Source organism: Pseudomonas sp. Sample_24 (assembly GCF_004307605.1).
Taxonomy (GTDB): Bacteria; Pseudomonadota; Gammaproteobacteria; order Pseudomonadales; family Pseudomonadaceae; genus Aquipseudomonas.
The window spans coordinates 1-55707 of record NZ_RCNW01000114.1 but is presented as its reverse complement, the minus strand read 5'-3'; the positions used below and the strand labels follow the sequence as shown (position 1 = coordinate 55707).

The window sequence follows — 55707 nt, the reverse complement described above, 5'->3', positions numbered from 1 at the left end:
TGAAGAACGCCAAGGAAGAAGGCGTGAAATTCCTCTACAACCGCCAGCCGATCGCGATTGTCGGCGAAGACAAGGTCGAAGGCGTGAAGGTGGTCGAGACCCGTCTCGGCGAGCCGGATGCCCGTGGCCGCCGCAGCCCAGAGCCGATCCCGGGCTCCGAAGAGATCATCCCGGCCGATGCCGTGGTCATCGCCTTCGGTTTCCGTCCGAGCCCGGCGCCTTGGTTCGAGCAGTTCAGCATCCAGACCGACAGCCAGGGCCGCGTCGTGGCGCCGGAACAAGGTCAGTACAAGCACCAGACCAGCAACCCGAAAATCTTCGCCGGTGGCGATATGGTTCGCGGTTCCGACCTGGTGGTAACGGCGATCTTCGAAGGCCGCAATGCGGCTGAAGGGATCCTGGATTACCTGGGCGTCTGACCCCCGGTCGAAACTGCAACGCAATACCTGTGGGAGCTGGCTTGCCAGCGATGCAGAAACCTCGGTTTTCAACGTAGACCGAAGTGATGCCATCGCTGGCGAGCCAGCTCCCACAGTGCTTTGTGGTGTTGCGAGTTACGGGTTTCCCCGCGACAAATTGACCCGATAGACAAAAGGTGCGGCGCTTGCCGTGCCTTTTGCGTCCGGCTCTGAGAAAATGCCCGCACTTTTTTTCCGGATGCCGACATGACTGCCCTGAAGAACGACCGTTTCCTGCGCGCCCTGCTCAAGCAACCTGTTGACGTCACCCCTGTGTGGATGATGCGTCAGGCTGGTCGCTATCTGCCTGAATACCGCGCCAGCCGTGCCAAGGCCGGCGATTTCATGAGCCTGTGCATGAACCCGGCGTTCGCTTGCGAAGTCACGATGCAGCCGCTGGACCGCTATCCACAACTGGACGCGGCCATCCTGTTTTCCGACATCCTGACCATCCCTGATGCCATGGGCCAGGGCCTGTACTTCGAAACCGGCGAAGGTCCGCGCTTCAAGAAAGTCGTCAGCACCCTGGCCGACATCGAAGCCCTGCCGATCCCCGATCCACACAAAGACCTGGGCTACGTGATGGATGCGGTCAGCACCATTCGCCGGGAACTGAACGGGCGCGTTCCGCTGATCGGTTTCTCCGGCAGCCCGTGGACCCTCGCCACCTATATGGTCGAAGGCGGCTCGTCGAAAGACTTCCGCAAGACCAAAGCGATGCTCTACGACAACCCGCAAGCCATGCACCTGCTGCTGGACAAGCTCGCACAGTCGGTCACCAGCTATCTCAACGGCCAGATCATGGCAGGTGCGCAAGCGGTGCAGATTTTCGACACGTGGGGCGGCAACCTGTCGGCAGCGGCGTACCAGGAGTTCTCGCTGGCCTACATGAAGAAAATCGTCAGCGGTTTGATTCGAGAGCACGAAGGGCGCAAGGTGCCAGTGATCCTGTTCACCAAGAACGGCGGTCTGTGGCTGGAAAGCATCGCCGAGGCGGGCGCCGATGCACTGGGCCTGGACTGGACCTGCGATATCGGTAACGCCCGTGCCCGTGTCGGTGACAAGGTCGCGCTGCAAGGCAACATGGACCCGACCGTGCTTTACGCCAAGCCTGAAGCGATTCGCAATGAAGTGGGCCGCATCCTCGCCAGCTACGGCAAGGGCAGTGGCCACGTGTTCAACCTGGGGCACGGCATCACGCCGGAAGTCGACCCGGAACATGCCGGCGCGTTCTTGCGCGCGGTGCATGAGTTGTCGGCGCAGTATCACGAGTAACTGTTTTCGCGGTAATTGACAGCCTGTCCGGCCTGGCGCCCGACAGGCTTTTTCATGCCCACCTTTTGCTGTTTGCTTTTGGGTTACCGCTTGTAAGAACTATGTCGTCTCGTGTCAGAGTATTAGTCGTAGAGACTGTTCCCGCGGCTAGGAGAGACTTTCCCTACATAGAAAACGCCATCATCCAAGTAAGGTTTCAGACACTTGTTCATCCCCGAGGATGAGCAACATCGCAAACAGTGGCGCCAGCAATGCGCGCCTTAAATTTCGATAAGCAGTCTGGAATTCATTTGATGAAAAATACTTCTTACAAGGGAAGTGCGTTTGCTGCCTGCACTTCTTCAATGATCCTGTTATCGGCAATGTTGGCATCTCAAGGTGCTTTTGCTCATGGTTATCTGGAAACACCGCCGTCGCGTGCACTGGCCTGTCAGAAAGGTGTGAATACCAACTGTGGCGGCGCGCAATACGAGCCACAAAGTGTCGGTGAAACCTTCAAGGGCTTTCCCGCTGGTGTCGGTGGCGCGCCTTTGCAGGGGCCAGTCGATGGCAAGATTGCAAGCGGCGGTCACTCGAGCTTCTCCGCCCTGGACGCCCAATCAGCGACCCGTTGGCAACTGACGGAAATCAAGGACCGCACGATTGATTTCCAGTGGCGCTACACGGCCGCTCACCCAGCCACCAAACACGAATATTTCATTAGCCGAAACGGCTGGAACCCGAACGAAGCGCTCAAGCGTGCCACGTTCGAAAGCACGCCGTTCTGCACCATCGACGGCGGCAATCAGAAACCGTCAAACAGTGACAAACACAACTGCACCATCCCTGCTGACAAATCCGGTCACCACGTCCTTTTGGCAATCTGGACCGTCGGCGACACCGACGCCGCGTTCTACAACGTGGCAGACGTGAACATCCTGGCAGAACCCGAGCTGCCGGGTGGCTGGGCTTCCGTGGGCAGCATTTCGCCTTCGACCGCGTTGCTGGTCGGGGACAAGGTCAAGGCACGTGCGTTCTCCGCCAATGGCGAGAACCCTGAATACAGTGTCGAGATTGCCATCGAGTCGGCCGATGAAGGCTCGCCCGCCAATTGGTCGTTCAAGTTGGCAGAAGCTATCAACAAGGCTCATAAACTGGTTCGCGCAGGCGTTCGCGATGAAAGCGGCAACATCGAACCGGTCAAAGGTAACAACAGCGTATACGCACAGAAAGAAAGCGGCGTGACCCGTTACGAAGTGCAATTGAAGATGGAGGAAGATACCGCGGCTCGTCTCTCGGTAGCCTCGCAACAAGCTGAGTATGTGTTGGACAAAGGCCTGGCCAAGGTCGATTTCAGCATCATGTCCAATCGCAAGATGAACGTCGAAGCGACGTTGTTCGACGCGAGCAACAAGCCGGTTGGCTCCACTTCTGCTCAAGTGGACAGCGGTGCTTCCTGGCTGGCGATTGATGTTCGCAGTAATCCTGGAGCTCATACCCTGACCCTGGTCGGCACAACCCTCGACGGTCGGACCACTCGCCAGGATACCCAGACCACGAAACTGTCCGGTGAAGGTGCAGGCGTCGACTACGACTTCGTGTTCCCGGAAGGCATCAACGGCTACACCGCCGGGACCAAAGTGATGCATCCCCAAAGCGGCGACGTCTTTGAGTGCAAACCTTTCCCTGAGTCGGGTTATTGCAAGCAATTCAGCCCAAGCGCTAATGGATTTGAGCCTGGCGTCGGTGCGCATTGGCACATGGCGTGGAACAAACTCTAAATCCTTTCGCATGACTTCAGGTGGCCTGTGAAGGTCGCCTGGAGTTTTTTTGAACATCGAGTTGAAAATGACGGTTTTGGGTTACTCCAGGCAACGTGTGCTGCTGCACTGGATATCGGCCATGGTCATCGTTTGGACCTTGGCATCCGGTTTCTATGCAGCCGGCATTGATGTGCCGGCGCCGATCAAGCACCGGGTGGCTTTTATCAATGTTTCATTGACCACAGTGTTCATTCCGGTTTTCTTCTGGCGTTTTTTTATTTTTGCCTGGCATCTCCAGCACATGAATGTGCTGGCTTCAGCACTCATGGAACGGCTGGTATTGCTTGCTCACGTGCTGATTTATTTCACCGTAAGTCTGGTTTTGATCACGGGTGTCCTGATGATGGACCGCCCGATCGATGTGTTCGGCTTGTTCCAGATTGCTCAGCCGCTGGACGACGCCGACCTTCTCGCGCTGTTCACCACGGTGCATGTGTGGGCGTGTGGGGTGCTTGCGGCACTGATTGCACTGCACGTGGGCGCGGTGATCGTGCACGAGGCACGCGGGCACCGGATATTGCGACGGATGTCTCTGCGATTGTGCGGCAATCGTTCTAACGAAAGGTTCGAGTGATCCGCCAGTGAAGCATTCATTGAACGTAGCGGGCCGTTTTTGCCTACTGATGGTGCCCATTGGCTACGCGGTATTTCTGCTGTGGCAAGAGTGGCGTTTTCGTGAACATCTGGCCATGCCTCTGCCGGTTCTTGCGGCAGCGCCGTCGGCACCCTCCCAAGCGCCTTCGGATGCCACTGCCGTGGCAACCGTCATGGGGCTGATGAAAGGCACAACGTTGCTGGCCAGTGCCGAGCCACTGACCTTGCAGGCCAGTTTTGTCGTCAGCAACGGTGCGTCCAGAGCGTTGCTGGTCGATGCTCAAGGCTCGCGCATGTATCAGGTAGGCGAGCGCTTGCCGGGTGGCAGCGTGCTGCGTCGTGTCGAGGCGAATCAAGTGGTGCTGTGGAACAAGGGGCGAGAAGAGCGACTCGCACTGCTACCACCCGCCGAGCGTTCTCTGCGTCAACTCGAGTCGCCGGACGACCTGCACGACTCCGCTGTTCCCGCGCGTTATCTACACCCGTTATCCGGGCCGTCAGAGTGATCACAGTCATGAAGCTTTTCCTTGGCGTACGTCGTTTTCGCCCGCTGCTTTTGCTTGCGTTGTTGTTGAGCCTGGCCTTCCCCTGGGGACTTCAGGCAGCAGAAGAAAAATGGCAGTTGGCGATGAACAACGCCGAGCTGCGGGACATTGTCGAGGAAATTTCCAGCATTCTCGGCACTACCGTGGTGCTCGATCCCAGGGTCTCCGGGCGCGTCACGGTGATGTCCCGTCAGGCCCTCGATCGTGAGGGTGTTCGGCGCCTGTTCTACTCGGTGCTCGATGCCCATAACTTCACGGTCATCGATGAAGGCGACCGGATCCTGATCACGCCCGTGAGCGAAGCAAAAACTCGTGCCGGCATCGGTTCGGCAAAAAACACCACGGCGTCGCAATTCGTCACTCAGGTCATCGAATTGAACACCAGCAGTGCCAACGACATTGCAGGCCTGGTCAGGCCACTGGTCTCGGTCAATGGCTACGTCGGGCCTTCGGTATCCGCCAATGCGTTGGTGATAACCGACACGGCGGCCAATGCGCAACGAATCGCCCACGTGGTGCGACAACTGGATTCCGGGCAGAGCAGCATGCACGCCGTGGTTCAGCTGCGCCACGCTCAGGTCAGCGACGTGGTGTCGGTGATGGAATCGTCACTGGGCAAGCGTAATGCCGATACCTCGATTCAGGTGTTGGCTGACACGCGAACCAACCGTCTGATCCTCATTGGTCCGCCGGCGGTTCGCCAACGCTTGACCGAGCTGGCTCGTGGTCTGGATATCCCGGCGACCGAGACCCCGGACAACGCCAGGGTGATCCGTCTGCGTCACAGTGATGCCAGGCAGCTGGCGGAAATTCTGGAAAGCATGGGCCAGGGCCGAAAAGTCGCTCCGGCCGTTGGCGCAGGCAAGGACATCGCGCCCAGTACGACATTCATGATCAAGGCCGACGAGAGCCAGAATGCGCTGGTACTGATTGCCGAGCCGGCACAGGTCCGGACCATCGAAAGCATCGTGCGTCAGCTGGATCAGCCGCGAGCGCAGGTGCTGATCCATGCTGCCATCGTCGAGATTTCCGGCGACATTGCCGAAGCCGTTGGCGTGCAGTGGGGCTTGAACACTGGTGACGCGAAAGGCTTCATCAACTTTCCCGGCACCGACATTCCTATCGTCGGCGGGTTGAAGTTCGACGAGAAAAAATCGGCGCCGGAAGGCGCGCTGCTGCACCTGGGCAGTGATCGTTTCGGCGCGTTGATTTCAGCGCTGGCCAGCAATACCCATAGCAACCTGTTGTCCACCCCGAGCCTGTTGACCCTGGACAATCAGGAAGCGGAAATCATCGTCGGCCAGAACGTACCGTTCAAAACCGGTTCCTACGCCACCAACAGCAGTGGTGCGGACAATCCGTTCACCACGGTCGAACGCAAGGACGTCGGCATCAGCCTGAAGATCAAACCCTACATCAACGAAGGCTCGACCCTGCGCCTTGAGGTCGAGCAAGAGGTGTCGGATATCGCGCCGTCGGTTTCAGGCATCGACTCTTCAGACTTGATCACCAACAAACGCGCGCTCAAGAGCACCATTCTGGCCGATGACGGTGAAATCATCGTTATTGGCGGCCTGATCCGCGACAGCGTGCGTACGCAAAAAAGCGGAGTGCCGCTGCTGCGCGATATTCCATACCTGGGGGCGTTGTTTCGCTGGACCCGGGAAACGCAAACCAAAAGCAATCTGATGGTGTTCTTGCGGCCGACCATTGTGCGCAGTACAGAAGACCTCAGCGATGTCAGCCAGCGACGCTACAACGCACTGCGGGACTTGAGTCAGCCAGGGGCGCGGGAAAACAACTCGTTGCTGCTGCCAGCGGATGCGCGTCAGTTGTTTGAGCCGGTTTCCAATGCGCCGGTGTTCGACCTGCGCCAGTCGGCGCCACCGGCGCCATGAGCCGCCCGATGGAGGGTGCAGAGTCGTTGCCCTTTGGTTTCGCACGGCGTTTCGGCGTGCTGTTGGTGTGGGAGGAAGGCGAGCCCAGCATTGTGCTGCGCAGTGATACACCGCTGACCGCCCTGACCGAAGTCCGTCGGCGCTGTGCTCGGGACCTTCCGATGCGGCTGTTGCCTGCGGATGAGTTTGCGATTCGGCTGGCGATGGCATACCGCGAAGGCCAGAGCGCTGCCGAGCAAGTCGCTCAAGGGTTGGACGAAGAACTGGATCTGCTGAGCCTGGCGGACCAGGTACCGCAAACCGCCGACCTGCTTGAGCAGCAGGGCGATGCGCCGATCATCCGCCTGATCAACGCGCTGCTCAGTGAAGCGGTACGCGAGCATGCCTCGGATGTGCATCTGGAAACCTTCGAGCAGTACCTTTGCGTGCGTATGCGCGTCGACGGGCAGCTGCGGGAAATGCTTCGGCCACGGCGGGAACTGGCGACGCTGCTGGTGTCGCGGATCAAGGTCATGGCGCGGCTGGATATTGCCGAAAAGCGGGTGCCGCAGGATGGCCGAATAGCCCTGCGACTGGCCGGGCATGAAGTGGATGTGCGGGTTTCGACGTTGCCCTCAGCCCACGGTGAGCGGGTAGTCTTGCGCCTGCTCGACAAACAGGCCGGGCGCCTGGAGTTGTCGCGTTTGGGGATGCCGGATGACATCCTCTTGGCGTTGCAGCAATTGCTGAGTAAACCCCACGGGATTTTGCTGGTGACCGGGCCTACCGGTTCGGGCAAAACCACCAGCCTGTACGCTGCGTTGAGCAGCCTGAACGACCAGACTCGCAACATTCTGACGGTCGAGGATCCCATCGAATACCACCTGCCCGGCGTCGGGCAGATGCCGGTCAATCCGAAAGTCGACATGACCTTCGCCCGGGGGTTGCGGGCGATTCTGCGGCAGGACCCGGACGTGGTGATGGTCGGTGAAATCCGCGACCGCGAAACGGCGGAAATTGCCGTGCAGGCTTCGCTGACCGGTCATCTGGTGCTGTCGACGTTGCACACCAACAGCGCGGTCGGTGCCGTGACGCGTCTGGTGGACATGGGGGTGGATGCCTATCTGTTGGCCTCGTCACTGGTGGGGGTGTTGGCCCAACGGTTGCTGCGAACGTTGTGCCCGCATTGCAAGGCGCCGTACGGCGCTGATGCGGCGGCTTGCCAGCGACTGGGGCTGGGCAGGGCGACGACGTTGCAACTGTTCAGGGCCGTGGGCTGTGAACAATGTCAGCACGGTTATCGCGGGCGGATCGGCATCTATGAATTGATCAGCGTGACGCCGGCAATCTCGACGCTGATTCATCAGGGTGCCAGCGAGCAGGCATTGACCGACGAAGCTCGCAAGGGAGCGCGCAGCCTGTTTCAGGATGGCCGACAGCGGGTGATCGACGGCCAGACCAGCCTCGACGAGTTGCTGCGCGTGACTCGGGAGGACTAGGACGTGCCGACCTTCGATTACCGCGCAGATGATGCTCAGGGCCGTCGCTGCAAAGGGCGGCTGGAGGCCGATAGCCCTCGCCACGCCCGGCAACTGTTACGTGCGCGTGGGCTGTGGCCCCGCGACGTGAGTGAGATCCGGACTGCTGGCGGCATGAATTCCACACCGGGCGCTGGGCGGCTGAGTGCCGCCGATCTGGCACTGCTGACATTGCAGTTGTCGACATTGGTTCAGGCGGGTTTGCCTCTGGAAGAAGCCCTCGAGGCTGTCGCGAAACAAAGTGCCAGACGTCGGATTGCCGGGCTGCTGTCAGCCGTCAGAAGCCGGGTGATGGAGGGCCATGCACTGGCCGCGGCGCTGGCGCAATTTCCCAAGGCATTCCCTGAATTGTTCCGCGCCACCGTGGCGGCCGGTGAACGTTCGGGCCATTTGGGGCATGTGCTGGAGCAACTGGCGGCGTACACTCAGGCCCGCCAGGCGTCGCGACAAAAAATTCAGATGGCCCTGGTGTACCCGTTGATCCTGATGCTCGCCAGCGTTGTCATCGTCGGCTTTCTGCTGGGTTACGTGGTGCCGGACGTGGTGAAAATCTTCGTCGACAGCGGGCAACCCTTGCCCTGGCTGACCCGGGCCTTGATCAGTGTCAGTAACGGGCTGCGCAGCCATGGCCTGTGGCTGTTTGGCGTGCTGGCGATGGTGGGCGGCCTTTGGCGCTGGAGTCTGCGTCAGCCGCTCTGGCGGATGCGTTGGCATCGGTTGGTCTTGAATCTGCCGATCGCCGGTCAGTTGCTGCGGGAAATGGAAGCCGCACGGTTCGCCAGCACCCTGGCAATTCTCGGTAAAAGCGCGGTTCCCCTGGTCGACGCACTGGAAATCGCCGCCGCTGTGATCGGCAACCTGAGCATTCGCGCGCGCATGGCCGACGTTGCCCGTGCGGTCCGCGAAGGCGGCACCCTGACCCGTGGCCTGGAAATCAGCGGCGATATCCCGCCGATGATGCTGCACATGATCGCCAGTGGCGAACGGGCCGGCGAACTCGACCGCATGCTCAGCCGCGCCGCCGAACAACAGGAAAGCAGCCTCGCCGCGCGGATCGCGCTGGTAGTGAGTCTATTCGAGCCCGCGATGCTGGTGCTGATGGGCGGCGTGGTGCTGCTGATCGTGCTGGCGATTCTGCTTCCGATACTCAGCCTCAACCAATTGGTGAATTGATCCATGAACGCTTTACGTCGCAGTCCTTTGCAACGCGGTTTTACCCTCATCGAAATCATGGTGGTGGTGGTCATCATCGGCATTCTGGGGGCCATTGTGGTACCGCAGTTCATGAGCCGTCCCGATCAGGCCAAAGTCACCGCCGCCAAAGTCGACATCCAGGCCATCGCCACTGCCCTGGAGATGTATCGCCTCGACAATTTCAACTATCCCTCGACGCAACAGGGGCTTGAAGCCTTGAGCAAACGCCCGTCCGGCCTGCCTGCAGCGCGCAACTGGAACCCCAATGGCTACTTGAAATCTGTGCCGGTGGATCCGTGGAATACACCCTATCAGTACCTCAATCCCGGTGTGCAATCGGTCGACGGCACTTACGATTTGTACTCCCTTGGTGCCGATGGCGTGGTGGGCGGTGAAGGGCATGCGGCCGACATCGGCAACTGGGGCGGTTGATTGATGCCGCGTCGTTGTCGAGGATTTACCTTGCTGGAATTGATGATCGTGATCGTATTGATCGGCGTGCTGGCGGGCATGGTCAGTTTCGCCACCGGCATGAACCCCGCGCAACAGGCTCGACGCGAAGCGGACGCCCTCGCCGGGGTCATTCGGCAATTGCGCGAAAGAGCGGTCATCGACGGGCAGGAATACGGCGTGCGCTTGAGTGCCGAAGGATACCGGGCGATGCGGCTCGAGGTGCGGGGTTGGGAAGCGCTGACCGCTGTTTATCGATGGCCCGATCATCTGCGGTTGCGCCTGAAGCAGGATGGTTATTCCGTCAGCCTGGGCGCTGACGAAGGCCCGCCTCAACTACTGATGCTGAGCAGTGATGAAACCAGCACGTTCACATTGACGTTCGAGGCCAGGGACCGGATCTGGTCGAGCCTTTCCAGCGATGGCATTGGTGAGGTGGTGATTGATGGTTAAGCCCTGTCTGGCCTCACGCATGGACGGCTTCACTCTGCTGGAGATCATGGTGGCGCTGGCGGTTTTTGCGACCCTGGCGACTGCTGTGCTGTCTGCGAGCCAATACGTGGTCAAGCAATCGGCTGTCGTCGAACAACGGCTGTTGGCGGCGTGGGTGGCGGACAATCAACTCAATGAACTGCGTCTGCAATCCGCTCCAGCCAATGGGCAGTCGCAGCACACGGTGCACATGGCCAGTCGCGACTGGCTGCTGCGCCAGCGTGTTGGTGACAGCTCGGAGCCGCGCCTGCTCACAGTCGACATTGAAGTCAGCCTGGCCGATCGTGACCAGTCCCTGCATCAAGTCAGTGCCTGGATCGCTGATCGTGATGAATAAGCAGATCGGGTTCACCCTGTTGGAACTGGTGATCGCCATGGCGATCTTCGCCGTGTTGGGGCTGGCCAGCTGGACGCTGTTCGATGGTGTGGTACGGGTGCAGCAGGGCAGTACTGCCCATGAGCGTGAGTTGCGTAGTTTGCAGCGCGCCATCGCCGTGATTGAGCGTGACGTGCTGCACATCACGCAACAGCCAGTCGTATTGCAACAGACGCAATTGCAATGGCAGCGCGGCAATTGGCGCAACCCGCTGGACCTGCCGCGCAGCGAGCGGCAAGCGCTGACTTACCGTCTCGACAATGGCGCGTTGTGGCGAGAGAGCCGGGCAGAAGGCTCGTCGGTGGTGCAGCGGCAAAAGCTGCTCGATGATGTCCGCGACTTGCGTTGGCGTCTGTTCGACGCTCGCACCGGCTGGCGCGGCGACTGGCTTACCGCAGAGGCACCGCTGGCCCTGGAAATGCAGGTATCGACGGGACGATACCAGGCGATCCGTCGAGTGATGTTGTTGCCGGGTGCACTGTTGTGAGGACACGCCAACGCGGTGTGGCGCTGATCAGCGTGTTGCTGGTCATGAGCCTGGCACTGGTGATCATCGGTGGCGTGCTGCGCAGCCATCGACTGTTGCTGCAAAGCACCGGGCAACAACTGCATCAACTGCATTTGCGTCAGCTCGGCATGGCCGGAGAAACCTTGGCGCTGTCATTGTTGATGGCACAGCACAAAGACAGCGACCGTCTACCTGATCAGATCCCGGCTTTCGTCATGGAGGACGCGCAGATCAGCTTTGCCATCGAGGATCTGGCCGGACGCTTCAATCTTAATGCCCTGTTGATTCAGGGGCAGGTTGATCAGGTCACGCTCAAGCGTTGGGCGCGCTTGTTGGCGCTGCTGGAACTGCCCGAGCTGCACCTGGAGCAAGTCGGTGCCTTGCGAGATCTGAGTCAGTTGCGCCTATTGCCCGATATCGACGGTGAACATCTGCGTCGACTGGAACCTTGGGTCGCGTTGTTGCCCGTGGGCGCTTCGCTGAACATCAACACGGCCCCGGCGCTGCTTCTGCGCACACTGGACGGTGTCGAAGCGGCCGCAGCGGATGCATTGCTGCGCCAGCGCTCGACGACGCCCTGGTCGAGCGTTCAGGCCTTCACCCAGGACCCGCTGTTGTCAGGCAAAGGCTTGAGCAGCCACGGCCTGGGCATCGACAGCCGCTGGTATCGAATCACCGTCCACGTCACCCACGGGCAGAGCCGTCTGCGCTTGACCACCGATGTCGAACGCGACCCCAAGACGCGCCAATTGAACATTCTGCAACGGCGGTTACTGCCGTCGAACAGCAACGAGATAGCGCAATGAAAAACTGGCTCTACCTGACCCCGCAAGGCCTGGCTGTACCTTCGGCGCAGTGGCCCTGCTGCAGGTGGTCTGCAACCGGTCAACGACAACCCATGACCCTGAGCGACGCAGCACAGACACTGAAAGGCCAACCCGTAGATCTGTTGCTTCCCATGGAATTGTGCAGTTGGCTGTGCAGTGAACCCTGGCCGTCCCGACGCGCTCCCGATGCACAAACCCTCGCTTTCGCCATTGAAGAGCAATTGAGCGAAGCACTGGAGCATCTGCACCTGAGCATTGGCGTGCGTGACCCACTGGGGCGTTATCCGCTGATGTTGATTGACCGGGAGCAATTTGCCGCTGTACTTGCGCTGCTGAGAGAGGCGGGAATTGACGTGCGCTCGGTGTGTATCGACGCCGACGTATTGCCTCGGGATCAAGCGCTCGGCATCTGGTGGTTCGGCCGCTGGTTGCTCGGTGGGGGGCTGCCCGCTCGCCTGACACTGACCGATGACGGATTGGCGTTGATGAGGCCTCATTTGCCCTCGGACATCCAATGGCGCGATGAGCGTCAGGCAAACACCGAGTGTGATCAATGGTTGATGCGGGAACAGGGCCAGGCGATCAATTTGTTGCAGGGCGATTTCGCCCCACGGGGTATCCGCCTGCCTTGGCGCCTCGGCGTAATCGCGATGCTGCTGCTTGCACTGCTGAACTGGGGCGCGAGTGAAACGCGTGTCCGTTTTCTCGACAATCAAAGTCGTCAGCTCTACAGCCGCAGTGAGCAACAGTTCAAGACGTTGTACCCCGAGCAGACCCGCATCGTCGACCTCGCGGCACAACTCAAAAACCTGCAAAGCCAAGGCGCACAGGCGCAAGGCGGGCGGATTGCAGGATTGGTCAGACTGGTCGAGCAAGTGATCGGTGCCAGCGATGTCGAAGTCCGGCGCATCGAGTTTCGCGAGGGCGATGGCTGGCGAATCCAGCTGACGGCCAGCAACTTTGCCGAACTGGAGCTGCTGCGCGAACGGGGTCGACAGCAAGGTCTGCCGGTTCGGCTCGACAGCGCAAACAAGGAGCACAACAACCGGGTGCAGGCGACTCTGACCGTGGAGCAAGGCGCATGAAATTGAGCGGATTGAGCACAATCGCTGCAAAGTTTCAGCGGCTTTCTTTGCGCGAACGAAGACTGCTATTGGCACTGGGTGTTTTAGTGGTGGGCGTTCCGGCATACCTGCTGATTTGGCAGCCAACCCAACAACGACTCGCAACAGCCGAACGCCGCTATCAACAACAATGGACACTCGCGGCGCAATTGCAGCAGGCACAACCCCTTGGCGTTGCGCAATCAGCCAACCAGCCGCTGTCACGGCGCATCAGCGACAGCGCTACGGCGGCAGGCCTTGAATTGCATCAGATGGACAGCGACAACGATCAATTACGCCTGACCCTCAGCGGCGACGCCATGGCGCTGTTGCCATGGCTGGACCGCCTCGAACGCGACGGCTCCACACTGCAATCGCTGACACTGGAGGCGCGCGATGGATTGCTGGAGGCGCGGGTGGTGCTCAGATAGCAGCGCTTGCGGGTAACGGCGGCAATTTCGCCAGTTTCAGCGCCACCAGCAGTGCAATCACCAGCAGTGAGCCGATGAACAGGCCGATGCCGTTCCAGCCGCCCAGGTGCCAGAACACCCCGCCCGCCGTGCCGGCAATGCTCGATCCAGCGTAGTAGCTGAACAGATACAGCGACGACGCCTGTCCTTTGGCCCGGGTGGCACGGCGGCCGATCCAACTGCTGGCGACCGAGTGGGCGCCGAAGAAGCCGAAGGTGAAAATCAGCATGCCGATAATCACCAGCGGCAGCGGGGTAAACATCGTCAGGGCGAGGCCGCCGAGCATCAGCACGATGGTGCTCCAAAGCACTTTGCGCCGTCCGAGCTTGTCAGCCAGCGAGCCGATTTTCGCCGAACTGTAGATACCCGACAGGTACACCACCGAGAGCAGGCCGACGAAGGCTTGTTCCATGTGATACGGCTCGGCCAGCAAGCGATAGCCGATGTAGTTGAACAGCGTGACGAACGCGCCCATCAGCACGAACGCTTCGAGAAACAGCAACGGCAGGCCGGCGTCGCGAAAGTGCATGGTGAAACCGTCCAGCAGGCTGCGCGGATGCAATGAGCGGGCGCGGAAATTGCGTGATTCAGGGAGGATTTTCCAGAACACTGCCGCGGCAATCAGCGCCAGGCCACCGATCACCAGCATTGCCGTGTGCCAGCTGACGAAGTCGATCAACACCCCGGTAATCAGCCGACCGCTCATCCCGCCGATGGCGTTGCCGGCGATGTACAGACCCATGGCCAGACCGATGTGTTGTGGGTGAATCTCTTCGCTCAAATAGGTCATCGCGACCGCCGCCAAGCCGCTCAATGACAGCCCGATCAGCGCACGCATGACCAACACGCCGTGCCAGCTCGGCATCATCGCGCTGGCCATGGTGCACAGGGCGGCGGCAAACAGCGCCGCAACCATTACCGGCTTGCGTCCGATACGGTCGGAGACGGGACCGGTGATCAGCAGGCCGATGGCAAGCATGCCCGTAGCGATCGACAGAATCAGGCTGCTCTGCGCCGCGTTGATGGAGTATTCGCTGGACAACAGCGGCATCATCGGCTGCACGCAATAGAGCAGGGCGAAAGTGGCAAAGCCGCCACAGAACAGTGCCAGTACCGTGCGCATGAACGCCGGCGTGCCTTTTTCGATGTAGATGTCCATCCGTTCAGTAACGACATCGTCCTGTGCAGCGGGTGGAACTTCATGGGCGAGTGGGGCGACAGCAGTTTTCACGTTGGACCTCGGAGCAGCGCAGCCGGTCAGGCAATGAAAAAAGCATATAGCTGGCTAATGATTCAATCCAATATATTGTTCGACCTGTTTGATAGCTTTAACGACCTAATGAGGTTTTCATGGAATTGCGTCACCTGCGCTACTTCATCGCCGTTGCCGAAGAACTGCATTTCGGCCGCGCCGCACAGGTGCTGGGCATATCCCAGCCACCCTTGAGTCAGCAGATTCAGGCGCTGGAGCAGGAAGTCGGTGCACGCTTGTTCGAGCGGACCAATCGTCGGGTCGAGCTCAGCGAAGCCGGTCGATTGTTCCTCGAAGAGGCGCGACTGGTACTGGCGCAGGTCGACAAGGCGGCAGATGTGGCGCGCCGGGCGCAGTTGGGTGAGCTAGGCGAACTGAAAATCGGCTTTACCTCGTCGGCACCGTTCAACTCGACGATTCCCCAAGCGATTTTTTCGTTTCGTCAGCGTTTCCCCGCGGTGCATTTGAACCTGCGGGAAATGAGCAGTACACAAGTGGCCGACGCCTTGGTGGATGAGTCGATCGAAGTCGGGATCATGCGACCGCTCGGACTGCCGGATTGCCTGAGCGTCGTCGAGTTGATGCGTGAACCGCTGGTGGCGGTACTCAGCTCCAAGCATCCGCTGGTCAATGACAGTGAGGAAGGATTGTTCCTGTCTGCGCTGGCCCTCGAACCGTTCGTGTTTTTCCCGCGCAGCTATGGCAGCGGGCTCTATGCACAGTTGCTCAGCCTGGCCCGAGACGCCGGTTTCAGTCCGCACTTTGCCCAGGAAGCAGGCGAAGCAATGACCATCATTGGCCTGGTCGCTGCGGGGCTGGGCGTGTCGGTGCTGCCGGCGTCCTATCAGCGAATGCGGATTGATGGCGTGGTTTATCGGCCATTGCTTGATCCGGCGGCGGTGTCGGCGGTGTGGCTGGTGCAACGCAAGGATCAGAAGTCAGCGATGGCCAAGGCATTCGTGGAGCTGTTGACGCGCAAGGTTGAGCCGTTGAAAACATGACGGCTGCGCCGTCAATCGCGGGCAAGCCTGCTCCCACGGGGTTCGATGTGAGCCTCGCTTCTGCGGACGACACAAGCGGGCTTGCCCGCGAAAGCGTCCGCAAGTACACCGAAAATTCAAAGTCGTTCGGTAGTTTGCCGCGTTACGACCAGCGCTTGAAAATCAGCGAAGTATTCACCCCGCCAAACGCAAAATTGTTGTTCATCACGTAACGGTTGCTCATCTGCCGGAACTCGCCGCGCAAGTAGTCCAGCTTGCCGCAATGCGGGTCGACGTCGTCGAGGTTGAGGGTATGGGCGTAGAGGTCGCGGTTCATCATTTCGATGCTGAACCAGGACTCCAGCGCACCGCAGGCGCCGAGGGTGTGGCCGAGGAAGCTCTTTTGCGAGCTGATGGGCATGTGTTCGCCAAACAGGCTGCTGGTGGCCTGGGTTTCGGCGATGTCGCCCTGTTCGGTGGCAGTGCCGTGGCCGTTGACGTAACCGATATCCGACGGTTGCAGCCCCGCGTCTTCCAGTGCCAATTCCATCGCCCGACGCATGGTGACTTGTTCGGGACGGGTGGTGTGCTGGCCGTCGGCGTTGCTGCCGAAACCGACGATTTCGGCATGGATGCGTGCGCCGCGCGCGAGGGCGTGCTCCAGCTCTTCGAGCACCAGCATGCCACCCCCTTCACCGATCACCAGGCCGTCGCGGCCGCTGTCATAAGGACGTGGCGACAACTGCGGGGTGTCGTTCTTCAGGCTAGTGGCGTAGAGCGCGTCGAAAACCATGGCTTCGGTCGGGCACAGCTCTTCGGCGCCGCCGGCGAGCATCAGCGGCAAGCGGCCGAACTTGATGGCCTCGTAGGCATAGCCGATGCCCTGGCTGCCGCTGGTGCAGGCGCTTGACGTCGGGATCAGGCGGCCGGTGAGGCCGAAGAAAATGCTGATATTGGCCGCCGTGGTGTGCGGCATCATCCGCACATACGAGTTGGCGTTCAGGCCCTCGGCCACCGAATTGAGCAGCATGTTGCCGAACGCCTTGATCTCGTCGGTGCTGCCGGTGGACGAACCGCAGGCGACGCCCATGCGTCCATCCTTGATCGATTCGTCGTCGAGCAGTCCGGCGTCCGTCAACGCCTGTTCCGCCGCGCCGACTGCCAGCCGGGAAACACGGCCCATGCTGCGCAGTTGCTTACGGGTCCAGTGGCTCGGCACCTTGAAGTCGTCGATAGGCCCCGCCAGGCGCGTGTTGAGCTCGGTGAATCGATCCCACTCGTCCATCCGGCGGATGCCGCTGCGGTTGGCGGCGAAGTTGCCGACGATGGTCTGCCAATCGCTGCCGAGTGAGGTGATGCCGGCCATGCCGGTGACGACGACGCGCTTCATCAGCACAGGCCTCCGTTGACGGCCAGAACCTGCCGGGTGATGTACGAGGCTTCCGCGGACATCAGGAAATTCACTGCGCCTGCCACCTCTTCAGGTGTGCCCATGCGTTGTGCGGGAATCATTTTCATCAGTTCTTCCACCGGCACGTTTTCGTCGAGCATGGCCGTGTCGATCAGGCCGGGGGCGACACAGTTAACGGTAATTTTGCGCTTGCCCAGTTCAATCGCCAATGCTTTCGCCGCGCCGATCAGGCCGGCCTTGGAGGCGCTGTAGTTGACCTGGCCCCGGTTGCCGATCAGGCCGGACACCGACGTGATGCAGACAATCCGCCCGGCGGCGCGACGACGGATCATCGGCATCATCACCGGGTGCAACACGTTGTAGAAACCGTCGAGGTTGGTGCGCATCACCACATCCCAATCATCCTCGCTCAGTGCCGGAAAAGCACCATCACGGGTCAGGCCGGCGTTGAGCACCACGCCGTAATAGGCGCCGTGGGTTTCGACGTCGGCCTCAAGCATCGCTTTGCACATGGCGCGGTCGCTGACGTCGAATTGCAGGATGCGTGCCTTGCGTCCCAAGGCTTCGATGTCGGCTTGCACGGCCATGGCCTCGGTCAGTCCACTGCGGCAATGCAACACGATGTCATGCCCGGCCTGGGCCAGGCGCAAGGCGATGGCGCGGCCGATACCACGGCTGGAACCGGTGACCAGTACGGATTCAGTCATGACTGGACTCCTGCGGGTTCATGAAGATATTGAGCCGCCTGCGGCGGGCGGTACACGTTCAGGCGGGCGGTGGCGTGAATGCCTGGCCCGTCGATGTGGCATTCGAACACGCCCATGCCGTTGTCGTCCTCCAGCGAGCGGATGCCGTGGATGGTCAACTCGCTGCCGGCCGGGAAGTTTTCGACGTTGCACTCGAACTTGCGGCTGCCGAGCAGAAAGCCCAAGGCCACCGTTTCGCCGCGCTGGCGCGCATGACAACCGGCGAAGGCGGCGACGCTCTGGGCCATCAGTTCGATGCCAACCCAGGCCGGCAAACTGCCGTCAGGCAGGCTGAACAAGCCATCAGGCTTGACGGTGAGGCGGGTGTGAATCTGCTCGTCATCGAATGCCAGGATCTGATCGATAAAGATCATGTCGCCGGCGTGAGGCAGCAGTTCGGCGAGCGGCCAGTCAATCATGGGGCGTCTCCGATAATCAGGCTGACGTTGTTGCCACCGAAGGCAAAGGAATTGCTCATCAGGAAGCGAGGTCCTGTGGACGCCATTCGATCGGCCGGGGTCACCCATTTCAGGGGCGGTAACGCCGGGTCCGGTTGGCCATCCCAGATGTGCGGCGGCAGGGCGTGCGCGTGGTTGTCCTTGCTCAGGCTCAACCAGCAGAACGCCGCTTCCAGTGCCCCGGCGGCGCCGAGGGTATGACCGGTCATGGGTTTGGTCGACGAGCAGGGGACACCTTGCGCAAACAGCGCATTCACTGCCTGACTTTCCATGGCGTCGTTGTGCTGGGTAGCGGTGCCGTGCAGGTTCAGGTAGCCGATTTGTTCGGGCTGTAATTGGGCCTGGTTCAAAGCCTTGCGCATCGCTTGTCGGGCTCCACGGCCGGTCGGTTCCGGCGCGGAAATGTGATGGGCATCGGAGCTGGCGCCGCTGCCCAGCAAGGCAATCGCCTGGCTGTCACTGGACTGTTTGCTCATCAGGAACAGCACCGCCGCTTCACCGATGTTGATGCCGTTGCGGTTTACCGAGAACGGATTGCAGCGTTGCCCGGACACCGCCTCCAACGCTGAGAAACCATTAAGGGTCAGCTTGCACAATGTGTCGACGCCACCGCACAGCACCACGTCGCAAACGCCCAGATCGAGCAGTCTCCGGGCGCTCATCAATGCCCGGGCGCTGGAGGTGCAGGCGGTGGAAATCACATAGGCGGGACCGCTCAGTTGCAACCAGTCGGCGAGGAAATTTGCCGGTGCGCCGAGTTCCTGTTGCTCATAGTCATATTCGTTCGGGAACTGCTGCTCGCGCACGTACTGAGCCAGCCCCTGACTGGCCTCATCGATGCCCGAGGTGCTGGTGCCGAGCACCACGCCGATGCGATGACGACCGTAGGTCTGGATCGCTTGATCGATGTCCTGGCGAATTTGCAGGGCGGCTTCGAGCAACAGTTGATTGTTGCGGCTGCGCTGCCGACTCAGCTGTGGCGGAATCGCCGCAAGCTCGCCCTGCACCGCGCCTACGGGCAACGAACGCTCCGGCACCCAGCCAGCTTCACTGCGCATGCCGGAGCAGTCGCCAGCGAACAGGTTGCGGGCGACTTGCGCCTTGCCGCGCCCCAGCGAGCAAATCACCCCGAGGGCGTTCAGGTAGGCCGTCATGGGGTGTCACCGCTCAGGGGCGTGATTTGATAATTCGGGCCTTTTGGCAAACTCAATTCGAAGCTCGAGGGTTGTGAATAATGAACGTCCCAGCGCGCTGGCAGCGAACGTTGCGCGCCGTGTTGCCAGGCGCTGGGGTAGTTGCTCTGTAGCTCGTCTTTCGGGGTCAGCGCGAACAGCAACGCGGCGAACAGTTCTCGGGCTTCCGGGTTGGGCGGCAGCAGGCCATCGGCGCGCCACGAGCCGTCGACCAGTTTCTGGCGTGCCTGGGGAATGCCCAGCAGGTCCATCATCGACCAGCGAATGGCCGGACCTTCACGCTGGATCACCAGTACCCAGTCTTGACGCTGTTCGGCCTGCAAGCGCTGGATGTGAAATTGCAAAGGCAACGAAAGGCTCGGGTTTTTTTCGGGTAGCGGCGGCTGGCTGGCACAGGCGCTGAGCAGCAGGACTGCGACCGATAGAAGAAATCGCATGGCGAAGCGGTTGACGAAAAACATCACACAGCACCTTCAAGAGGTTTGCGCGCCACCACATTGACCAGCGTTTCTTCCCGTTGGCCAAAAGGCTTCGGTTGGCGCAAGCCCATACGTTCAAGCAGGCCGAAATCCCTGGCGCGGCTCCACCACAGGTACGGATAGGACACGTTTTTTTCCGTGAATTGAAAACCCTGTCGACGAATCATCGCCAGATACTGCGCGGCACTCTTTTGCACGTGCATCGGGTGGCGGAACAACCAGCGAATCACCCAGGTATCAATGTAAGCCTCGGTGGATTCCGCGAACAGCAGGTAACCACCCGGCTTGAGCACGCGATAGAACTCGGCGAGTGCCTGTTCCTGCTCGACCAGATGATGGAATGTCTGGTGACAGAACAGCAGGTCGACGCTGGCGTCGGGCACGGCCAGGGTCGCGCAATCGCTGCCGAGCAATTCTACCGTCAAACCTTGGCCAGCTGCTTCTGCGCGGCTCTGGTTCAGGCTTTGCGGGTCGGCGTCCACGCCGATCAGACGCTCGGGCATGAAGGCCTGTTGCAGATAGCGAAATGACTTGCCTTGACCGCAACCGGCGTCCAGCAACACCGGACGGCTTGGCAACACGTCGCCGAACAGGCGCTGCAGATCATTGATCGCCACGCGCAGCACATGATGCTGCCAGGTGTGGCTGCGCAGGAACCAAAGCCCGAAACGGGTCTCTTCGACGTAAGTGTTGCTCAAGTAGCTCATGTGGCGTCCCTTGAACACAGCTGCGACAACATCCGCAGTCGGCGTTTGGGCTCGGCGACGAACGGGTTGCGCTCATCCCAGGCATAACCGGCGAGGATCGAACTGATCATGCGGCGAATGTCCGGGGCACCGCCAGGGAAATAAATCACGTCCTGGAAAGTCCCGGCATACCAGCCCTCGACGTAGCAGCGGAAGGTATCGACACCGCGCTTGAGCGGTTCGGCGAACTCGCGTTGCCAGTCGACGGTTTCGCCTTGCAACTGACGGTGCAAAACCGCAGCGGCCATGCTCGCCGAACGCATGGCGATGGTCACGCCGGAGGAAAACACCGGATCGAGGAATTCCGCCGCGTTGCCCAGCAAGGCAAAACCCGGCCCGTGCAGGGTTTTGACGTTGGCCGAGTACCCGCCGATGGTACGCGCCGGTGTGTCCCAAACGGCGTTGGTCAATACGCCGGCGAGGCTCGGCGTTTCGGCAATGAAGCCGCGCAGGCAATCGTCCAGATTGTCGCTGCAACCCTCGAAATGTTCCGCTGAAGCGACCACGCCGACCGAGCAACGTCCGTTGCTGAACGGGATGGTCCAGAACCAGATATCGCGCTGGGTAGGGTGCGTGGTGACAAGGATCTTGCTGCGGTCGAAATTCGGGTTGTCGATATGGTCTTCGACGTGGGTGAACACGGCCTGGCGCAGCGGGAAATTCGACGGCGCCTCCAGGTCGAGCAAGCGTGGCAGGACACGTCCGTAACCGCTGGCATCGAGCATGAAATCCGCTTCGATCCGATACTCACTGCCATCCTCACGCCTGACGCCGAGCAGTGGCTTGGCTTGATCGATATCGACGCTGACAATGGTTTCGCCGTAACGGATCTCCACACCTTGCAGGGCGGCCTGATCGGCCAGCAGCTTGTCGAAGTCGGCGCGCTGGACCTGAAACGTTGTCGGTTTGCCTTGGGTGAACGTATCGCCGAAATCGAAGCTGCTGTAGCGCTCGCCCCAGGCGAACGCAGCACCGGTCTTCAGCTGGAAGCCGGCCGCGTTGACGGCATCGAGCATGCCCGCTTCTTCGACGAAATCCAGGCAATGCGACAGCAGGCTCTCGCCGATGGAAAACCGGGGGAAATGCTGTCGCTCGATGACCAGCACATCATGGCCCTTGCGTTTGAGCAGCGCAGCGGCGATAGCGCCGGAAGGGCCGGCCCCGATGACCACGATCGGGCGACGTTGCAATTCAACGGTTGGCATGAGGGCTCCTTGCCGGGGCGGCAGCGTTCAGGGGAATTCGGTGCATACCGGCGAGTGCCGGCAGCAGTGTCGCGACCAGGCCCATCAGCATCAACGCAAAGTACAGCGCCGGGCTGATCAGCTGTTGTTGCAGCAGCAGGTTGAGAAAGACGATCTCACTCAAGCCGCGAATGTTCAGCAGCACGCTTTCGCGCCAGCGACTGGCGCCCTGGAACGAGGCGTCGGCCCAGCCCAGGCCGATCCAGTTGCCCAGCAGTTTGCTGGCGATCGGCAACAGCAGCAGCGCCACCAGTTGCAGCCAGCCAAGGCTGTCCATCGCGCTGTGCACGTTGATCTGCACGATGCCGAAGGTGAGGATCAACGGGATGGCGATGTAGGTCTGCAGGCGGCTCATCCAGATCGCCGGCAGCGGCAGCACCAGCGGCGCCTTCAGCGCGGCCATGATCAACACATAACCGATGCCGAAAATCAGCGCATTGAGCTTGTAGTGTTCGGCGACCACCAGCAGGGCGAAAAAGCCCAGGCTGTAGAGCCAGGTCTGGCGCAGTCCGAGTAGCCGCAGCAACACGGGCAGGCAGGCACCGGCCAAGGGCAGCAGGAGACTGCCCAGGTGCAGGCTGCCTTGGGCGAGGGCAAAGAGGGTCCAGCAGGCGAGGTCGATCAGGATCGCGGTCTGTACCAGTCGACGGGTGGCGGCTGGCGGGTAATCGATGTGTCGCAGGTACAGGTACAACACTGGAATCGCAGTGATGGCAAACAACAAACCTACGGCCAGCGAGCTGATCCACGGTTGCGGCGGCAGCAGCCAGACCGCGGTGGCGAGGCCGCAGACGAACGGAATACAGAAACTCGGCAGAGCGATTTTCAGGCTTCGGCGGTCCAGTTGCAGATCGATCACATCGCTGAGGATATAGCCCAACAGCAGTGCAAAACTCAGGCTGTAGAGGTTTTTCAGCCAGATGGGCGACACCAGCGCCGCGCCGCTCAGTTGCCATTGCGGCTCGATCCAGAAGAACATCAACAGCGGCAGGCCAATGGTCGCCAGCAACAATTGGCTGACGATCGGGATCAGGCCGACGTGGCGACCGACGCGAGTCGCCACGGCGAACAACGCCAGGGCCATTAGCCAAAACACAACGATCATCATGTTGTCGGCTCCGCAACAGGTAGCGCATGCATGTGGCGCCCGGCCCAGGGGGCAAGCAGGAAACTGAAGATCAGCCCCAGGCTAACCGACAAGCCGAAATTACTCACCGCGGGCGTACTGGACACCGCCAGCAAGCCGAACGACAGCCAAGTGGTCAATGCCGCCAGCAAGGTGCCCAACAGGCTCACGGCGGCGCCACCGACCTGTTCGCGCATGAGGATCGCGTAGTCGACGCTGATCGCCGTCACCAGCAGCAGGCCGAACAGGCTGAACAGCGTCAGCGGCTGCCCCAGCCAACCGAGGCTGGCCAGGCTGCACAGAGCGGCCAGCAGCGGCAGGGACACAATGCGCAGTGCGCCGCCAAAGCCGAACGGCACGACCAACACCAGCACGATCAGCACACAGGAAGCGAGTTTCAGTTCGGCAGCGCTGATTTGAGTGGCAGCGAAAACACGGTTCAGCTCACCCAGTCGATCCACCAGTACCACCCCCGGTAAATCTTCAGCCTGGACTTGCAGCAAGTTCGGGTTGGTGATGCCTTGCAGGCTGACCATGGCCGCTACGCCGTCATCGGTCGGCCCCAGCCACAACAAGCGATAAGGTTCCGCCAGCGGCCCGGCCAGGGCACTGTCGATGTCTTCGACGGGCAGTGCTTGCAGCTGGGTCAACTCTGCTTGCAATGTCGCGATCGGCACGCCGACATCCAGCAGCGGCTGCCAGAACTGCGGCAGTTTGCCCAAGGCTTGGCGAACGTGTTGCTGGTCATTTGACGGGCTGACCAATTGGTCGAGCGACAGATAGCCCTGAAGTTTTTCCAGATTGACCAACTGATCCAGACGTTCGCTCAAGGCACTTGATCGTTCGAGCAATTGCTGTTGGTTGGCGGCCCGCACCAGGAAGAACTGGCTGGTGGGTTGATAGCCGGTGATCCGTGCGATGGTTTGTGCTTCGTCGGTCAATTGCTGCGGTGCACCGACCCATTGGCGAATGTCGTTTTTCGTTTGCAGTTGCAGCAGGCCAGCGACACAGAAAGCGAGCAGCAGAACCAGCAGCACCGGCGTGCTCAGGATCTTGAGCAAGTCTTCGCGACGAGCCAGCAAAAACTCGGAAACCTGCAGCGGCCATTGCGCCGGGCGCAACTCCACACCCTTGAGCAGCGCCGGCAACAGGCATACGGCGGACAGATAAGCTCCCAGCAGACCGGCGGCGGAGAACACCGCAATCTGGGTCAGCGCGGGGAACGGCGTCCAGGCCAGGGCCAGGTAGCCGATGGCGCTGGTGATCAGGCTCAATGTCAGGCCCGGCAAAGTCAGGCGTAGCGCTGGCCAGCTTTGCCAGGGTTTCAGGCTCCAGCTCTTGGACAAATAGTGCAATGGATAATCGACCGCGACGCCGATCAGGCTCGACCCCAGCACCAGTGTCATCACGTGCATATGACCGAACAGTGCCACACACGCCACCGCGCCGAACAGCATGCCCACCAGCACCGGGACAAATGCCAGCAACACACGCCAGCGGCGGAAGGCCAGAAGCAACAACAACAGGATGCCGACGGTGGCACCACCGCCGACCCAGGTCATCTCACGGGACGCCTGTTTCTGACCATTGGCGGCATAGAGCAGGCCGCTGGCGGCCAGCAGTTGCACGTCAGACGTAGCGGCTTCTTCGCGGCTTTGCGCAAGCAGATCGGCCACTTGCAGCGGCAGGCTCATGTCGAAGGCGTTGCCGGTGGTGCGGGCGCGCAGCAGTACCCAGCTCTTGCCGTCGGCATCGGCAATCAACGCGCCGCTGCCGAGGTCCAGTTGCACCGCACCGTGCTGCGGCTGGCTGTTCTGGATGCGTCCGGTCAGGCCCAGCCAGTCGTCCTGGCTTGGCACCAGGCTGAAGCCGGTGAAAGGGTCGAACAGCGCTTGTACGCGTTGCTGGATAAAGGCGTCGGGATGCTCGATCAATTGCTGGCGATCGTCCGCCGAGAGCATCGACAAACGGCCCTGCAACAGTTGCGTGCGCAGCGCCGGCAAATCGGCTTGCAGGTTCCACTGGACCTTCTCGAACAAACCACTGGCCTGCCATTGATCGCCGAGTTTTTGCGCCATGGCGATGGCCTGCTCACGATGTTCATGGCCGACCAGTACCAGCATTTCGCGATTCAGTGGTTCCTGCATGCGTTGTTCGGCGCGCAGTTCCAGAGCGTCGGGCGCAGTGCCCGGCACCAGTTCCATCAGGTTGGCCGACAACGGTGCACCGTTGCGCCATTGCCAACCGGCGAGCGCCACCACGGCCAGCAGCAGGATCACGAATAGCCACGGCAGCCTGCGTTCACTGGGCAAAGTCATGTTGCTCCGCGTCGCTCAAGGGTTGGGCACTGGTGCTGTCCTGCATGCGCAACAGGGTGCGGTCGCCCTGGGTTTCAAGCAATTCGATGCTGTGCACCAGTTCACCGCCGGCAATGTTGATCTGGTTGAACACCTGCTTGAGCAGCATCGAACGCGGTAGCAGGGTCAGTTTCCAGTTCTGCGCGTCGCCGCTCAAGGACAGTTCGAAATCCCGTTGCAGGCCGCTGCTGTCGCCTTGCAGCACAGCGAGGAACAAACGGTTCTGCTCGGCGCCCGCGCTTTTGCCAGGCAGCATCTGCCAGCTGTTGCCGTCGCGTCGGGCAATACCTTGGGTGGTGATGCGGTAATCCTGTTGTAACGGGGTTTTCAGTAGCCACAGCAGACCGTATTTTTTCGCCAGGACAAACGTGCCTTTGCTGGTCAGTGGCTGGGGCAGGGCACGCAGGTGCTTTTCCTGGATGAAGTTGCCGTGGATGACGTCGGGCTTGGCCAGTTGATCGCTGAGCTGTTGCAGATCGAATGCCTGAGCCAGCCCCGGAATGCCCAACACCACGCACAACACTGCAGGAGCGAGCCTGCTCGCGAAAAACCCGAGAACGCCGCAGGGTTTGGCCCCGGCGTCATCGTTAACGACCATCGCTGGCAAGCCAGCTCCCACAGGGGACCGGGGGTGGCGGAACATCATGGCAAGGCCCTTTCGACGGCGTCGGTGAAGACTTTGGGGGAAGCCAACAACATCTCGCGGTTGCTCATGTCGACCGCGACTTGCACGGAAACCGCGCGGGTCAGGCGTTCGCCGGTTTGCGCATCGCTGATCAGGTAGTTGATCTTCAGACGGTTTTCCCATTCCACCAGATTGGCTCGCACGTTGAGCTTCTGGCCGAACACCGCACCGCGCACGTAGCGCAATTGCAGGTCGATCACCGGCCACGCGTAACCCGAGTCGGACATCGCGGTGTAGTTGTGGCCGATCTTGTCCAGCAACGCGCAACGGGCGATTTCCAGGTATTTGACGTAATGACCGTGCCAGACGACGTTCATGCTGTCGACGTCAAAGAACGGTACGAGGATTTCCGTATCGGTGTGCAGCACTCCCTTGCTACGCATGCAGCCTCCAGTGTTGTTCGGCGATCCGTTTCAGGCACAGGCGCAGTTCGCCTTCCAGCGCACGATCTTCGATGACCGGCGGGAAGTCTTTGCCCAACGCTTCGTGCATGGCCGCGAGCGCTGGCGGCAACGGTCGCGCGTCCTCGGCCTGACCACGCAGCCAGACGCCTTGGTTGGCGGCGAGCAATGTGGCGGCGGCGACCTGTTCGGTCAATTCCAGTACACGGATCGCATCGCGGGCGGCGATGGTGCCCATGCTCACCTTGTCCTGGTTGTGACACTCGGTGGAACGCGAGAACACGCTGGCCGGCATGGTGTTTTTCAATGCTTCGGCGGTCCAGGCACTGGTGCCGATCTGCACGGCCTTGAAACCGTGGTTGAGCATCGCTCGGTCGGCTGTGGCACCGGAGAGATTGCTCGGCAAACCGTGGTTGTAGCGCTCATCCACCAGCAGGGCGAGTTGCCGGTCCAATAGGTCGGCGACGTTGGCGACCAGGTTTTTCAAACTGTCCATGGCGAACGCGATGTGGCCGCCATAGAAGTGCCCGCCATGCAAAACACGTTCGGCTTCGGCATCGATGATCGGGTTGTCGTTGGCGCTGTTGAGCTCGATTTCAATGAATGAACGCAACCAGTTCAGGCTATCGGCCAGCACGCCAAGGACATGGGGCGCGCAACGCAGGGAATAGCGGTCTTGCAGGCGATGCAGCGGTGCGGTCGGGGCGTCGATCGCCAGATCCTTGCGCAGCCACGCGGCGACTTGCATCTGCCCCGGATGGGGTTTGGCGGCGAACAGGCGCTCGTCGAAATGCTCGGGATTACCTTGCAGCGCGACCACGTTCAGCGCGGTGATGCGCGTCGCCAGTCGCAGCAGGTAGTCGGCGCGGGCGAAGGCCAGGCAGGCGAGGCCAGTCATCACGGCGGTGCCGTTCATCAGCGCCAGGGCTTCTTTCGGACGCAGCACCAGCGGTTGCCAGCCGAGCTCGCGATGCACCTCGGCGGACTGGCGGCGTTCGCCGCGGAACATCACTTCGCGTTCACCAGACAGCGTGGCGGCGACGTAGGACAGCGGCGTCAGATCGCCGCTGGCGCCGACCGAGCCCTCTTCCGGAATCAGCGGCAGAATGTCGTATTCAAGGAAGGCTTGCAGGCGTGCCAGCAGTTCCACCCGCACCCCCGACACGCCGTGGCACAGTGACTGCAACCGCGCCGCCAGCACCGCACGGGTGGCCTGGGCGTCGAGCAATTTGCCCAACCCGCAACCGTGGAAGGTGTACAGATGCTGCGGCAGCGCTTCGACGTGATGCAGCGGCACCGCCACCACACAGGAATCGCCGTAACCGGTGGTCACGCCGTAGATCACGCCTTCCTTGTCCAGCAGAGAGTCGAGGAAACGAGCGCCCTTGGCGATGCGCTCGCGGTAGGCAGCGTCGCTCTGCAATTGCGCCGGCGCCTGGCGGTTGGCCAGGGCCAGCACGTCTTCGATGCGCAAAGGGAGTTCGCCGAAGGTTACCGGCTCAAGCGTTGGCGTCGTCATCGGTCTTCCAGAAAGGGTAAAAGTTGAACCATTGTTGAGGCGCGTCGAGGCAATAGTGACTCAGGCGCTCGGCGTAGCGGGAGGCCCACTGATGAATGACCTGCTCGCGATCCGTACGTTTCCAGATAATCGAGTCCGCAAAAGGCTCAATGGTCAGGCGATAGTCACCGTCGGGTTTCTTCAGGCACAGCAACAGGTTGACCGGGCATTTCAACAAACCGGCCAACAGCCACGGCCCTTGCGGAAACCTGGCCGGATGGCCAAGGAAATCCACTGTCACGCTGCGCCCGCCATGCAGTGGCACGCGGTCGCCGGCAATCGCCAGCCACTCGCCGCGCTCCAGGCGCTCGTGCAGTTGCAGCATGATCACCGGGTCCAGTTCGCTGACCTGGATCAGGCGCAGATTGGTCGCGCCGGCTTCGCCGAGCAAGCGGTTGAATTGCTCGGCGTGTTTGGTGTGCACCAGCACATTCATAGTGACCTTTTCGCCGATTTCCGCCAGTGCGCGGCAGACTTCGAGATTGCCCAGGTGAGCGCCCACCAGCATCTGCCCGCGAGTACCGCGCAACTGATTGCGCAGCAGCGCCGGGTCGATGATTTCGATCTGCTCGATGCTCAACTTGCCGTTCCACACGTCGAGTTTGTCGAGCATGGAGTCGGCGAAGGCCATGAACTGGCCGAACACTCGCCAATGGCTCGGGCGCAATTCATTGCGACCGCTCCACTCGGCCAGGCGTTGCTGATATTGCCAGGCACTGTGGCGGGCGCTGCGGCCGAACAGGAAGAAATACAGGACGATGCCGTACAGCAGCGGGCTCAGCAGGCGACGGCCAAGCACTTTGGCGGCGACCGCGGTAAATTTCATCAGCCAGAAACTGCCGCGCTCTTCGCGGTCGGCCCAGTGTTGCTTTTGCGCGTTCATGCTCGCCACCGCCGCCAGAGGATCACCGGTGAACGCAGCAACATGCCGAAAAACAGCCGGGTGTGCATGCTCGATATCAGTACGTTGTCGTAGAACAGGCGGAAATGCGAAACACCGTCCAGCGGGTAATGCACTTTGGTTTGCAGCCATTGCATCGGTTGGTTGCGCCAGGCCAGGCGTACCAGGATGTCCGAGTCGAAATCCATGCGTTTGCCGATTTTTGCCGACTCGATCAGTGCCAGAACCGGCGGCAGCGGATACACACGGAAGCCGCACATCGAGTCGCGAATCTGCAGCGACAGGGTGTTGATCCAGACCATGACGTGGGTCAGGTAGCGGGCGTACAAGCGGCCTTTAGGCACGCTTTCATCGTACTTCGGGTAGCCGCAGATCACCGCTTGCGGATGCTTGCGCGACAGTTCGATAAAGCGTTGCACGTCTTGCAGGTCATGCTGGCCGTCGGCGTCCACTTGCAAGGCGTGGCTGAAACCCAGGCGCGACGCTTCACGCAGGCCGGTCATGACCGCGCCGCCCTTGCCCTGATTGGCAGCGAGGCGAATCAGGTAGACCATTTCGCGTTGCGCCAGTCGATCAAGTACCCTGGCGCACGCCGGGCTGCTGGCATCATCCACCAGAATGCACGGCAGATGGCGGGCAATCAGCGCATCGACCACGGTGGTGATTGCACTTTCGTGGTTGTACACCGGAATGACTGCGCAGGGGCTATGCATGCTGGTTTGCACCTGCAAGTGCGGGTTCCAGCAAAATCCGCCCGCTGGAGCAGGTGGCGGTCTCATTGCGATAGGCAAAGTACAGTTTGCTGCGGACCGGGTCGAAACGCAGGTGCAATTGGACTTCATCCCCCGGACGCACCAGTTGCTGGAATTTCAGCACTTCCATGCCGGCGAACTTTTCCGGCAAGTTCATCAATTGCTGGCCGAGGTTCAGCGCCCACTCCACTTGCACCACGCCGGGCAATACCGGTGCCGTGGGGAAGTGACCACTGAAATAGGCAAGATCCGGCGGCACGGCCAGTTGCAGGCTCCACTCGCCTTCGGTTTCGAGCTGTTCCAGAATTTGCGGCGCCTTGGGGCGCGGCGCCAGCAGCAAGGCTTCGACGTCGGCCTGGGGCAGTTTTCCCTGGGTGTTCAGCGGTAGTTGTCGCAGCAAGCGCCAGCGCCGTGGCAGGGCCAGCGCTTCGCAATGCTGGCTCAGGTGTTGGCGCAATTGTTCAGTGAGCGTGCGTCGTCCTTGATTGCGCAAGGCATGAAGGCCCGCTTCTGTCAGGACCAGCAATGCACCCAGTGAAGCGCGATTTTCCTGGACGACGCCAAGGCGCGCTTCGGCCACCCATGCATGGGTCATCAACGCCTGTTCCAGCATCGGTAGCGAAATACGCTTTTCTTCCAGTTTGACGATTCGGTCCAGCCGCCCCAGCAACTCGAAACGGCCGTCAGCGACAATTCGCGCGGCATCGGCGGTATGTTCGACATGGCCGGCGGGCAAGTAGGGTGAGGCGATGAGCAGTGCGCCGTCAGCGTCCTGGCTCAAGGCGACATCGGCGAAGGGTTGCCAGAGCGTTGGCCCCTGGCGCCAGGCGATGCCGCCGGTTTCCGAGCTGCCAAAAATTTCTGTCGGCCATTGATGGAGGCGTTGGTACAAAATCTTAGCCGCCTCGGCCGGCAACGCGCCGCCGGAAGAAAATACCCGGCGCACTGCGCTCATGGCGGGCCAGTCGAGGTTGTCGCCCATGCGCTTGAGCAGTGCCGGGCTGGCCACCCAGGCGAAAGCCGGATGCTGGCGACTGGCGCGTTGCAGGTCTTCCGGAAACGCCAGTTGCCTGCGCGTGAACGGGCGTCCGGCACACAGTGGCCAGAGCACGCGGAACAGCAGGCCGTAGATGTGTTGGGTGGCAACGCTGCCGATGATGCATGCCGGGCCGAGATCGGCGCCCCACAGCTGTTCCAGGGCTTGGACCTCATTGGCCAATTGCCGCAGGTTTTTTTCGATGCGCTTGGGCTCGCCACTGGATCCGGACGTGCACAGGCTCAGCCGGCATTGATCCAGATCCAGTGCGGCGGCGCTGAGCGGTGCATGTCGGTAAGCGCTCAGCTGAGCATCGTCGGGCTGATCGGTGAGCCACAGGTCCACTTCCTTCGACCAGCGCTGGCGGGTTTGCGCTTGCAAGTCTGCGGGCAGCAATACGCTGACCCCGGCACGCCAGGCACCCAGCAGGGCAATCGCCAGATCGGCGGCGTCTTCAAGGTGCACGGCAATGCGCTGCACACCCTGGGCTTGCAGGCCGGCGGCCAGGCTCAGGGCCTGGGCACACAGATGTGCGTGATCGAGCGGCGGCTCGGCCGTTACGGCTCGCTGCGGCTCGGCCTTGAGCAGCAGCTGCTCAAGTTTTATCCAATTCATGGGTGGCCTCGTACCCGTTGTCGTATCAGCCATTCAATGGCAAACATCAGGCCTATCAATCCGTAGGAAATAAGACCGGTGTACAACATCCACCAGTTCAGTGGCGCCCACAGCGTCAGGGCGGCGGCGCACAAACCGTTGCACAGAAAAAACACGCTCCAGGCGATGGTCACCTGGCGGGTATAGCGAATGGCCTTGGCGGGCAAGTGCGGTTCGCGCAGACGGGCCAGGCGTTCGACCATTGGCGGGCCGTACATCAGACTCGATCCGAACAGCGCCAGCATGAAACCGCTGATCAGCACCGGATACCAACGCAACAACGCCGGGCTGTTGAACAGCGCCAGCAGCAGGCAAAAGACGATGGCTGCCGCGGCCATCCACAGGCTGCCGGGCTTTTGTCGGCCGCTCAGTGCGCGGGCCAGCCACAGGCTGCCCAGCAGCAAACCGAATTGCCACGGCGCAAAATGCTCCATGCCGAAATACACCGCAAAGGGGTACAGCAGGCCTGCCAGCAGCAGGCCAAGGCCGATCAGTCGGCTCATGCGGCCGGTTGAACCAGACGGTAGACCGCCTCGACGACGTCGCTGACGGTACGCACCGATTTGAATTCTTCGGCGGCGATTTTCTTGCCGGTCTGACGTTTGATGTGGTCGATCAGGTCAACCGCGTCGATGCTGTCGATTTCCAGATCCTGATACAGGTTGGATTCGAGGCTGACGCGCTCGGGCTCCAGTTCAAACAGCTCGACCAAGGCATCGCGCAGGGTGTTGAAAATGTCGTCACGAGTTTGCATGGTCCGGTCTCAAGCTGCCTGTTTTGCGGTGACGAACGCCGCAAGGCTCGCCACGTTGCTGAAATGATTACGCGTGTCCTTGGCGTCGGCATCGATTTTGATGCCGTATTTTTTCTGGATGGCCAGGCCGAGTTCCAGAGCATCGACAGAGTCCAGGCCCAAGCCTTCGCCGAAGAGCGTCTGGTCATCGCCGATGTCGTCGGCACTGATGTCTTCGAGGCCAAGGGCGTCGATGATAAGCATTTTGATATCACGGTGCAGATCGCTCATCTTCGGCGAGCTCCTTAATAAAGTACGAATGTAGGTAATCATTGAGCTTGCGCGAGGCTTGAGGCGCTGGGCCCAGCGCAGCGAAGGCCTGTGGGTCTATATCGGCCCCGACGCGAAAACTGAAGTGCACACGACGCTTTGGGATCCGATACCAGGGCTCCGCTTTGGTCAACGTGGTCGGATTGACCCTGATCACCACGGGGGTGAGGATTTTCGCACCCCGCACGGCAATTGCCGCTCCTCCCCGATGAAAGGCCGGTGCCTGGCCCGGCTGGGTGCGGGTGCCTTCGGGAAAGATGATCAGGGTTTGACCCTCTTTCAATGCATCGGCGGCGGCATCGAGCATGTCCATGCTGCCGTCGTTGCTGATGTATTCGGTACGGCGTAGCGGGCCGCGGGTGAAAGGGTTTTCCCAGAGGCTTTGCTTGACCACGCAGTTGGCGTGGCGCACCAGCCCGATCAGGAATACCACGTCGATCAGCGAGGGATGATTGGCGATGATCATCTGCCCCGGGCGTCCGAGTTTTTCCTCGCCCTGAATGTCATAGGTCAGCACGCCGGCGCGAGCCATGAACCGCACGAAAAACCAGAAGCAACGGCTGACCGTATGCCGCGCGCGCAGGCGATGGGTCCGGGCATCGCCCGGCAAACAGCCGAGCAACGGAAAAACCACCACGCGCAGGCACAGCCCGCCCAGTCCGAACAGGGTAAAGCTTGCAGCAGTTGCCAGCAGGCGCCAGTAGTAGGCGTCGCGGTTTTTCTCGATCATGGATTGCGTTGCCAGGTCCATACACGATTTTTCCAGGCATGTTGGCAGGTGGTTTGCTGGCCCAGCAGCGTTTTCAACAGATTCAGTGCATGGGGCCAGCGAGACTTGGACAACGCATCCGAGGGGCTGTTCAGGGACAGCTGCCAGTCGTTGCCTGGCGTGATCAGCAGGCCGAGGGCGTACGGAAACGGCACGTCATCAATCCACGTCGAATAGGCTTCGGGGGGCTGTTCCTCGGTTACCACCAGCAACACGGCCGGCGCACCCTCATTCAGCAAGGCCGCGGCTTCCAGCATGCCGTGTTCCAGGCCATCGCCGGCTGCGGCAAGGGCGGTCATCTCGCTGGTTTCAGCGCGCATGATCGACCACAGGCCAATGATCGCGTTGTGCACAGAAAGACTGAATTGAGTGGGCGACAGCGGCTGTTCAACGGCCAACTCACTGAGAATGTCGAAGGTGCGCGGGGTTTCACCATGACGGGAAACAAAGACCAGCGGCAAGTCCTGACGACCTTCGGCCAGGGGCCAGGCGATACTGAATGCCATCCTTGCCAGCCGACTGAGGCGTCGGCGCTGCATGGCCGGCAGAAACGAGACATCCGGGGCCGCATCGCTGCCCGGGAGTACGACCGGTCGTCGACTCCAGGCTTGCCAATCGTCCACGCTTTCGAGCCCCGGGGCCCACGCGCGCCACTGGGCGATGTTGAAATTGATCACAGACATTCATCCCGCCCCTGCGGGCTTTCTTGACGCGATGAGTGCGCAAATGCACGGCACACCCTACGTGGCGCTTGGCGCCGAGTGGTGCGCATTATCCCGGTGCGACGAACGCGTAGCAAATGCTGGTTACATTTTGCTCAGCAAGATGTACCGCCTGGTTGGCGAAAAATGAACGTTTGGCAATTATTCACATTTTCATCATGCCGTTTGTCGGCCATTGCTGCGTATGGCTCTGATGTTTCCCGTTTTTTGGTGCGAGACGACGACTGACTGTGCAGTCCCCATTCCGGGAGGTAGCTAAGCAACGCCATGCACCACTACACTCGGTCATTCTTTGATACACGGAGGTTTTGACATGCGGCGCGTGGTGTTCAATCAGAAAGGTGGCGTGGGCAAATCCAGCATTGCCTGCAATTTGGCGGCGGTCAGCGCCAACGAGGGTTTTCGCACCCTTTTGGTTGACCTCGATGCCCAGGCCAATTCCACTCAATACCTGACGGGGCTCACCGGCAATGACATTCCCATGGGGATTGCCGATTTTTTCAAGCAAACCCTGTCTTCCGGGCCGTTCTCCAGAAAAAACCAGGTCGATATCTACGAAACGCCGTTCGATAACCTCCATGTCGTCACCGCCACGGCTGAACTGGCGGACTTGCAGCCCAAGCTCGAGGCCAAGCACAAGATCAATAAGCTGAGGAAGTTGCTGGAAGAGCTGAGCGAAGACTATGACCGGATTTACCTCGATACCCCTCCAGCGCTCAATTTTTACGCCGTTTCAGCGCTGATTGCCGCTGATCGCGTGCTGATTCCCTTCGATTGCGACAGTTTTTCGCGCCAGGCTCTTTACGGCCTGCTGGCGGAAATCGAAGAGCTGAAGGAGGACCACAACGAAGGCCTGGAAGTTGAAGGCATCGTCGTCAACCAGTTTCAGGCCCGAGCCAGCCTGCCGCAGCAAATTCTCGACGAACTGATCGCTGAGGGGCTGCCGGTGTTGCCGGTGTATCTGGCCTCTTCGGTGCGCATGCGCGAATCCCACCAGGCCAATACGCCGCTGATCCATCTCGATCCAAGACACAAGCTGACGCAGCAATTCGTCGAGCTGCACAACCTGCTGGAAAACGCCTGATATTTGGTCATACACACAACCTTCAGGAGTGAGCCCTGCTTGCGATGAGGTTTGACATCCACATCCTCGCCGACTGACTCGCTCACACAAGGGCTGCGCTGTTTCAGATCCCCTGACTGCGCAGCCAGCTCATCAACTGCGGCAATGGAAACGCCCCGCTCTGGCGTGCGACTTCCCGGCCGTTCTTGAACAGGATCAGGCTCGGGATCGAGCGAATCCCCAGCTGGGCTGATAATTGCTGATTGGCCTCACTGTCCAGCTTGGCCAGCCGGCACTTGCCCGCCAGTTGCGCTGCCGCTTGTTCAAATACCGGCGCAAACGACTTGCACGGCCCGCACCAGTCCGCCCACACGTCCACCAGCAACGGCAAATCACCCTTGATCTGGCTGGCGTAGTCACCTTGTTTCAGTTCAAACGGCTTGTTCAACAAGACCTCGGCTTTGCAGCGTCCGCATTTGGGATGATCGTTCAGGCGTTCGGCCGGGATGCGGTTGAGGCCATTGCAGTGGGGGCAGGGGATGAGGAGAGGATTGGTCATGGGCGATATCCAATAGAGAACTGATAACGGCTAGTTGGAGACGTTTGCTTATATTTTCAATCGTGCAGCAACTGAAGCTGAAACTAGGCTGAGACAAGGATCTGATTGAGACCGTTGGTCTGTTTAGATGTATCGCATGTTGCGATAAAAAATCCTTGTGATTAACTCCTCCATAGCAAAATGCGATAAGGATGTTGCATGCGAGTGTTTTCCGAAAAGCGTATCCGGGACGCCAAAGTAAAGTGGCCGCTGGCGGCCAGCGCGCTGGACCAGTGGTATCGATTGGCAAAGCGCGTCAAGCCAACTGATTTTTCGGCCATGAAATCTTCGTTTCCCGCAACCGACAAGGTCGGTGAGTTTCACGTTTTTGATATTGGCGGAAACAAATTACGGCTGATTCCTATGTTCGATATCAGCATCAAAAAATCTACATCAAGCATGTGCTGGATCACCGCGAATATGACCGCGGTAAATGGAAGGAGGGAAGATCATGAGTGTTCTGATCAAAAACGCGGCCGAGCATTGGGAGTTCGTTGCGCCATTGCTGCGCAAGCCCAAGAACGAAGACGACTATGACACTCTGGTGCAGGCACTCGACGAGTTACTCGAGATGACCGGAGTTGACGAGTCACACCCCCTGATGAGTCTGGTGGACATCATCGGTGACTGGATTGAAGAGTGGGATCACAAACATCACCCTATGCCCGAAGCTACGGGTGCCGAAGTGCTTGGTTACATGATGCGCGAACACGGCCTGACACAGAGCGATCTACCCGGAGTCGGCCCCCAGTCAGTGGTATCCGAGATTCTGAGCGGGAAGCGTCAGCTCAACCTGCGGCAGATCCGCTGGTTGGCCGAACGCTTTGGTGTGTCGGTGGAAACCTTCATATGACCGGATTCAGGAAGAACAACTGATCTCCAGATGCTTGCCCCACTCCGGCGGCCGTTCGGCGTAGCTTTCCATTCCCGGCTGTTCCTCGAACGGCTTGCTCAGCACCGTGTGCAGGCGCCGAACCTCCGAGTAGTCGCCGCTCTCTGCCGCATCGATAGCCTTTTGCGCCAGATAATTGCGCAGGATGTACAGCGGATTCACCGCGTGCATCCGTTGCCGACGCTGCGCTTGATCAAGCGCGCCTTCGCGGGCAACCCGGGCGATGTAGAGCTCGCCCCAGGCATCGAAGCCCTTGAGGTCGACGAAGTCATCACGCAAGCGGGCGACGGCCGCCTCCGGTGATTCGTCGCCCAGGCGGCGGAAGAACAGGCTGTAATCGACGCCGCTGTTTTGCATCAGTTGCAGCAGGTGTTCCAGCAGCTTCTGGTCGTCGTCTTCAGCCGTGGTGAAGCCAAGACGACGGCGCATCAGGTCGAGGTAATGGGCCTGGAACAGTGGCAGGTACAGGCCGAGGGTTTCGCGCAGGGCCTCGACGCTGATGAACGGCGTCAAGGCCTGGGCCAGGGCGCTGAGGTTCCACTGTCCGATCGGCACCTGGTTGCTGAAGGAATAGCGGCCCTGGTCATCGGAGTGGTTGCAGATGAAGTTGGCGTCGAAGTCGTCGAGGAAGGCGAACGGGCCGAAATCGAAGGTAATGCCGAGGATCGACATGTTGTCGGTATTCATCACCCCGTGGCAGAAGCCGTAGGCTTGCCACTTGGCGATCAGCTCGGCGTTGCGTTCGACGATTTCGCGGAACATGGCCAGATACGGTTCCGGTTGTTCCAGGCATTGCGGGAAATGCATGGCCAGCACGTGATCGCCGAGCTCTTTCTGTTTTTCGGGGCGCTTGGTGTAGTAGAAATACTCGAAATGTCCGAAGCGCACATGGCTCGGTGCCAGGCGCAGGACCATGGCGGCGCGTTCCTGTTTTTCGCGCCAGACCGGGGTGTCGGAGCCGATCACGCACAGTGCTCGTGTGGTCGGGATGTTCAGCGCGTGCAACGCTTCAGAAGCAAGGAATTCGCGGATCGAGGAGCGCAGCACCGCACGACCATCGCCCATGCGCGAAAACGGTGTCTGGCCGGCACCCTTGAGGTGCAGGTCCCAGTGTTCGCCGGCCTCGTTGTACACCTCACCCAGCAACAGGCCCCGACCGTCGCCCAGTTGCGGGTTGTACGAACCGAACTGATGCCCGGAATAGACCATTGCCCGAGGAACCGCATCGGCCCAGAGCTTATGGCCGCTGAACAGCTCGGCGAACTCCGGGGTTTCGGCCACGGCCGGGTCAAGGTCCAGCAGCGCCATGGCGGCAGGGCTAGCGACTACGAGGCGCGGGTTGTCGATGGGCTCGGGCAGCACGTGGGCGGAAAACGTATCGCCCAAGCGGTCGAAGCGATTATCGAAGGTCAGTTCGTCGAGGGCTTTCAAGGGCCGGCTCCAGCAGAATGTCCGAGCATTCTGCTGGGGAAAGTCCGGTTAGTCGAGTTTGGCGGCGGGCGGCATTTGTGGCGGTTGCTTGCCATCCTTTATCGGCACAATGGTTTTCGCTTCCGGCTCGATCGGCACCATCTTGTATTCCTGTCCGTGCAGGTTCTTCAGGTAAACCTCCATCTGCCGGAACGAGATGTTGATGTGCTGCTTCTTGAACTCCCGATTGATGAAGCGGTTGACCTCGTCGAGCACCGGGTTGCGGTCGCCGAGGTCGCGCACGTGCATGCGCAGTTCGTGGTCGAGAGTGCTTTCACCGAAGTTCAGGAAATACACGTGGGGTTCCGGATCTTTTAGCACGCGTGGGTTATCCCGCGCGGCCTTCAGCAGCAGCTCTTTGACCAGGTCCAGGTCCGAACCGTAATCGACGCCGAGTTTGAGGGTCACCCGTGTGATGGTGTCGGTCAGCGACCAGTTGATCAGCTGCCCGGTAATGAACGTCTTGTTCGGGACAATGATGTCCTTGCGGTCGAAGTCGGTGATGGTCGTGGCGCGGATGCGGATCTTGCTCACCGTGCCCGACAGGTTGCCGATGGTGATGGTGTCACCGATCCGCACCGGGCGTTCGAACAGGATCATGATGCCGGAGATGAAGTTGGCGAAGATCTCCTGCATGCCGAAACCGAGGCCAACCGACAGCGCGGCCACCAGCCACTGCAACTTGTCCCAGCTCACCCCGAGTGTCGACAGGGTGGAAACGAAACCGACGCCGGCGATCACGTAGGACAGCAACGTCGTCGTGGCGTAAGCACTGCCCTGGGCCAGGTTGAGCTTGGACAGCACGAACACTTCCAGCAGGCCCGGCAAGTTGCGCGCCAGGGCGAAGGTAATGCCGATGATGATCAGTGCGCCGAGCATGTCGCCGATGCTGATCGGCACCATGCTCATGTTGGCGCCGGTGCCGCTGGTGTATTCGTAGAGGGTGATGTTGTCCAGGTACGAGAACACCGTGATCAGGTCGGCCCAGACCCAGTACAGCAAGGCCATGAACCCGCCGAGCAAGGCCAGGCGAATCAGGCGCAGGGACTGTTCGTTGACCTTCTCGATGTCCATGGTCGGCTCTTCGATCACCGCTTCGCCATCGCCGGCCTCCTTGGCCGCCTGCCGCTTGGCGAGGGCGCGCTGATAGGCCAGGCGACGGGCCGCTACGCTCAGGCCACGGACGAAGGTGGCTTCGATCACCAGCCAGAACATCAGCAGGTACAAGGTGTTGATCAGGCGGTCGCTGAGTTTGAGCGCGGTGTAGTAGTAGCCGAAGCACACGGCCACGAACAGCGCCACGGGCAGGATGGTGAACATGACGCCCACGGCTTTGCGGAACAGCGAGGCGTTTTCGTGGGTCGGGCTGCTGACCAGCAGGCGGCTGAGCAGCAATGTCATCAAGGCGTAGCAAGTGAGTACGACCGGCATGCCGATCACGTCATCGGCGAGCCCGGCCGGTTGCAGTTCGGCAACGGCTACCACTGCCACCAGGGCCATCACCACCATCCCGAGCCGACGGACCCAGCCCCGGAGGAATTCGACCTGAGGTTTTTCCCAGCGGAAATGCAGTTCAGCCACGCCGCCCGGTGCGAGGATGCGGTAGGCGGTGTAGAACACCAGCCATGCCTGGGCCATTTGCAGCAACGCCGCGCCCATATTGGCGTTTTGCCCTCGGGCGTCGATTTGCAGGGCCAGGCCGCACAGGGCCAGACCCAACGAGACCGGCATCGCCAACAGGATATTGATCAGAATCGCCTGAGGTGTGTGCCACTGACTGTCACGCTTGAAGTGGCCGATGTCCTGGTGAACCTTGTTCAGACGGGCATACAGTTGCTTGCGACGCCACAGCAGGGCGCCGATCAACAGCGCAAGTGGCAGGAACAGCAGCGGTCGTTGGGTCAGGCCATCAGTCAACTCGCTCAGGCTTGAGGCCAGGGGCAGGGAATCGACCTGGCGTTGCAAGCGATCCGGCACGCTGCGCAGCCATTCAAGGTCCAGCGGTTTATTGCTGGGAATCCAGAACATCTGCTCGTCCAGCGTCGCACGCAGGCTTTGCGCGGTGCTGAGCAATTGCTTCTGGTTCAACTGCAGGGTGATGGACTCGTTGAGCACTGCGCTCAATTCGCGGTTCAGGCGCTCGAGCAGGTCGGCACGCGTGGTCGCCAGTTCCAAGAGGCTTTTGCGCAACTGCGGGGTGACTTGCTCGGGCGGTTGGGCGGCCAGCAGATTGTCGACATAAGTGGCCGGGTTGCTGAGCAATTCCCGTTGTTGGCTGACTTCGAATTGATACAGCCGAATGTCGGCGATCTGGTCGGCGAGGTCGCGATCGACCTTGAGGCGCGGCAGGGCCAGTTTCTGTTTGTAGAGAATCTTCGAGAGCAGCAGGCTGCCCTTGAGCACGCTGATCTGCTCGTCCAGCGCCGCATCGCTTTGGGTCACGCTGTCCAGCTGTTGCTTGGTCTGCAGATTCTGCTGGGTGACTTCGTTGAGACGGTCAGTGCTTTTGAGCAGGTAATCCGAGAGTTTCAGGTTGGCGGTGCTTTCAGTCGCCAACAGGCTGCTGCCGCCGGCCTTCTGTGCTTCGATCGACTGCTGCGTCACCGTCTCTTGGGATTGAGCCAGGCGCTTCTGATTGATCAGGCTTTGCAGGTCCTGGATTTCCCGGTCCAGGCGATCGGATTTTTCCGACAGCAAATCATGCTGGCTGTTGCCCAGGTCTTGCAGCTGGGTATTGCCGGCCAGTTCCTGGCGCCGCAGCGGGATCAAGGCGTTGAGGGCGGCGAGCTCGGCATTGAGCTGGTCGCGCTGCTCGGCGCTCAGGGTCTTGCCGGCGTCTTTGCCGGTCTTGAGCATATTGTTGATCTGCTGGATACGCGTCTGGCTGGCGGAAATTTCCGCCTGGGCACGCTCGGGACGGGTCTGTGCAGTAATGATCAGGCTGTTGGCGTCCGCCAGGGCTTTCTGCAGATCGCTTTGCTGGGTCGATCGCTCAGTGAGCATTTGCTCGAGTTGCTGGATCGACTCTTTTGCGAAGCGTTGCGATACGGGCGCGACGACGCTGGCCTTGAGGCGCGTCAGCTCACGCTGGTTTTCGATGGTTTGCTTGGGCGCGGTGGCCAGTTGCTGCTTGAGATCGCTGAGTTTCTGCTCGTAATCACGCTGATTGTTGAGCTGCGTCAGCGTGCCTTGCAGGACGGACTGCAGAGCCTTTTGATCGGCCTCCGGCAATTTGCGGTCGGCAATCTTGTCCAGACTCGTCTGCACAGATTCGCGGGAGGGCGGTTCGGCGGCTTGCAAAGGTCCGACGGAGAGGCTCAGGCCCAACAGGGCCAGGACGAAAAAGGTGCGCAGGCTTGACATAGAGACCGATCAAAATACGAGGCGAAGAGTGGAGTTTAGAGGAACAAGCCCGGACCCGGGCGACTTCCTTCGGGGAATCTGACGCCCACTTTGTCGATCTTGTTCCCGTCCATGACCGCGACAGTCCAGAGGGTGTTGTTCCACTCCACCTGGTCGCCGACCACCGGCGCTCCCCCGACTTTCTGGGCGATGAACTTGCCCAGAGTCATCTGCGGATCGATGTCTTCGACCTTCAACCCGTACAGGGCAGCAACCGCGGCCAGCTGGGCGTCTCCTTCGAGAACGAAGTCGCCGAAAAAGCGCAAATCGAGGCCGCGTTGCGGTGCCTGGCTGAACAGTTTTCCGAGGGCCGCAAGGTTGTGTTCATGGCCGATTACGCACAGTAAATCATCGACTTCCAGCACCGTACTACCCGACGGATGGAGCAGTTGTTGACCACGAAACAGGGCAGCGATGCGGGTACCTTCGGGCATTTTCAGTTCGCGCAGGGGCGAACCGATGCACCATTTTTCGGCACCGAGGCGATAAACGAACAGTTCCCACTCACTGGTGACATGCACTTCGAGCGCAGACCGGGAAATCGGCGCGGGCTCCGGTGGCACCGTGACCTTTAGCAGCTTGGCGACCCACGGCAGGCTGGTGCCTTGTACCAGCAGCGAGACCAGAACGATGAAGAAGGCCAGGTTGAAGTACAGCTGGGCATTGGGCAGGCCGGCCATCAGCGGGAACACCGCCAGAATGATCGGTACCGCGCCACGCAGGCCCACCCAGGAAATGAACGCCTTTTCGCGGCCATGGAACGCCTTGAACGGCAACAACCCCACCACCACTGACAGCGGCCGCGCAAACAGAATCATCCATAGCGCCAAGGCCAGGGCCGGCAAGGCAATCGGCAGCAAATCGTGGGGCGTGACCAACAGCCCCAGCACCAGGAACATGCCGATCTGTGCCAGCCAGGCCATGCCGTCGAGCATGTGCAGGATGCCGTGGCGGCTGCGTACCGGCCGGTTGCCGATGACCAGACCGCACAGGTACACCGCGAGGAAGCCGCTGCCGTGCAAGGCGTTGGTCAGGGCAAACACCACCAGGCCACCGGCGATGACCAGGATCGGGTACAGACCGGTGGCCAGATTGATCCGGTTGACCAGTTGCAACATCAGCCAGCCGCCGCCGAGGCCAATCACACCACCGATACCGAACTCGCGCAGCAGGTGCGCCAGCAGGCTCCAGTGCAGCCCAGTCTGGCCGCTGGCGAGCATGTCGATCAGCGTGACGGTGAGGAACACCGCCATCGGGTCGTTGCTGCCGGATTCGATCTCCAGGCTGGCGGTCACCCGTTCGTTCAGGCCTTTGCCGCCCAGCAACGAAAACACCGCCGCGGCATCGGTGGAGCCGACGATGGCGCCAATGAGCAGGCCCTGGATCAGGTTCAGGTCGAACAGCCAGGCCGCGGCCATGCCGGTCAGCCCGGTGGTGATCAACACCCCGACCGTGGCCAGCGACAACGCCGGCCACAACGCCACGCGGAAACTCGACACCCGCGTGCGCAAACCGCCGTCGAGCAGGATCACCGCCAGTGCGAGGTTGCCGACCAGATAAGCCGTGGGGTAGTTATCGAAAATAATGCCGCCGCCGTCGACGCCGGCCGCCATGCCAACGGCCAGGATGATCACCAGAATCGGGATGCCGAGGCGCGACGAAAGTGAGCTCACCAGAATGCTTGCACCTACCAGCAACGCGCCGATCAAGAACAGGCTGTTGATGGTCGTCGCATTCAAAGGCAGTACTCCAGAAAGCTGAAAGGCGGGCACAAACTGACCATGCAGTCTGCGTGCCAGCGATTCTAACCTGTTGAAATGTGATGCTGTCAAAAAGCTTTTCTGGTTTATACCAGATCGTTCCCACGCTCTGCGTGGGAACGCCTCAATGGACGCTCTGCGTCCACTTCCGGGGCGCGGAGCGCCCTGGGATGCATGCCCACGCAGAGCGGAACGATCATGGAAAGCTTTTGAAAGCAGTCTTGCACACCCTCTTGAGCAGGGTGGGATCAGTGTGGCGAGGGAGCTCGCTCCCGCTGGGCGCGTAGCGCCCCCAAAACGACACAGCGGTTCGTCAGATTCAGCGCATGGGTCAATTGCGACTGCTTCGCAGCCGAGCGGGAGCAAGCTCCCTCGCCACAGAGGCGACTTCAGATTAAAGGCTGAACCGCCCAACCATGGTGTTCAGGTCCACCGCCAGGCGCGACAACTCACTGCTCGCTGCGCTGGTCTGGTTGGCGCCGGTGGCCGATTGCACCGACAAATCGCGGATATTCACCAGGTTGCGGTCCACTTCACGGGCCACTTGCGCCTGTTCTTCAGCAGCGCTGGCGATTACCAGATTGCGTTCGTTGATTTCGACAATGGCGCTGTTGATGGTGTCCAGTGACATTCCCGCGCCGCGGGCGATGTTCAGGGTCGATTCGGCACGCTCTGTGCTGTTGCGCATCGAATCCACCGCATGTTCGGTGCCGCTCTGGATGCTGCCGATCATGCGCTCGATTTCGCTGGTCGACTGCTGGGTGCGATGAGCCAGTGCCCGCACTTCGTCGGCCACCACCGCAAAACCACGACCGGCTTCACCGGCACGTGCAGCTTCGATGGCCGCGTTCAGGGCCAGCAGGTTGGTCTGGTCGGCCAGGCCACGGATCACGTCCAGTACTTTGCCGATGTCGCGGGACTCGTTCGCCAGGTCGCCGATCAGGGTCGCGGTGCTCTGAACATCGGCGCTCATGCGTTCAATGGCGCTGACGGTTTCCTGCACCAGATCACGGCCGTCGCCGGCAGACGTAGTGGCGTTCTTCGAGGCTTCGGACGTACTTACGGCGTTGCGCGCGACTTCTTCCACTGCACTGGTCATTTCATTGACCGCGGTGGCGGCCTGTTCGATTTCGTTGTTCTGCTGGGTCAGGCCACGGGCACTTTCGTCGGTGACACTGTTGAGCTCTTCCGCGGCGGACGCCAATTGCGTGGCCGAGCCGGAAATCCGCTGCAGGGTGTCGCGCAGTTTGTCCTGCATCTTCGACATCGCCAAGAGCAGGCGGCCGGCCTCATCTTCGCCATCGACGGTGATCGGGCGCGTCAGGTTGCCTTCGGCAATCTGTTCGGCGGCGTTCAGTGCGTTGGCGATGGGGCGGGTGATGCTGTTGGTCAGCAACCAGGCGAACAGCATGGTCAGGGCGGTGGCGATCACAAGCAGGGCGATCACCAGATTGAAGGCCGAATCGTATTGGTCGGCGGCTTGCTGGTTGGTGTCGAGGGTCTGCTGAGTGTTGATCTCCAGCAGTTTGTTCAGCACCGCATTGACCGCTTCGGAGTTACTCAGCAGGTCGGCGTTGAGCAGGTTGCGCAATTCGTCGACCTGATTGTTGCGCGACAGGGTCTTCATCCGATCTTCGATCTGGCGGTATTGCCCAAGCAACTGCACGTATTGATCGTAGGCCGCACGTTCCTCGGGGCTGCTGATCAGTTTTTCGTAGACGTTCTGGGCGGTGCGGATCTGCTGGTTGCGCATTTCCAGCAGCTCCATGGTCTTGTGCTGCACATCTGGTTCACGGTTGACCAGCAAACGGTAGGACAACACGCGCAAACGCAGGGTCAGCTGGGTGAACTCGTCGAGGCTCTTGATGCTGGGCACGCTGCTGACGGTGATGTTCTCGGCGGCGTCGCGGATCTTGCTCATCTGGTTCAGGGCGAACACGCCCAGCAGCATCATCAAACCGCCAATCAGGGCAAAACCGAGGAACGCTCGCGGCGCAATATTCATATTTCGAAGGGACATGGTGTTTACCGAAGAGAGCGCACCAGAGGGTGCCGAGGCTGACGTATGGATGACTTATCGGTCATGCGCCTGAAGTCTTGAGTCCCTGCGCGGTTTTGCCGCACAAACGTCATGGCGACGAAGTGCAGGAACCAGATCGGCCGATCACAGTCTCTACAGTTCGCGAGAAAGGTCGGTCGTCAGGAAAATCAGGGCCTTGGGCCCGTATAACCCTGGCTTCCACAGTGACTTTTCTTTATCTTACGCGCCCTTTGAAAATGCCTGGAAAATCAAAATGTTGGAAGCATCCCTAAGCCAATTGGAACAGCTGGTCAGCGACCTGGTGCAACAGAACCAGACCCTGCTCGGCACCAACCAAGCCCTGAGCGCCGAACTGGCCCAGGCCAAGGATGAAAACGAAAGCCTGCAACTGAGCCTGATGGAACAGGAAGAGAAACAAGGCGCCACCGCCGCGCGCATTCAAGCCCTGGTTGAGCGTGTGAGCGCTGGCCCAGTCAGCGCATGAGTTACGGCCCGGGTGTGAAAGTCGTCTCGATCCTGGGTGAGGACTATTCGATCAAGGCCCCGGCCGGGGAAGAGCAGACCCTGCTGGACGCTGCATTAATGTTGAAGGCTGCCCTGGCCGACACCAAAAAGAAGTACCCGACGCTGATCGGAGACCGATTGCTGGTACTGGCCGCGATGAATCTGTGCTCGCAACAGATCGAAATGCAGAAGCAGCACAAGCTCGAACTCGACCGTTACCAAGAGCAAGTCAACGCCACGGTTGAAGTGATCTCCAAGACGATCAATCAGGCCTGATCGGCTTTGCGCACAACCAAAGAATAAATTGTCGTTTGCGTTGTATACAATCGGCACGGCTGTTGCAGTGTTTCAGCCTCTTATTCTTTGGGGGTGCTCCATGCAGTTCTGGCGACGCAGTATTCAATGGCAGTTGATCTTGAGCATGGGCACCGCCCTGCTCGTCAGTATTCTGATCGTGGTTGGCATTTATACCCTGGTGGTCAACCGCCTCGCCCAGAGCTATCTGGTCGAACAAGCGCTGCCGTCGAGCATCGAAGCGATGCGCAACGACATCGAGCGCATCCTCGTTCAGCCACTCACCGCCGCCAAGGACATCGCCAGCAACAGCATGGTGCGCGACTGGTTGGCCGAGGGTGAAAACAGTGCCCAGGCCGCTACGTTCACCACTTACCTCGAAGGCATCCGCGCCGAACACAAGGCCTTTACCGCACTGATTGTCGGCACCGCGTCCAACCACTACTTCAATGAAAAAGGCCTGGACCGGACCCTCAGCCGCACCAACCCCAAAGACGCGTGGTTCTATGCGTTTCTCGATAGCGACCAGCCGCGCACCCTCAACATCGACAATGACACCGCCAGCGGAGAATTGGCGCTTTTCATCGACCTTAAAGTCGAAAAGGCCGGCAAAGTCGTGGGCGTTGCCGGGCTGGGCCTGAGCATGAAGGAGCTCTCCGAGCTGATTCACAACTTCAGTTTCGGAGAGCGTGGCAAGGTCTATCTCGTGCGTTCCGACGGTTTGATCCAGGTTCATCCCCAAGCGCAATTGAGTGGTAAACGTACCCTGGCAGAGCAAATTGGCGCGGCGGCGGCGGGCGCGTCTCTGGGTCAAAAAACTGCCACGAGTAATAGCTTCCAGCGGGACGGTGAAGACTTCCTCGCATTAAGCCTGCCTCTGCGCGATCTCGGCTGGACCCTGGTGGCCGAAGTGCCGCAGTCGCAGATTTACGCTGAAGCCCGTCGCGCCATGTGGATGAGCAGCGGCATCGGCCTGGCAGTGGCGGTGATATGCCTGTTGCTGGTGGTGTTGCTGGCCCGGGGATTGGTCCGACCGATCCGCCAGGTAACAGCAGCGTTGGTGGCCATCGGTAGCGGTGGTGGCGATTTGACCCATCGGCTGGATTCCAGCCGCGCCGATGAGCTGGGCGATCTGGCGCGAGGGTTCAATCGGTTCCTCGACAGCCAGCGCGACATGATCGGCGAAGTGCTCACCACCAGCGAACGCTTGCGTACGGCTGTCGGGCAAGTGGCGCGGGTGGTGGAAAACACCGCCGAACGCTCGGGCCGACAACAGGAAATGACCGACATGGTCGCTACTGCGGTCCATGAGATGGGTCTGACCGTGCAAGAGATCGCGCAGAACGCCGGTAACGCGGCAGTCGCTTCGCAAAACGCCCGGGATGAAGCAATGCAGGCACGGGAAGTGGTCGGCGGATCGATCCGGCACATTGAAAGCATGTCCGACGAAATCGGCGTTGCCGCCACGGCGGTCGGGGAGCTGGCCCACCAGGTGGCGTCCATCGATCAGGTGTTGGCAGTGATCCGCGGGATCTCCGAGCAAACCAATTTGCTGGCGCTCAACGCTGCCATCGAAGCCGCACGTGCAGGCGATATGGGGCGCGGGTTTGCGGTGGTCGCCGATGAAGTGCGCACACTGGCACGGCGTACACAATCGTCCACCGATGAGATTCAACAAATGATCGGCAGTCTCAAGCAGGGCGCGGAAAATGCGGTGTCGTCGATGCATTCCGGGCAAGCGGCGACCGGTACCGGTGTCGAATCCAGTCAACGCACCGGAGCGTCGTTGACCGCGATTACCGGGCAGGTCGAACGCATCAGCGACATGAATCATCAGGTGGCAACGGCGACCGAAGAGCAGTCGGCAGTGACCGAAGAGATCAACCGTAACGTGCAGGGCATTTCCGATCTGGCCCGGGCGACGGCGGGGGAGGTCAGGGCTTGTCGTGAGGATTGTCAGACATTGCAACGTCTGGCGGACGATCTGGCGCGGCAGATGGGTGGGTTCAAGTTGAGTTGATGGTTGGCGGTGCGGGCCTCATCGCGGGCAAGCCCGCTCCCACAGGGTTTTGTGTTGAGCACAAGATTTGTGATCAAGAGAGATACCTGTGGGAGCTGGCTTGCCAGCGATTGGATTTCAGCTACAACCCAAGACTTGCTTCAGAACCACTCATCCTGCATGCCCAGGCAGGCATCATCCCGCGCTTCAAGAATCGCCAGTTCATGGTGACAACCCGGCACCTCCCACGTCAGGAAGTATCGCGCCGCCTGCAACTTGCCTTTATAGAAGCTCACATCCGCCGCATTGCCCTTGGCCAAGCCTTCTTCGGCGCGAATCGCCTGTTCCAGCCAGCGCCAGCCAATCACCGTGTGCCCGAACACCTTCAGGTAGAGCGCCGAATTCGCCAGGCTGCTGTTGACCTTGCCTTGGGCCAGGTCGGTCAGCAGGCCGATGGTCACGGTTTGCAGGCGCGCCACCAGTTTCTCCAGTGGTTCACGCAGCGCAGTCAGCGAATCAAACGCCTGTGCACGCTCGGCGGTGTCGGCGATCAAGCGGATCAGTTGCTTGAGCCCCGCGCCGCCATTCTGCGCCAGTTTACGGCCGAGCAAGTCCAGGGATTGAATGCCGTGGGTGCCTTCGTGAATCGGGTTCAGGCGGTTGTCGCGGTAATACTGCTCCACCGGGTATTCGCGGGTGTAGCCGTGGCCGCCGAGGATCTGGATCGCCAGTTCGTTGGCCTTCAGGCAAAACTCCGACGGCCAGGATTTGACGATGGGGGTCAGCAGATCCAACAGTTCATGGGCCTGCTTGCGCGCCTCTTCCGTCTCGAGAGTCGTGGTGTCATCGAACAGCCGTGCCGCGTACAGGCCAAGGTCGAACGAACCTTCGACGTAGGCTTTTTGCGTCAACAACATGCGCTTCACGTCGGCATGTTGAATGATCGCCACAGGGGCGGTATTGGGGTCTTTGCTATCCGGCACCCGTCCTTGCGGACGTTCGCGGGCGTATTCCAGCGAATACAGATAGCCGGCATAGCCAAGCATCACTGCGCCCATGCCGACACCGATGCGCGCTTCGTTCATCATCTGGAACATATAGCTCAAGCCATGGTGCGGCTTGCCCACCAGATAGCCGACGCACTCACCGTTGTCACCGAAGTTCAGTGCGGTAGAAGTAGTGCCGCGCCAGCCCATCTTGTGGAACAACCCGGCCAGCAGCACGTCATTACGCTTGCCCAGGCTGCCGTCATCGTTGACCAGGAATTTCGGCACGATAAACAGGGAGATCCCCTTCACCCCGGCCGGTGCGTCCGGCAGCTTGGCCAGTACCATGTGCACGATGTTTTCCGACAGCGGATGGTCGCCACCGGAGATGAAGATTTTATTGCCCTTGAGTCGATAGGTGCCGTCAGACGCAGGCTCGGCGCGAGTGCGAATATCCGACAACGATGAGCCTGCATGGGGTTCAGTCAGGGCCATGGTGCCGAAGAAACGGCCGTCGATCATCGGTTGCAGAAAACGGCGTTTCTGCTCTTCGGTGCCGAAGCTTTCGATCAGGTTCGCTGCGCCCATGGTCAGGAATGGATACGAAGTCGACGCTGCGTTCGCTGACTGAAAATGCGCGAAGCACGCCTGGGACAGCAGTGTAGGAAGTTGCATGCCGCCGGCGTCGAAACTGCGCGCGGCATTGAGGAAGCCTGCTTCAAGGAACGCATCCACCGCCGGTTTCACTTCCGGAATCAGAATCGCCTGACCGTCCTCGTAGCGCGGCTCGTTCTCGTCACCCTTTCGGTTGTGCGGGGCGAAGAACTTTTCGGCGATGCTTCTGGCAGTGCCGATGGCGGCATCGAAGGTTTCGCGATTGTGCTCGGCGAAACGCTCACGCTGGGTCAGGCCCTCGGCATCGGGGACTTCGTACAGCTCGAAAGCCAGATTGCGGGAACTGAGCAACGTCTCGGACATGGCGGCCTACCTTTTATTGGGATGGGCCGAGTCTAGGCGTGCGAATTGAGGCTGAACAGGATGATTGATAGCGGTGATGTTGGAGCCGAGCACCGACTTGATCGTTCCCACGCTCCGCGTGGGAATGCAGCCCAGGACGCTCAGCGTCCCCAAACGACGTGACGCAGAGCGTCACAGGAGGCATTCCCACGCAGAGCGTGGGAACGATCACACGATCTTGGTGCAGAGGTTTAACCGATGGTCATCAAGCTGGCATTACCACCTGCCGCCGCGGTGTTGACGCTCAGCGCCCGCTCGATCACCAGACGCTCCAGCGCAATGTTGGACTCGCCTTGCGACAGACCCTGCACGCCAACGATCGCACCGGCACGCTTGGCCACTTGCTGGCAGACCGCGCGCAACTGATCGGAATGACCGTGGTGCAGAACCGCGTCAAACACCACCTCGTCCTTGTTCCAGTCGGACACCAGCTTGATGCGTGCCTGAATGTCCTTCGGCAGGCGTGCGAACAATGCCTTGGTCAACTCGGCGTCCGGCCATACTGCCGAACCGCCGACAGCCAATACCGCTGCCAGTTGAGTCAACAGGTCGCCTTCGACTTCCGCCAGGCACAGCACGTGCTCACGCGGCAGAATCGCATAGCTGTTGCGCTCGCCGGTCGGGCCTGCCAGTACGCGGGTGATACCGCTTTGCGATTGCGCGGCGAACTGCACGCACAGGGTGCTCAGGTCAGCGAATTTGTTGCTGTCGGCCCAGGCTTTCAGGGCGGTCAGCGGCTTGCTCAGGGCTTCACGCAGTCGTACATCCGGTGCGGCAAGAGCGTCACCGCGAGCGAAGGATTGTTCGATCGCATCGGTAGGACGCGTCGACAGCAGACGGTACAGGTACAGCGGGCCGCCGGCTTTCGGGCCAGTACCCGACAAACCTTCGCCACCGAACGGTTGTACACCAACCACGGCACCGACGATGTTGCGGTTGACGTAGACGTTACCGGCATTGACGTTATCGATCACCTTGGCGATGGTCTCGTCGATGCGGGTGTGTACACCCAACGTCAGGCCATAGCCGGAAGCGTTGATCTGGCCGATCAGTTGATCGATGTCTTTGCGCTTGTAGCGAACCACGTGCAGCACCGGGCCGAAGATCTCCCGTTGCAGTTCGTCGAAGCTTTCCAGTTCGATCAGTGTCGGCATCACGAAGGTGCCGCGTTTGACTTCTTCGGCGTCGGCGATGGCCACCTGGTACACGCTGCGACCTTTGTCGCGCATGGCCTGGATGTGCTTCTCGATGCCAGCCTTGGCTTCGGCGTCGATCACCGGGCCGATGTCCACGGACAGGCGCTCGGGATTGCCGAGACGACTTTCAGCCATGGCACCCTTGAGCATTTCGATGACGCGGTCGGCGGAATCTTCCTGCAGGCACAGGACGCGCAGGGCCGAGCAACGCTGGCCGGCGCTGTCGAAGGCCGACGAAACCACGTCGATCACCACTTGTTCGGTGAGGGCCGAAGAGTCGACGATCATTGCGTTCTGGCCGCCGGTTTCGGCGATCAGCGGGATCGGACGGCCCTGGCTGTCCAGGCGACCGGCGATGTTGCGTTGCAACAGACGAGCGACTTCGGTCGAACCGGTGAACATCACGCCTTTGACGCGATCGTCACCCACCAGACCGGCACCGACGGTTTCGCCACGGCCCGGCAGCAGTTGCAGCACGCCTTCCGGGATGCCGGCTTCGAGCAGTAGGCGCACGGCCTGAGCCGCTACCAGCGGAGTCTGTTCGGCAGGCTTGGCCAGTACCGGGTTACCGGCAGCCAGGGCAGCAGCCACCTGGCCGCTGAAAATTGCCAGCGGGAAGTTCCACGGACTGATGCATACCACCGGACCCAATGGGCGGTGGGCGTCATTGCTGAAATCGTTGCGTGCCTGCACTGCGTAGTAGCGCAGGAAGTCCACGGCTTCGCGCACTTCGGCGATGGCGTTGGCGAAAGTCTTGCCGGCTTCGCGAGCCAACAGGCCCATCAGCGGCTGGATCTCGGCTTCCATCAGGTCGGCGGCACGTTCCAGGATCGCGGCGCGCTCGGCGGGCGGGGTGGCCTGCCAGATCGGTGCGGCATTGAGGGCGCACTGGATGGCGTTGTCGACGTCTTCGACAGTGGCTTCCTGCACATGGCCAACCACGTCACGCAAATCGGACGGGTTCAGCACCGGCGCCGGCGCTTCGTTGCTGGAAGCGCAACCGAGCATCGGCGCGGCTTTCCAGTGGTTGTGCGCGGTGGCGAGCAGGGCGCAGGACAGCGAGGCCAGGCGATGCTCGTTGGCCATGTCGATGCCGGCGGAGTTGGCGCGCTCGGCGCCATACAGGTCACGCGGCAATGGAATACGCGGGTGCGGCAGGCCGAAACCACCTTCCACGGTCGCCATCTGCTCGATGCTGGCCACCGGATCGGCCACCAGTTCCTGAATGGAGATCGACTGATCGGCAATACGGTTGACGAACGAAGTGTTCGCGCCGTTTTCCAGCAGACGACGAACCAGGTACGCCAACAGGGTTTCGTGGGTGCCGACTGGAGCGTACACGCGGCAAGGTCGGTTCAGCTTGCCTTCGGAAACTTTGCCTACAACTTGTTCGTACAGTGGTTCGCCCATGCCGTGCAGGCACTGGAATTCGTACTGGCCCGGGTAATAGTTCTGACCGGCGATGTGATAAATGGCCGACAAGGTGTGGGCGTTGTGCGTGGCGAACTGCGGGTAGATGACTTCTGGCACCGACAGCAGTTTGCGTGCACAAGCGATGTAGGAAACGTCGGTGTACACCTTGCGGGTGTAGACCGGATAGCCTTCCAGGCCTTCTACCTGGGCGCGCTTGATTTCGCTGTCCCAGTACGCGCCTTTCACCAGGCGGATCATCAGGCGATGACGGCTGCGGCGAGCCAGGTCGATCACGTAGTCGATCACGTACGGGCAACGCTTCTGGTAAGCCTGGATCACGAAACCGATGCCATTCCAGCCAGTCAGCTGCGGCTCGAAGCACAGGCGCTCGAGCAGATCCAGCGACAGCTCGAGACGGTCGGCTTCTTCGGCGTCGATGTTCAGGCCGATGTCGTATTGCTTGGCCAGCAGGGTCAGCGACAGCAGGCGTGGGTACAGCTCATCCATCACGCGCTCGTACTGCGCACGGCTGTAGCGCGGGTGCAGTGCGGACAGTTTGATGGAGATGCCCGGGCCTTCATAAATCCCACGGCCGTGGGACGCTTTACCGATCGAATGGATGGCTTGTTCGTACGAGGCCAGGTACTTCTGCGCGTCGTGTTCGGTCAACGCCGCTTCGCCGAGCATGTCGTAGGAGTAGCGGAAGCCCTTGGCTTCGAACTTGCTCGCATTGGCCAGGGCTTCAGCGATGGTTTCACCGGTGACGAACTGCTCGCCCATCAGGCGCATGGCCATGTCGACGCCCTTACGGATCATCGGCTCGCCGCTCTTGCCGATGATGCGGCTCAGGGACGAAGTCAAACCCGCTTCGTTGTGCGTGGACACCAGTTTGCCGGTCAGCAGCAGCCCCCAGGTAGCGGCGTTGACGAACAGCGACGGGCTGTTGCCCAGGTGTGGTTGCCAGTTGCCGGTGCTGATCTTGTCGCGGATCAGCGCGTCGCGAGTGCCTTTGTCCGGGATGCGCAGCAGCGCTTCGGCCAGGCACATCAGCGCCACGCCTTCCTGGGACGACAGGGAAAATTCCTGCAACAGGCCCTGCACGATGCCGGCACGGCCGCCAGCGCTCTTCTGGTTGCGCAGTTTTTCCGCAATGGAGGCGGCCAGTTTGTTGGTGGCTTCGGCCATCGGCGCCGGCAGGCGTGCCTGCTCGATCAGCATCGGCACCACTTCCGGCTCCGGGCGACGGTAAGCGGCGGTGATCGATGCGCGCAGTACCGATTGCGGCAGGATGCTTTCGGCGAATTCAAGGAAGCACTGGTGGGCGTGATCCAGAGGCGCATCGACGGCATCGTCGGAATCCTTGGTCGAACCGTTCAGCTCGGTCAGGGTTGCACCACCCTCGAGTTTTTCCAGGTAATTGAAAATTGCCTGCTTGATCAGCCAGTGTGGCGTGCGATCAATCGAGGTCGCGGCAGCCTTCAGGCGTTCGCGGGTCGGGTCGTCAAGTTTGACGCCAAGGGTGGTGGTAGCCATGTTTTTATCCTCATGTTTGCCACGACCGCGTGGCATCAGCTGGCGGCAAGATTAGCCGTGCGACTCCTGAGGTGCAACCGGGTGCAACCCTTTTTTTGTCGGATTAATACGCAGCTCGTCAGGAAATAAATTCTGGTACGACCGTGCTGCATTTCCTTGGGGCTTTTTTGATGGATCGCCGGCGATCTTTGCTCCGAAAAGGAGCAAAAACAGCGCATAACAAGATTTTTCCGACTAGGTGCAACTTATTCTCCAGAAATGGGTTGCACCTTATTTGCTTTGTTGAATAGCATTCGCGCCCCAAGGTGCAACCGTCGAAGAGGCCGGTGCACCGGCTGATGGCTTTCCTGGGGAAACATCAGTCATAAATGCGCGGGATCCCGAATCGTCTGTCAAACGTCACCGTTTGCGAGCGGTTCACCAGCCGCCGCTACATAAAAACAAAGCCAGGGCGTCACTTAAATGAGCGTAAGCAATCCAACCCTGATCACGTTCGTGATCTACATCGCAGCAATGGTGCTGATCGGCTTCATGGCCTATCGCTCCACCAATAACCTTTCTGACTACATTCTGGGCGGCCGTAGCCTGGGCAGCGTCGTGACGGCACTGTCCGCCGGTGCTTCCGACATGAGCGGCTGGTTGTTGATGGGCCTGCCGGGCGCCATCTACATGTCCGGTCTGTCCGAAAGCTGGATCGCCATAGGCCTGATCATCGGTGCTTACCTGAACTGGCTGTTCGTTGCCGGTCGCCTGCGCGTGCAGACCGAGCACAACGGTGATGCCCTGACTCTGCCGGATTATTTCGCCAGCCGTTTTGAAGACAAAAGCGGCCTCCTGCGGATCATCTCCGCCGTCGTGATCCTGGTGTTCTTCACCATCTACTGCGCTTCCGGCATCGTGGCTGGCGCCCGTCTGTTCGAAAGCACCTTCGGCATGTCCTACGAGACTGCGCTGTGGGCCGGCGCTGCGGCGACGATTGCCTACACCTTCGTCGGCGGTTTCCTGGCGGTGAGCTGGACTGACACCGTACAAGCCACCCTGATGATCTTCGCCCTGTTGCTGACGCCGATCATCGTGCTGCTGGCCACCGGTGGCGTGGATACCACGTTCCTGGCCATCGAAGCGCAAGATCCAAGCAACTTCGACATGCTGAAAAACACCACCTTCATCGGCATCATCTCGCTGATGGGTTGGGGTCTGGGCTACTTCGGTCAGCCGCACATCCTGGCGCGTTTCATGGCAGCGGATTCGGTCAAGTCGATCGCCAACGCCCGTCGCATTTCCATGACCTGGATGATCCTCTGCCTGGGCGGCACCGTGGCTGTTGGCTTCTTCGGTATCGCGTACTTCTCGGCGCACCCTGAAGTGGCCGGTCCAGTGACTGAAAACCACGAACGTGTGTTCATCGAACTGGCCAAGATCCTGTTCAACCCATGGATTGCCGGTGTACTGCTGTCGGCCATTCTGGCCGCTGTCATGAGCACCCTGAGCTGCCAG

Annotated in this window: 50 protein-coding genes and 1 pseudogene; 23 read left to right on the top strand and 28 right to left on the bottom strand. The window is 60.5% G+C overall.

Annotated features, from left to right (window positions below):
- The 15 genes from D8V06_RS05650 to gspM form a co-directional block, all read left to right on the top strand.
- Positions 1-419: FAD-dependent oxidoreductase (locus D8V06_RS05650; protein WP_177434378.1), on the top strand; the 419-nt coding region annotated here is incomplete at its 5' end.
- 246 nt (positions 420-665) lie between these two features.
- Positions 666-1733 (top strand): uroporphyrinogen decarboxylase, encoded by a 1068-nt coding sequence (gene hemE / locus D8V06_RS05645; RefSeq protein WP_056852270.1) that lies wholly within the window; start codon positions 666-668, stop codon positions 1731-1733.
- 293 nt (positions 1734-2026) lie between these two features.
- On the top strand, positions 2027-3493 hold the full coding sequence (gene gbpA, locus D8V06_RS05640; RefSeq protein ID WP_130930585.1) for an N-acetylglucosamine-binding protein GbpA: 1467 nt from the start codon (positions 2027-2029) through the stop codon (positions 3491-3493).
- A gap of 49 nt (positions 3494-3542) precedes the next feature.
- Entirely contained in the window at positions 3543-4109 is a 567-nt protein-coding gene (locus tag D8V06_RS05635) for a cytochrome b/b6 domain-containing protein (protein WP_347238546.1), read from the top strand.
- A gap of 7 nt (positions 4110-4116) precedes the next feature.
- Positions 4117-4635 carry a type II secretion system protein N gene (locus tag D8V06_RS05630; RefSeq protein ID WP_241667781.1) on the top strand — a complete coding sequence of 173 codons (519 nt, stop codon included), beginning with the start codon at positions 4117-4119 and terminating at the stop codon, positions 4633-4635.
- Between the two features lie 8 nt (positions 4636-4643).
- Positions 4644-6572: a type II secretion system secretin GspD gene (gene gspD, locus D8V06_RS05625; RefSeq protein WP_130930584.1), complete on the top strand. Its 1929-nt coding sequence runs from the start codon at positions 4644-4646 to the stop codon at positions 6570-6572.
- Positions 6569-8050 carry a type II secretion system ATPase GspE gene (gene gspE / locus D8V06_RS05620; RefSeq protein WP_130930583.1) on the top strand — a complete coding sequence of 494 codons (1482 nt, stop codon included), beginning with the start codon at positions 6569-6571 and terminating at the stop codon, positions 8048-8050. The genes gspD and gspE overlap by 4 nt, the downstream gene beginning before the upstream one ends.
- A 3-nt stretch (positions 8051-8053) precedes the next feature.
- Positions 8054-9262, top strand: a complete 1209-nt coding sequence (gspF, locus tag D8V06_RS05615; RefSeq protein WP_130930582.1) for a type II secretion system inner membrane protein GspF — start codon at positions 8054-8056, stop codon at positions 9260-9262.
- Positions 9263-9265: 3 nt separating this feature from the next.
- Positions 9266-9715, top strand: coding sequence for a type II secretion system major pseudopilin GspG (gene gspG, locus D8V06_RS05610; RefSeq protein ID WP_056852275.1), 450 nt, complete (start codon positions 9266-9268; stop codon positions 9713-9715).
- A 3-nt stretch (positions 9716-9718) separates the two neighbouring features.
- Entirely contained in the window at positions 9719-10186 is a 468-nt protein-coding gene (gene gspH, locus D8V06_RS05605) for a type II secretion system minor pseudopilin GspH (protein ID WP_056852276.1), read from the top strand.
- Positions 10179-10562: a type II secretion system minor pseudopilin GspI gene (gspI, locus tag D8V06_RS05600; RefSeq protein ID WP_130907000.1), complete on the top strand. Its 384-nt coding sequence runs from the start codon at positions 10179-10181 to the stop codon at positions 10560-10562. The genes gspH and gspI overlap by 8 nt, the downstream gene beginning before the upstream one ends.
- Positions 10555-11088 carry a type II secretion system protein GspJ gene (locus D8V06_RS05595; RefSeq protein ID WP_130907001.1) on the top strand — a complete coding sequence of 178 codons (534 nt, stop codon included), beginning with the start codon at positions 10555-10557 and terminating at the stop codon, positions 11086-11088. The genes gspI and D8V06_RS05595 overlap by 8 nt, the downstream gene beginning before the upstream one ends.
- On the top strand, positions 11085-11915 hold the full coding sequence (locus D8V06_RS05590; RefSeq protein WP_130903913.1) for a type II secretion system protein GspK: 831 nt from the start codon (positions 11085-11087) through the stop codon (positions 11913-11915). Before D8V06_RS05595 ends, D8V06_RS05590 begins: the two co-directional genes overlap by 4 nt.
- Positions 11912-13021 carry a type II secretion system protein GspL gene (gspL, locus tag D8V06_RS05585; protein WP_130930581.1) on the top strand — a complete coding sequence of 370 codons (1110 nt, stop codon included), beginning with the start codon at positions 11912-11914 and terminating at the stop codon, positions 13019-13021. Before D8V06_RS05590 ends, gspL begins: the two co-directional genes overlap by 4 nt.
- Entirely contained in the window at positions 13018-13470 is a 453-nt protein-coding gene (gene gspM / locus D8V06_RS05580) for a type II secretion system protein GspM (RefSeq protein WP_241667780.1), read from the top strand. The genes gspL and gspM overlap by 4 nt, the downstream gene beginning before the upstream one ends.
- Here the strand turns inward: gspM and D8V06_RS05575 are convergent.
- On the bottom strand, positions 13463-14740 hold the full coding sequence (locus tag D8V06_RS05575; RefSeq protein ID WP_130930580.1) for an MFS transporter: 1278 nt from the start codon (positions 14738-14740) through the stop codon (positions 13463-13465). The two genes, gspM and D8V06_RS05575, sit on opposite strands and share 8 nt — an antisense overlap.
- A 119-nt stretch (positions 14741-14859) precedes the next feature.
- On the opposite strand from D8V06_RS05575, the gene D8V06_RS05570 reads away from it, so the two are divergent.
- Positions 14860-15762: a LysR family transcriptional regulator gene (locus D8V06_RS05570; protein WP_056852282.1), complete on the top strand. Its 903-nt coding sequence runs from the start codon at positions 14860-14862 to the stop codon at positions 15760-15762.
- Positions 15763-15904: 142 nt separating this feature from the next.
- Here D8V06_RS05570 and D8V06_RS05565 read toward each other — a convergent pair whose 3' ends face one another.
- From D8V06_RS05565 to D8V06_RS05470, 20 genes are read right to left on the bottom strand one after another with little or no spacing between them, the layout of a single operon-like run.
- Positions 15905-17131: a beta-ketoacyl-ACP synthase gene (locus D8V06_RS05565; RefSeq protein WP_130930579.1), complete on the bottom strand. Its 1227-nt coding sequence runs from the start codon at positions 17129-17131 to the stop codon at positions 15905-15907.
- Positions 17131-17859 (bottom strand): 3-oxoacyl-ACP reductase FabG, encoded by a 729-nt coding sequence (gene fabG, locus D8V06_RS05560; protein WP_130903916.1) that lies wholly within the window; start codon positions 17857-17859, stop codon positions 17131-17133. The genes D8V06_RS05565 and fabG overlap by 1 nt, the downstream gene beginning before the upstream one ends.
- Entirely contained in the window at positions 17856-18317 is a 462-nt protein-coding gene (locus D8V06_RS05555; RefSeq protein ID WP_056852285.1) for a hotdog family protein, read from the bottom strand. The genes fabG and D8V06_RS05555 overlap by 4 nt, the downstream gene beginning before the upstream one ends.
- Positions 18314-19510 (bottom strand): beta-ketoacyl-[acyl-carrier-protein] synthase family protein, encoded by a 1197-nt coding sequence (locus tag D8V06_RS05550; protein ID WP_130903917.1) that lies wholly within the window; start codon positions 19508-19510, stop codon positions 18314-18316. The genes D8V06_RS05555 and D8V06_RS05550 overlap by 4 nt, the downstream gene beginning before the upstream one ends.
- The gene (locus D8V06_RS05545) at positions 19507-20010 is read right to left on the bottom strand and encodes a hypothetical protein (protein WP_130930578.1); all 504 of its coding nucleotides are present in this window, start codon (positions 20008-20010) and stop codon (positions 19507-19509) included. Before D8V06_RS05545 ends, D8V06_RS05550 begins: the two co-directional genes overlap by 4 nt.
- Positions 20010-20735, bottom strand: coding sequence for a class I SAM-dependent methyltransferase (locus tag D8V06_RS05540; protein WP_130903918.1), 726 nt, complete (start codon positions 20733-20735; stop codon positions 20010-20012). The genes D8V06_RS05545 and D8V06_RS05540 overlap by 1 nt, the downstream gene beginning before the upstream one ends.
- Positions 20732-21979 (bottom strand): NAD(P)/FAD-dependent oxidoreductase, encoded by a 1248-nt coding sequence (locus D8V06_RS05535; RefSeq protein WP_130930577.1) that lies wholly within the window; start codon positions 21977-21979, stop codon positions 20732-20734. Before D8V06_RS05535 ends, D8V06_RS05540 begins: the two co-directional genes overlap by 4 nt.
- Entirely contained in the window at positions 21966-23126 is a 1161-nt protein-coding gene (locus D8V06_RS05530; RefSeq protein ID WP_130930576.1) for a sodium:proton antiporter, read from the bottom strand. Before D8V06_RS05530 ends, D8V06_RS05535 begins: the two co-directional genes overlap by 14 nt.
- A complete protein-coding gene (locus D8V06_RS05525) occupies positions 23123-25462 on the bottom strand; it encodes an MMPL family transporter (protein ID WP_130930575.1) in 2340 nt (779 codons plus the stop codon). The genes D8V06_RS05530 and D8V06_RS05525 overlap by 4 nt, the downstream gene beginning before the upstream one ends.
- Entirely contained in the window at positions 25446-26147 is a 702-nt protein-coding gene (locus D8V06_RS05520; RefSeq protein WP_130903922.1) for an outer membrane lipoprotein carrier protein LolA, read from the bottom strand. The genes D8V06_RS05525 and D8V06_RS05520 overlap by 17 nt, the downstream gene beginning before the upstream one ends.
- Positions 26144-26569 carry an acyl-CoA thioesterase gene (locus tag D8V06_RS05515; protein ID WP_056852292.1) on the bottom strand — a complete coding sequence of 142 codons (426 nt, stop codon included), beginning with the start codon at positions 26567-26569 and terminating at the stop codon, positions 26144-26146. The genes D8V06_RS05520 and D8V06_RS05515 overlap by 4 nt, the downstream gene beginning before the upstream one ends.
- Positions 26562-28106, bottom strand: a complete 1545-nt coding sequence (locus tag D8V06_RS05510; protein WP_130930574.1) for an aromatic amino acid ammonia-lyase — start codon at positions 28104-28106, stop codon at positions 26562-26564. Before D8V06_RS05510 ends, D8V06_RS05515 begins: the two co-directional genes overlap by 8 nt.
- Positions 28087-29028 (bottom strand): glycosyl transferase, encoded by a 942-nt coding sequence (locus tag D8V06_RS05505; RefSeq protein ID WP_056852294.1) that lies wholly within the window; start codon positions 29026-29028, stop codon positions 28087-28089. The genes D8V06_RS05510 and D8V06_RS05505 overlap by 20 nt, the downstream gene beginning before the upstream one ends.
- Positions 29025-29759: a glycosyltransferase family 2 protein gene (locus D8V06_RS05500; RefSeq protein WP_130903925.1), complete on the bottom strand. Its 735-nt coding sequence runs from the start codon at positions 29757-29759 to the stop codon at positions 29025-29027. The genes D8V06_RS05505 and D8V06_RS05500 overlap by 4 nt, the downstream gene beginning before the upstream one ends.
- Positions 29752-31449, bottom strand: a complete 1698-nt coding sequence (locus D8V06_RS05495) for an acyl-CoA synthetase family protein (RefSeq protein ID WP_130930573.1) — start codon at positions 31447-31449, stop codon at positions 29752-29754. Before D8V06_RS05495 ends, D8V06_RS05500 begins: the two co-directional genes overlap by 8 nt.
- Positions 31446-31991 (bottom strand): hypothetical protein, encoded by a 546-nt coding sequence (locus tag D8V06_RS05490; protein ID WP_130930572.1) that lies wholly within the window; start codon positions 31989-31991, stop codon positions 31446-31448. The genes D8V06_RS05495 and D8V06_RS05490 overlap by 4 nt, the downstream gene beginning before the upstream one ends.
- Complete coding sequence (locus tag D8V06_RS05485) at positions 31988-32242, bottom strand: acyl carrier protein (RefSeq protein WP_028622164.1); 255 nt, start codon at positions 32240-32242, stop codon at positions 31988-31990. The genes D8V06_RS05490 and D8V06_RS05485 overlap by 4 nt, the downstream gene beginning before the upstream one ends.
- Positions 32243-32251: 9 nt before the next feature.
- The gene (locus D8V06_RS05480; RefSeq protein WP_056852297.1) at positions 32252-32512 is read right to left on the bottom strand and encodes a phosphopantetheine-binding protein; all 261 of its coding nucleotides are present in this window, start codon (positions 32510-32512) and stop codon (positions 32252-32254) included.
- On the bottom strand, positions 32493-33302 hold the full coding sequence (locus tag D8V06_RS05475; protein ID WP_056852298.1) for a lysophospholipid acyltransferase family protein: 810 nt from the start codon (positions 33300-33302) through the stop codon (positions 32493-32495). The genes D8V06_RS05480 and D8V06_RS05475 overlap by 20 nt, the downstream gene beginning before the upstream one ends.
- Positions 33278-34003, bottom strand: a complete 726-nt coding sequence (locus D8V06_RS05470; RefSeq protein WP_130930571.1) for a beta-ketoacyl synthase chain length factor — start codon at positions 34001-34003, stop codon at positions 33278-33280. The genes D8V06_RS05475 and D8V06_RS05470 overlap by 25 nt, the downstream gene beginning before the upstream one ends.
- 352 nt (positions 34004-34355) lie before the next feature.
- Here D8V06_RS05470 and D8V06_RS05465 point away from each other — a divergent pair, with 352 nt between their 5' ends.
- Positions 34356-35126: a ParA family protein gene (locus tag D8V06_RS05465; RefSeq protein ID WP_056852300.1), complete on the top strand. Its 771-nt coding sequence runs from the start codon at positions 34356-34358 to the stop codon at positions 35124-35126.
- Positions 35127-35229: 103 nt separating this feature from the next.
- Here the strand turns inward: D8V06_RS05465 and trxC are convergent, their stop codons facing one another.
- On the bottom strand, positions 35230-35664 hold the full coding sequence (trxC, locus tag D8V06_RS05460) for a thioredoxin TrxC (protein ID WP_130930570.1): 435 nt from the start codon (positions 35662-35664) through the stop codon (positions 35230-35232).
- 198 nt (positions 35665-35862) lie between these two features.
- Between trxC and D8V06_RS05455 the strand changes: the two are divergent.
- Positions 35863-36158 (top strand): annotated as a pseudogene (locus D8V06_RS05455) (type II toxin-antitoxin system HigB family toxin).
- The gene (locus D8V06_RS05450; protein ID WP_130903931.1) at positions 36155-36556 is read left to right on the top strand and encodes a transcriptional regulator; all 402 of its coding nucleotides are present in this window, start codon (positions 36155-36157) and stop codon (positions 36554-36556) included. The pseudogene D8V06_RS05455 and the gene D8V06_RS05450 overlap by 4 nt, the downstream one beginning before the upstream one ends.
- 6 nt (positions 36557-36562) lie before the next feature.
- Here the strand turns inward: D8V06_RS05450 and selO are convergent, their stop codons facing one another.
- The 4 genes from selO to D8V06_RS05430 form a co-directional block, all read right to left on the bottom strand.
- A complete protein-coding gene (gene selO, locus D8V06_RS05445; protein WP_130907014.1) occupies positions 36563-38026 on the bottom strand; it encodes a protein adenylyltransferase SelO in 1464 nt (487 codons plus the stop codon).
- Between the two features lie 48 nt (positions 38027-38074).
- Positions 38075-41428, bottom strand: a complete 3354-nt coding sequence (gene mscK / locus D8V06_RS05440) for a mechanosensitive channel MscK (protein WP_056852305.1) — start codon at positions 41426-41428, stop codon at positions 38075-38077.
- Between the two features lie 35 nt (positions 41429-41463).
- Positions 41464-43206 (bottom strand): potassium/proton antiporter, encoded by a 1743-nt coding sequence (locus D8V06_RS05435; RefSeq protein ID WP_056852306.1) that lies wholly within the window; start codon positions 43204-43206, stop codon positions 41464-41466.
- A 415-nt stretch (positions 43207-43621) separates the two neighbouring features.
- Positions 43622-45247 (bottom strand): methyl-accepting chemotaxis protein, encoded by a 1626-nt coding sequence (locus D8V06_RS05430; protein WP_056852307.1) that lies wholly within the window; start codon positions 45245-45247, stop codon positions 43622-43624.
- Between the two features lie 274 nt (positions 45248-45521).
- Here D8V06_RS05430 and D8V06_RS05425 point away from each other — a divergent pair, with 274 nt between their 5' ends.
- The 3 genes from D8V06_RS05425 (at position 45522) to D8V06_RS05415 (ending at position 48086) form a co-directional block, all read left to right on the top strand.
- Positions 45522-45752: a hypothetical protein gene (locus D8V06_RS05425; protein ID WP_056852308.1), complete on the top strand. Its 231-nt coding sequence runs from the start codon at positions 45522-45524 to the stop codon at positions 45750-45752.
- Complete coding sequence (locus tag D8V06_RS05420; protein WP_056852309.1) at positions 45749-46048, top strand: cell division protein ZapA; 300 nt, start codon at positions 45749-45751, stop codon at positions 46046-46048. Before D8V06_RS05425 ends, D8V06_RS05420 begins: the two co-directional genes overlap by 4 nt.
- A gap of 100 nt (positions 46049-46148) precedes the next feature.
- Positions 46149-48086 carry a methyl-accepting chemotaxis protein gene (locus tag D8V06_RS05415; RefSeq protein WP_130930569.1) on the top strand — a complete coding sequence of 646 codons (1938 nt, stop codon included), beginning with the start codon at positions 46149-46151 and terminating at the stop codon, positions 48084-48086.
- Between the two features lie 140 nt (positions 48087-48226).
- On the opposite strand, the gene D8V06_RS05410 is transcribed toward D8V06_RS05415, so the two are convergent.
- On the bottom strand, positions 48227-50029 hold the full coding sequence (locus D8V06_RS05410; RefSeq protein WP_130930568.1) for an acyl-CoA dehydrogenase: 1803 nt from the start codon (positions 50027-50029) through the stop codon (positions 48227-48229).
- Between the two features lie 230 nt (positions 50030-50259).
- Positions 50260-54210, bottom strand: coding sequence for a trifunctional transcriptional regulator/proline dehydrogenase/L-glutamate gamma-semialdehyde dehydrogenase (gene putA / locus D8V06_RS05405; protein WP_130930567.1), 3951 nt, complete (start codon positions 54208-54210; stop codon positions 50260-50262).
- Between the two features lie 462 nt (positions 54211-54672).
- Here putA and putP point away from each other — a divergent pair.
- Positions 54673-55707: sodium/proline symporter PutP (gene putP / locus D8V06_RS05400; protein WP_130930566.1), on the top strand; the 1035-nt coding region annotated here is incomplete at its 3' end.

Bases quoted from the DNA above. Each gene is read 5' to 3' on its own strand.
- D8V06_RS05450 (WP_130903931.1), top strand. From the start codon at position 36,155: ATGAGTGTTCTGATCAAAAACGCGGCCGAGCATTGGGAGTTCGTTGCG.
- D8V06_RS05500 (WP_130903925.1), bottom strand. From the start codon at position 29,759: ATGCATAGCCCCTGCGCAGTCATTCCGGTGTACAACCACGAAAGTGCA.
- D8V06_RS05410 (WP_130930568.1), bottom strand. From the start codon at position 50,029: ATGTCCGAGACGTTGCTCAGTTCCCGCAATCTGGCTTTCGAGCTGTAC.
- D8V06_RS05430 (WP_056852307.1), bottom strand. From the start codon at position 45,247: ATGTCCCTTCGAAATATGAATATTGCGCCGCGAGCGTTCCTCGGTTTT.
- putA (WP_130930567.1), bottom strand. From the start codon at position 54,210: ATGGCTACCACCACCCTTGGCGTCAAACTTGACGACCCGACCCGCGAA.
- D8V06_RS05555 (WP_056852285.1), bottom strand. From the start codon at position 18,317: ATGATTGACTGGCCGCTCGCCGAACTGCTGCCTCACGCCGGCGACATG.
- D8V06_RS05485 (WP_028622164.1), bottom strand. From the start codon at position 32,242: ATGCAAACTCGTGACGACATTTTCAACACCCTGCGCGATGCCTTGGTC.
- D8V06_RS05515 (WP_056852292.1), bottom strand. From the start codon at position 26,569: ATGCGTAGCAAGGGAGTGCTGCACACCGATACGGAAATCCTCGTACCG.
- D8V06_RS05420 (WP_056852309.1), top strand. From the start codon at position 45,749: ATGAGTTACGGCCCGGGTGTGAAAGTCGTCTCGATCCTGGGTGAGGAC.
- D8V06_RS05525 (WP_130930575.1), bottom strand. From the start codon at position 25,462: ATGACTTTGCCCAGTGAACGCAGGCTGCCGTGGCTATTCGTGATCCTG.
- gspE (WP_130930583.1), top strand. From the start codon at position 6,569: ATGAGCCGCCCGATGGAGGGTGCAGAGTCGTTGCCCTTTGGTTTCGCA.
- gspH (WP_056852276.1), top strand. From the start codon at position 9,719: ATGCCGCGTCGTTGTCGAGGATTTACCTTGCTGGAATTGATGATCGTG.
- fabG (WP_130903916.1), bottom strand. From the start codon at position 17,859: ATGACTGAATCCGTACTGGTCACCGGTTCCAGCCGTGGTATCGGCCGC.
- D8V06_RS05565 (WP_130930579.1), bottom strand. From the start codon at position 17,131: ATGAAGCGCGTCGTCGTCACCGGCATGGCCGGCATCACCTCACTCGGC.
- D8V06_RS05570 (WP_056852282.1), top strand. From the start codon at position 14,860: ATGGAATTGCGTCACCTGCGCTACTTCATCGCCGTTGCCGAAGAACTG.
- D8V06_RS05535 (WP_130930577.1), bottom strand. From the start codon at position 21,979: ATGCCAACCGTTGAATTGCAACGTCGCCCGATCGTGGTCATCGGGGCC.
- D8V06_RS05505 (WP_056852294.1), bottom strand. From the start codon at position 29,028: ATGAACGCGCAAAAGCAACACTGGGCCGACCGCGAAGAGCGCGGCAGT.
- D8V06_RS05510 (WP_130930574.1), bottom strand. From the start codon at position 28,106: ATGACGACGCCAACGCTTGAGCCGGTAACCTTCGGCGAACTCCCTTTG.
- gspI (WP_130907000.1), top strand. From the start codon at position 10,179: ATGGTTAAGCCCTGTCTGGCCTCACGCATGGACGGCTTCACTCTGCTG.
- D8V06_RS05550 (WP_130903917.1), bottom strand. From the start codon at position 19,510: ATGACGGCCTACCTGAACGCCCTCGGGGTGATTTGCTCGCTGGGGCGC.
- D8V06_RS05530 (WP_130930576.1), bottom strand. From the start codon at position 23,126: ATGATGATCGTTGTGTTTTGGCTAATGGCCCTGGCGTTGTTCGCCGTG.
- D8V06_RS05540 (WP_130903918.1), bottom strand. From the start codon at position 20,735: ATGAGCTACTTGAGCAACACTTACGTCGAAGAGACCCGTTTCGGGCTT.
- D8V06_RS05415 (WP_130930569.1), top strand. From the start codon at position 46,149: ATGCAGTTCTGGCGACGCAGTATTCAATGGCAGTTGATCTTGAGCATG.
- D8V06_RS05595 (WP_130907001.1), top strand. From the start codon at position 10,555: ATGAATAAGCAGATCGGGTTCACCCTGTTGGAACTGGTGATCGCCATG.
- D8V06_RS05425 (WP_056852308.1), top strand. From the start codon at position 45,522: ATGTTGGAAGCATCCCTAAGCCAATTGGAACAGCTGGTCAGCGACCTG.
- gspG (WP_056852275.1), top strand. From the start codon at position 9,266: ATGAACGCTTTACGTCGCAGTCCTTTGCAACGCGGTTTTACCCTCATC.
- hemE (WP_056852270.1), top strand. From the start codon at position 666: ATGACTGCCCTGAAGAACGACCGTTTCCTGCGCGCCCTGCTCAAGCAA.
- D8V06_RS05470 (WP_130930571.1), bottom strand. From the start codon at position 34,003: ATGTCTGTGATCAATTTCAACATCGCCCAGTGGCGCGCGTGGGCCCCG.
- D8V06_RS05480 (WP_056852297.1), bottom strand. From the start codon at position 32,512: ATGAGCGATCTGCACCGTGATATCAAAATGCTTATCATCGACGCCCTT.
- D8V06_RS05475 (WP_056852298.1), bottom strand. From the start codon at position 33,302: ATGGACCTGGCAACGCAATCCATGATCGAGAAAAACCGCGACGCCTAC.
- D8V06_RS05520 (WP_130903922.1), bottom strand. From the start codon at position 26,147: ATGATGTTCCGCCACCCCCGGTCCCCTGTGGGAGCTGGCTTGCCAGCG.
- gbpA (WP_130930585.1), top strand. From the start codon at position 2,027: ATGAAAAATACTTCTTACAAGGGAAGTGCGTTTGCTGCCTGCACTTCT.
- mscK (WP_056852305.1), bottom strand. From the start codon at position 41,428: ATGTCAAGCCTGCGCACCTTTTTCGTCCTGGCCCTGTTGGGCCTGAGC.
- D8V06_RS05495 (WP_130930573.1), bottom strand. From the start codon at position 31,449: ATGAATTGGATAAAACTTGAGCAGCTGCTGCTCAAGGCCGAGCCGCAG.
- D8V06_RS05490 (WP_130930572.1), bottom strand. From the start codon at position 31,991: ATGAGCCGACTGATCGGCCTTGGCCTGCTGCTGGCAGGCCTGCTGTAC.
- D8V06_RS05465 (WP_056852300.1), top strand. From the start codon at position 34,356: ATGCGGCGCGTGGTGTTCAATCAGAAAGGTGGCGTGGGCAAATCCAGC.
- D8V06_RS05545 (WP_130930578.1), bottom strand. From the start codon at position 20,010: ATGTTTTTCGTCAACCGCTTCGCCATGCGATTTCTTCTATCGGTCGCA.
- gspM (WP_241667780.1), top strand. From the start codon at position 13,018: ATGAAATTGAGCGGATTGAGCACAATCGCTGCAAAGTTTCAGCGGCTT.
- trxC (WP_130930570.1), bottom strand. From the start codon at position 35,664: ATGACCAATCCTCTCCTCATCCCCTGCCCCCACTGCAATGGCCTCAAC.
- gspL (WP_130930581.1), top strand. From the start codon at position 11,912: ATGAAAAACTGGCTCTACCTGACCCCGCAAGGCCTGGCTGTACCTTCG.
- gspD (WP_130930584.1), top strand. From the start codon at position 4,644: ATGAAGCTTTTCCTTGGCGTACGTCGTTTTCGCCCGCTGCTTTTGCTT.